Source organism: Kitasatospora sp. NPDC001660, assembly GCF_053596725.1.
On the sequence record NZ_JBSFGU010000053.1, the window covers coordinates 1 to 50464 of the forward strand.

Here is a 50464-nt window from a genome sequence, read left to right on the forward strand (position 1 = left end):
GGCCGCCGGACCGCACGACCCACTGCGCGACGGCGTTCGCGGCACCCTTGCGGATGAGGCTGCGCCCCGGGCCGGGGTCCGGGGCGCAGCGGGCGCGGGGGAGGGGTGGTCGGTCAGCCGGCCGCGGGGATGCGGCAGCGGATGCGCTTGCCGATCGGCGAGGGCTTGACGGTCCAGCCGGGGGCGAGGATGTCGAGGAGGAGCAGGCCGCGGCCGGTCTCCGCCTCGTCGCTGTCGGGGGCGGTGTCGGTGCGGCGGGGGCCGGTGCCGACGAGCGGGTCGTGGACGGTGACGACCGCGTCCGCCCCGCGGGAGCGGTAGACCTCCACGACCAACGGGGCGTGGGGCCCGCAGGCACGCACCGCGTTGCCGATCAGCTCGGACAGGACCAGCTGCGCGGACTCGGCGGTCTCCAGGTCGACGCCATGGGCGACCAGGACGGTCAGCGCCAGGGCCCGCATGGTCTGCACGGTGTCCTGGTCGGCCGTCAGGTAGGCGGTGATCCCGCCGAGGCGGGGGACCAGGTACAGGCCGGGGCGCGGGGCGGGCAGGATCGGCTCCTGCGCGGTCAGGTCGGGCGCGGTGCCGGTGCCGAAGGTGGTGGTGGCCATCACCGGCCACCTCCCCGGGCCCGCCGCAGCGCCTCGTCCATGTCGGGGTCGCTGTCGCCGGGCGCGGTGTTCAGCGTGGAGCGTGCGATGATGTTGTGCAGCAAGGTCGTTGCCTCCAGTTCAGGCGACGTGGACGGCCCCGGGGCGCAACCCGGGGCCGTCGCTGTTGGCGGGGCCCGGTCCTGCCGTCCCCCCGCCGTCGCCGCACCCGGGTCGAGGGCGGAGGCGACGGGCAGCGTCGCAGGAGAGATGCGCGGTCAGGCAGCGGCAAGGACGGCCAGCCGACGGGGCCGGTAGCGGGGGCCGGAGCACAGCGGGCTCGCGGCGGCGACCAGCCTGTCCTCGGTCGGGGTACGCCGCTGGTCGACGGTGGTGATGCTGGCCGGGCGGGGCTCCGGCGTAGTGAGCGCCCGGATGAGCAGCGGGAGCAGCTCACGGGAGATGGTGGCGTAGCGCACGGAAAACCTCCGGGATGCGAAGCGGCGACCCGGAGAGTTCCGGGCCGCCGCAGGCTGGTGGGGGCTGTTCAGTTCTGGAAACGGGCCGGGCCCGGCGTGGTGCTGGTCAGGCGGAGAGCTGCTGGCGCTTCCGGATGGGGTTCTCGGCCAGCACGTCCTCCGCGCTGCGCACCGCGCCGATCGGGCGGGCTCCGACCGGCACCGCCGCGCCCTGGATCGGCTCGACGAGACGGCCGGTGATGTGCTGGGCCCGGCGGCGCTTCGCGAGCAGGAAGTCCACCTGCGCGTCCGGCCACTCGGCAGCGCGCTGCTTGAGCTGCTCCTTCGCCTGGCGGCGCTCGGCGAGCTGCTGCTCCTCCTCGGCCCGGGCCTGGGCGGCGCGGCGCTCCGGCTCCTGGCGCAGCAGCTCGAGGTAGGTGGCGCCCAGGCGCAGGCCGTCGGTGCAGCGCTTCTTCGGGTCGGTGCAGGCCGCGCAGCGGCTGCGGTGCCCGACGTACGCGGCGTGAGCGGTCTCGGCGGTGGGCGCGGCCGGCGTGAGCTGGTGGATCGCCTTGGGCAGCGGGGCCTTCACCTTGTGCAGGACTTTGGTCGGCCGGCGGGCGGCGACATCGGCGCTGGCCTCGACCCGCTGCTCCTGCCACCGAACCAGCGTCACGTCGATGATGACCAGCCGGTTGGAGTTGCTGCAGCGTCGGGCACCAGGGGTGCCGGCCTTCATGGTGTGGTGCGGGGCGATCTTCCACTCCTTGGTGCCCTTGTTCAGGGTCAGGGGGCACCAGGTCTGGCAGGCCGGGCAGGCCAGGACCTCCGCGCGGTGGGTGAGCTGGACCGAGTTGAGCGGCAGCTTCGACACCAGGAGCGCCGGCTGGGAGGAGACGTTGGTCGTGCGGGTCCGGCTCTTGCGCTGCCGGGCGGTGGGGATCGCGGTCGAGGTGGTCATCAGGTGCTCCTCGTCTGTCAGGAGGAAGGTGAGGGCCGCGTTGCGGTGCTCTCTCCGCCCGCCAGGCCGCACGGGAATCCCGGCGCACTGGGGAGCGGACAGCGCATCAGCACTGCTGTGAGGCAGTCGCATGGGTTTGGTGGAGCTACCCGGCGCCCACTCGGGCGGCGACTACCTGCGTGTTTGCTCCGGCCTCAGCGCCGGCCTTGCTCAATCAACATAATCGCCATTGGCAACCATGTCAACATCCTTGCCATAGCTATCTATGGCGGGGTGGCGGATGTACGATGTCGCACATGAGTAGCGACCCGAGCCGGCAGCAGGTGCCGTACCAACAGCTGGTGCAGGCTGTCCTTGCGCAGATCCGCAGCGGAGAACTCCGCCCGGGCGACAAGCTCCCGAGCACCAGCCAGCTGGCGGCCGAGCACGGCATGGCAACCGGCACGGTGCAGCGAGCCGTGGCCGAGCTGCGCTCCCGTGGCGTCGTTTACTCCCAGGCAGGGCGCGGCAGTTTCGTGAGCTCCCCGGGTTCCAAGCCATCGGCAGCACCGACGGTCGAGGACCTGGCACGTGAACTTGGCGAGCTTCGTAAGCGCGTCGAGGAGTTGGAACGAGCTCAGCGGACTGAGCCTTGAACTCCAACGTCGGATCAGAGCCGTCACTTCTCCCCTCCCGGCCTGCCGATGCGATAGCGGAGCGGAGTAGCGCTGCTCCGTTGCCCAGAAGAGTGCCTGGGCTTTTTGGTGTTGTGGCTGGTGCAGTGCTGCGGTGGCGCTGCGGACTGGGGTGCGCGTCGGGGAAGATCTACTTCGTGCTCCACACCGCCCTGTCGGCCAGGCGTGGCGGTGGTGCTGCGAGTGTGCTGCGGAGTACGCCCGCGACCAGGAGTTTTGGCACAAGCGGTTGTTAGCGTCGGAGAGTCGGTCGAGGGGGTCTCGGTGGGCACGGTGCAGCGCTGGACTGGAAGGGAATCGCGCGCATTACGGGAAGCCAAGCGCCTGTCGGTGCGGGGATTCGCGGCCTACGTGGGAGTCGGAAGCCGAACAGTGTCTGACTGGGAGTCGCCTTCCAACCCGAAGGCGATCAGTAAGCCTCTCCAGGAGGCACTGGACTCAACCTTGGAGCGATGCAGCCCGGCAGAGCAGGAGCGGTTTTGGGAAGCAATCGGCGAGATGCCAAGAGCTCCCAAAGAAGCCGCGGCGCCACCGGGCGGTTTCCTCCCCATCCCGAACGCGGAGCCAAGTCTGGTGCGCAGGAACGCTGACTTCGATGGCCTCATCTCCGTCTTGGAGGAGGCCCGCAACACTGAGGGGATCGCGGCGGTAGCTGTCGTCGGTCCTGGGGGATTCGGCAAGACGACCATCGCAACTCAGCTGGTCAACGACGAGCGGATCCAGGAGCTCTATCCGGAGATCCTCTGGGTGGAGACCGGTGAAGGCTGCACGCCGGCCCGGGTCGTGGAGCTGATCTCGGACATCTGTGTCCACCTCAGCGGCACCCGCCCGGCGCTGACCGATCCGGAGCAGGCAGGCTTCCATCTCGCGCGACTGTTGCAGGATCGGCGAGCGCTGCTGGTCATCGACAACGTCTGGTCCGCTGCCGACTTGTCTCCGTTCCTCCTCGGCGGCGAGGAGTGCGTGCGGCTGGTGACGACGCGGAACGTCCGGGTGTGCCCGTCAACCGCGCAGGTGGTGCGGCTCGGACCGATGACGGCGGCCGAGATCAGCGAGATGCTGACCCGAAACGTCGCCTCGCTGCAGCACTCGGAGGCCCAGCAGCTCGCCGAGCTGCTGGGCGGTTGGCCGCTACTTGCGCAGATTGTCGGCTCGACTGTCGGCCAGGACGTGGCTTCCGGGGCGTCCTCTGGACGCGTTGTGGCGGAGACGTCGGAGACGATCCGCGACTACGGGCCGCAGGCCTTTGACGTGCTCGACGCCGTCCAGCGGCGCAGCGCGATCGGTCAGGCGATCGCGTCCAGCCTGGATGGCCTGGAGGAGAGCGTCGTGCTCAACGGCGCGTCGGATCTGCGGGCGCGGTACATGTCGCTGGCGGTGTTCCCGCCGGCGACAGCGATCCCGGTCCGGGCGCTGACGCATTGGTGGAAGGTGGCGTTCGGTTGGTCTCCGCACGCCACCAGGCAGTTCTGTCGTGTCCTGGCGGACCGGTCGCTGGTGAGCAGCTACCGAGCGGACACGGAGACGATCACGCTGCATGACGTGTTCCGGTCCTACTTGCGGCACCTGGTCGCGGATGACTGGGCGCAGTTGCACGGCTCTCTGCTGGATGCGTTTCGCGATTCGACCGGCGGCCGGTGGGAGGAGCTGGGCGCCGAGCAGGGGTACCTTTGGCGTCACCTGCCGTACCACCTGCGTGAAGCTGGCCTGGAGGACGAGCTGGTCGGGCTGCTCTCCTCTCCCTCCTACGTGGTGCGGAAGGTCGCGCTGGTGGGGGAGCAGTCGCTGGTCGCCGACGCGGCGGTCCTCGACGCTTTGTCCGGAGGGCGGCGCTCGCCCGCGTGGACGGCGGCGCGGGTGATGGCGGGCTCCGGGTATCTGCTGACCGGTCTGGTGGAGCCGGCCGATGTGGCCGCGACGCTGTCGATCGCCCTGCACCGCTCGCCCTCGCCGGCGTCGCCGGAGGCGCTCGCCGAGGCCGCCTCGCTTGGGGCAGCGTTCACCGCCGGGTGGCTGCACCGCGGTGCGGCGGCCGAGTCGAAGGACGCCGGGCACGTGGGAGCGATCGTCAGCGTCTCCACTGTGGCGAGGATCGTCGCCTCCGGCGGCGAGGACGGCACTGTGCGGCTCTGGGATCTCGACACCCGTCAACCGCTGCGTACCTTCCGCGCACACACGGGCTGGGTATTCGCCACCGCGCTCTCACTGGACGGAACGGTCGTCGCCTCCGCCGGGGATGACGGCCTGGTACGGCTGTACCGCACAGACTCCGGCACGCCGGTGGGTGTGCTGGCCGGGCACTCCCGCCGGATCCGGGCCCTGGCGTTCGCGCCGGACCAGCCATTGCTGGTCTCGGGCGCCGAGGACGGGGCTGTGTGCGTGTGGGACACCGAGCGGCTGCTGCTGCTCCGCCGGATGCAGACCACCGGCACGCCGGTGTGGTCGGTTGCGGTCGGCGGCGGGGACGAGCCGGCGATCGCTGTCGCTGGTGAGGACGAGTTCGTCCGGCTCTTCGACCTGGCCACCGGGCGGCTGCTGGATGAGAAGGCCCAGCACCGGGACTGGGTGCGATCGGTGGCGTTCGCCGCTGGTTCGGGCCTACTGGCCTCCGGTTCCGGTGACCGATCGGTGGTGGTGTGGGCGACGAAGGGCGGCACACTAACCCCGGTCCGGCGCACGACGGACCTGCCTGGCCGGGTGCGTTCCGTCGTCGCATCCCTGGACGGCGGGCTCGTGCTCGCCGCGACGGAGGAGCCGACGATCCACGCGCTGACTGTTGACGGTGAGGCCGGGAAGACCGCGCTGCCGCCGGGCGTCGACTGGGTCCGCTCGCTCACACGGAGCGGTGATGGCACGGTCGTCGCCGGCTGTGAGGACGGGGCTGTACGGCTGTGGCCGATGCACGGCGGTCCGCTGCAGACACTGGCCCATGGGTCGAACACGACCTGGTCGACGGCGTACTCGAGCACGGGCACGGTTGGGCTGATCGGCGATGGCGCGGGGCGGGTCGACCTGGTCGACGCCACCGACTCGACCCTGCTGCGCCGGCTGCCAGCAGGGCACGGACGGGTCTGGTCCCTCGCCTCCGGCACGGACCTGGTGGCGGCCGCGTGCGGCGACGGCGCCGTTCGGGCCTGGTCGCTCGCGGACGAGGCCTGGGAGCTGACCCTCAACCAGGACACGAACCGTACCTGGGCGGTGGCCATGGCCCGCACCGCTCCGAGGCTGGCGGCGAGCACCGGTGACGGGCACATCCGCTGCTGGGACCTCCCGAGCGGCAATCTGCTGTGGTCGCAAGACGTCCACGCTGGCCGTCTCCGCTCGGCCGCGTTCAACGCCGACGGCCAGGTCCTCGCGGCCTGCGGCGGAGACGGATCCGTCCGCGTATGGAGGGCCGCCGACGGCGAGTTCGTTTCCCGGTTCACCTGCCCGACCGGCTGGGCCCGGGCCGTCACGCTCGACGATCAGGGCTTCCGGGCTGCCGTCGGCGCCGGCATTGGCGACATTGCAGTCCGTGACCTGGCGAGCGACCGGTTCACCGCCCAGCTGAGCGGGCACTCCGGCCGCATCCTCATGGTCGCCTTCACCAGCGCCCCGGACCGGCTCGTCTCTGCTGCCGCTGACGGCACCGTCCGGCTCTGGTCGCTCGCCGAACAGCAGCAGCTCGCAGAGGTCCGAATCGATGGCAGCCTCAACTGTGCCGCCTACGACCCGGTCCACGGCCGCATCCTCGCCGGCAGCGCCGCTGGCGTTGTCGCCCTGGACCTCGACCTGAACCAGTTCTGAGAGGGATAGACGCTCATGTCCCAGCAGGCCCCGGTGATCATTTCTAGTGAGTCGCCTTTCGCTAGCGACGTGTTCGCCAAGCGGCATCCCGCGCTGATTGAACGGCTCACCGGGGCCTGGCCCTTCGAGCCCGGGCAACGGCAGGCGCTGTCCGAGCTCGCCGAGGAGGGCGTCCACGGCGTGATTCGTCCGCTGCCTGACAGCGCCAGCGACTACCAGCTCTGGCGCAAATGGGGGAGCGCCTACTATGGCCGCCGGTGGGCGGAGGCGCCGTTCCTCTGGGCGGAGAGCTTCTTTTACCGGCGCCTGCTCGAGGCCACCGGCTTCTTCAAGCCCGGGCCATGGCAGGGCGTCGATCTGTTTGCGCCGTTCAAGCAGGCCGAGCTCGCAGGCGAGGTGGTGTCAGCGGAAATCTCTGCGCTCGACGACGTCGCCGACTTGGCCGCCGACGAGCGGGGGCAAGCGCTACTCCTGTCGAGCCTGTGGGGCAACCGCGCCGATCTGGCGCTCCAGATCACCGCGGGTCGCGGTATCCAGGCCTCCGGCCTGGTGGCCGACGACAGCGAGCGCCTGTGGGAGCTGCTCCGTTCCGCCCCGGGCGGAACGGTCGCCATGATTGCGGACAATGCCAGCTCTGAGATGGTCGCGGACCTGGTCCTCGTCGACCACCTGCTGGCCCACGGACTGGCCGGCGAGATGGTGCTGCACGTAAAGCCAGCACCGTACTACGTCTCCGACGCCACACTCGGGGACGTCGCAGACTGCCTGCGGGCGCTGCTGCTCGGCAAGGGCGAGGCCCACGCTGTCGGGGAACGTCTGCGCGAGGCGGCCGCAGTTGGCCGACTGCGGGTGCGCACCAACGCCTTCTGGTGCGCACCATTCGACTTCACCGCAATGCCGGAGTCCCTGAGATCCGACCTCGCGGCCGCCACCCTGACCATCCTGAAGGGCGACCTGAACTACCGGCGATTGGTCGGCGACCGCTGGTGGGAGCCCACGCTCCCCTTTACCGAGGTGACGGGCTACTTCCCGGGTCAAGTCGCGACGCTGCGCACACTGAAGTCAGACGTCGTCGTTGGAATCGGGGCCGAGCAGTTGGGCGAGCTGGACCGATCCGGGATCGGCTGGCGGACCGCCGGTACGCACGCCCTCATTCAGGTACACCCATGACGCTCGAGGGTCAGATCCCGTCGTACTTGTCAGGGCATCAGAACTCCGCCCCGTCAGATCGACACGGGCGGTCGGCAGGCACGTACAGGGCGCTGCGAAGGGGTAGGCTGGCCCAGATCCACAAAGAGTTTCGCCGCCCGGACCTTAGGCAAGTCCGGACGGCGTCGGAGTGGGCCGGCGCCCCCTGGCAGGGGCCCAACCCGTGGTCGTACCTAAGAGGAGGTGACGACGTGATTCAGGGTACCCGTACCCGTTCTCAGGCACACGCGCGGCACCCCGCCGTGGTAGCGATCCTTCGCGGGTCGCTCCGGCGGGGTGCCGTCGTTGTTGTATGCGGATACACCTCGCCCCCGAAGGGGGTTGAGATGACGTAGCCGTCGCAGGCGGCTGCCACCCCCGGCAAGGGGTTCCACCGCCCGGCCGCTGCTGGTGTACCACCACCAGGCTCTGCGGCCCTCTGCTTCACCGCTCTCCGAGTACCACCTCGGTCGGCGGGGCCAGATCTCCCGGTACCACCCGGTCGATCCGGCGAACTTTCAGGGTTCTCGCGGACCCAGCACCCACGAAGGGCGCCTTTAGCGTGCCCACCTACTGCTAGGAGGCTTTGCCATTTTGCAGCACCGCTCTGCGGGCTGCCAGTGCCGCCGTGCTCGTGGTGTCGTCGACGACTCCACGGCTTTCGGCGACGCCAGCACCGTTTCCAACCGTCCAGTCGACTCGCTTTCCGCTTCGTGCCTGGTCTGTGAGGCCAGCTCGCTACCAGCACAGTCCGCCGAACCGCGGCCTCACCACCTTGACGACGTGACGCATATCACCCACCCGGGCGAGTGTGCCGGTCTCCCGGTTGACGCTCTTGCGGGTGTAGTTCCGGATGCTCCGATGATTCCTGGCCAGCGGCAGAAGTCGGTCGACGTCGCGTCAGCGACCGCTGCGGCGGTGCCGAAGAAGGCACGACGGTTCGTGCCGTGCGTACAGGTGCTGCCCCGGTTGCTGGTGTCGGCGGCGGAGCAGTGGGTATCGACGACGCACGGCCGGATCGCGCTGGACCCATACAGCTGGATGCAGGCGGTGCACTGGGTGGTCGCGTCGGGCTGCTACGCCCCGGCCTGGTCGCACGGGCCGCGGGAGATGGGCCGCACCACGGTCCGTGTCGCCCAGGAGCTGGCCGCGCTGTCGCCGTGCCGACCGGGGGTGGAGTACCTGGCCCGCAAGCTCAAGACGACGGATCGGACGGTCCAGAACCATCTGCGGATGCTGCGCGAGGCCGGCCTGCTCGCCTACATCGTCAAGGGCACCCGCGTCCGCGGCGAGCGCGCCCGGGCGTCCGAGTTCGCCCTGGTGATCCCGGTGGCGTTCGACACCGCCTTGGGCGTCCGGACCGTCGGGGAGAGCACCGGGCGTCGGATGGTCGGGATCGCGGAAGCCGGGCGGGCGGTGATGGCGGTGCTCGGCAAGAGGGCGGCGCGCAAGGTCCGGGCGGCCCGGGTGAAGGCTTCCGCGAAGGCCTCGGTGACGGCCCCTCAGGCCGCTCCGGCCGGTGCCTCGTCCCGGGTGCCACACGCCGCTGACGGCACCTCAGCAGCGCTCTGCCGTTGCACCCCAATGGAGGGTGGTTGCTGTTTCTGTTCTGCTGACGGTGATACCCCTCTTCCCTCTGAGAGCAAGCTCGCGAGCGGGGGGCCGAATTCCACCACCTCGAAGAAGTCCGGCAAAACGAGCCGGAGCCCCCGGAAGCTCAACCGCGTCGGGCGCCGCTTCCAGCTGGCGTTCGAGCTGGTGCAGCAGGTGCCGTGGCTGCATCACGCCCTGGTCCCCCGCGTCGCGTGGGTGATCCAGGAGGTCGCCGACGCCGGGTGGACCGCGAACGAGGTCATGGCCTGGCTTGAGACCACAGACCAGCCCCTCAACGGCACCCGCCGCCCCACCGGGCTGCTCGCCTACCGGCTCAAGGGCGTCACCCTGCTCCCCGGCTGGGACACCGCGGAGCAGCGCGCCCGTACCGTCGAGCGCTGGAACGACTCCCCGCACGCCGCGCACGCCCGGCACAACCGCGCCCGGTCGACGTGGAGCACCCAGGACTGGCACGCACCCACCAGTGTCTCCGTCGCCCGTATGGTCACCGCCGCGGTGGCCCCGGCCAGCCCGGGCCCCGACGCGGACGTGCTGCCCGACTTGCAGCGCGGCGAAGACGGCCTGGTCCTCCTGGAGCAACTCAGCCGGGAGGAAATCATCGACCTGCGCGTCGCCGCCCAGCAGGACTGGTCGTTGGTCACGATGACCATTGAGGAGGCCGGCGAGGACTACGCCCGCCGCCTCTACACCAACGTCCTGGTCGACCGTGTCCTGCGGATCAAGGGCACCGGCCGCATGGCCCTCAACCGGCACGGGAGGAACAGGTGAGTAGTGACATCGCCCGTGCCGCCCTGCAGGCCGCCCGGGCCGCCGCCCGGCACCGGCCCACCGCCGATCCGCTCCGACGTACGCCCGCCCGCCAGCCGCGGCGCGCTGCCGTCCGGGACGGGCGCGAACCCGTCGGTCTCGCCGCCGTGTTCACCGGCCTGGTCGCCGAACGCGCCTGGGAACTGTCCGCGACAGGCGGGAACCTGCTCGACCAGTGGCCCGCGATCGCCCCCGAGCTCGTGGACAAGGTCACCGCCACCCACTTCGACCCGGCCACCGGCCGGCTCGACCTCCAGCCGGTCTCCCCCGCCTACGGCACCCAGCTGCGCCTGCTCGGAAGCCAGCTCGTCGCCCGGATCAACGCGAAGCTCGGCACCGAGGCCGTCCGCAGCATCCGGGTCCTCGCCCCTCGCCCGCTTGGCCCCGCTCGCACGCCCGCCGCCCCGGTCCCGCTCCCTACCGTCGCCCCGCCGCCCGCACCGGCCCCGGTCAGGACCCGCGACAGCGCCTCGGCCGGGTACCGGCAGGCACTCGCCGCGCTCCAGGCCGCCAGGACTCCCCCGCGGATCGACCCGGGCATCGCGGCCGCCGTCGAACGGCAGGACCAGGCCCTGCGCGAGCGGCGCGAACCCGAGAACGCGTTCGCCGACGCCCTCGCCTACCAGGCCGACCAGGCCGTTGCCCAAGACCGGGCCGCGGCCGCCGCCACCAGCCAGGCCCTGGCCGTCCGCCGCGCCCGCGCCGAACGCGCCGGCGCCATCCACTTACGCACAGCCCGCGGCACCCCGAACGCCGACCAGGCCGGAGCGGCATGACCGGAACCACGGTCACCTCGGTTCCGTAGCGGGCTGGTTCTCCGCCCTGCGGGCCCGGACCAGCTTCTCCCGGCGGGCCCGCTGCACCGCCGCCTCGTGGACCTCGGACCGCTGCTCCTGACGGGCCCTGAGGACGGGGCTGTCCTCACCGTCGGGCTCGGCGGGCGGCCATGCGGACGGGTTCTCCCGCACGGTGTGGGGCTCGGACCGGACCTCAGCACTCGGCAGCGGCGCCCGGCGCAGCGGGCTGCGGTCGTTGCGGGAGGCGCCGTTGCGCTGGCGCAGCTCCTGGCGGATCAGCGCGGCCGCAGCCGCGGTGCGCTGCGGTCCTGCCCGGTTGCCGTCGGCTCCGGCGGTGGCGAGGACCTCGCGCACTGGCCGTTCGGGGCGGCGATTGTCGTCTTCTAGAGGGGCGTAGCAGCGGGGGCAATTCTTGTCCGCGTCGGACAGCCAGCCGTCCTCGCAGTCCGGGTCGGCGCATCTGCTGGGAACGACCAGGTGGTAGGCGCACTCGTCGGGGGTGTGGATGTCGTCGGCACCGTAGGTGAGGCGCAGGTGGGCCCAGGTCCGCCACCAGCGGCGTTCGATTCGCTCGATCAGCCGGCGGGCGGGGATCCGGGAGAGTTCGGCGCGGACGACGGCGACGACGTTGGCGTGGAGCTGCCCGCCGCACAGACTGATCAGGCCGTTCGGGAAGGACAGCATGACGAGCGTCATCGGGTCGGCATGGGCGCTGGTCAGGCAGTCCGCGCAGATCGCCTGGGTCGTGGGGGCGTCGCAGGTTCGGCAGAGCCCGCGACACCTGCGGCACAGCCCTCCCCGTACCCGCTCGCTGTCGCCGGCCTTCGTCGGCGAACTGCTGCCGACGGGGGCCCGGCAGACCACGCACTCTGTGCGACAGACCCCACACAGGTGGTCGGTGGGATGCGGGAGGGGAAGGCGTCGTTCCTGGCAGCGCAGGCAGCGGTCGGTCCTGGTCTCGCCCAGCGATCCGGCCGGGTCGGTGATCTTGTAGACCTCGATGACCGGGGCGCTGGGGCAGGTCTCGCAGCACAGTTCCAGGACGAACAACCCTTCGGCCGACGCGATCTGGTTCGTACGGGGGGTGCGCTCGGGTGGGCCCGGCGGGAGACCGGGCCCGCCGGCCCGATGCTGGGTTGCAGGCCCAAGGCGCCGTTCCGCGGACATCCTTTCGGGATAAGAGACTGCGGGGCGGTGGTGGGCCAGCCCCCGGGGCAGGTCGTCGATGGAGCCGGTTGTCAACGAGTCCTCCGTCGCGATTGCAAGCGGCCGAGCTTTCCCTTGTGGCGTTCTGTGGCGACGTGGAGTCAACGCCGCCGGCTCGGTGTCGGAAACGCGGATGCCCTGGATGGCTGCATCATCGGGGCGGTCGGGGGGTCTGGGGCCGTGACGAGGCGTGACGGGAGCCGCGGCCGCCCGGACGGCTCAATTGCCGCAACCGGATGGTGCAGCGGGTGTTGAACCGCACATGGCACAGAATCCGAGCAGCGCAGACCTGCGGTTCGGGGACCCGGACACCCAGGACTGGGCCCATGGCTTGTTCAGGAGGCAGTACTACGACCCCGGGAGCTCATGGCCGAGGAACCCCCACCCGGGTGAGGTCGGCTACCGGTTTCGCGACTGCCACCGCTGCGGATCGCCGCGGGTGATGATCCTGGGTGAGGACCGGCTCAACCCGGTCAGGATGGACGCCTCCTGCGGCTGGCGGTGCCACCCGGAGAACTGCCCGGTGTGCCGGATCGCCGCCCTGTTTCCAGGCGGGCGCATCAAGCCCTGGACGCCGACCTTCCCGTTCGACTGGCGGGAGGGACTCGCCGCCGCGGGAGTCGACGTGCCGCTGTACTTCACCGGCCGGGGCCCGCGCTACCGCTCCGACCACGGGACGTCCGCGACACCGAAGAAGAAGAACACCGCACCCGCCGACGATCACCCTCACGAGAGCTGAGCACCTCCCTGAAGGACCGCGGCCCGGCTCCCGCTCGTGACAGCGACCAGACCGGTCCCCGTCCTCGAAGACGGTCTGCTGCCGTGGAGAGTCCACGGCAGCAGACAACAACTCGTCGGCAAGCGCTCCCTGGTCCCCGAGACGCGCACCGGGCCTACAACGGCGGGCGCCCACTCGACAGGCACACCGGAAGCGGCCGGACACAGCCTGCTGGCGCCCGCTTCACCGCAGACGAAACCGGATCCGCCCAGCGGACAGCGCCGGACCACCGGACGGGGGCATCGTCGCACAGGGCGTCTGACGTAGACGCCACGCCTTTCCGGTTCGAACCGCACGCGCGCCGGACGACCACCGTCCACCAGCAGAGCTCGCCTGGGGGGCGGACCGGCCAAGGCGCGGATTAACGGGTGGTCACGTCTCTTCCCGGGTGCACAGGTGTCCCGACGGACAGGCCGGACATCCCCGCACACCAACGAGATGAGCGACGGAGTCGAACACCTCCTGCGCGCGCGAGGTGTCTCCTGCGCAGAATCGGTCGGCAAAATCCTCGACCGACACGGTGCCGGAAGCTTCTGCGCTCCGCAGATACGCCAGCGCGAAGTACTCCTCGGTCCCGACCTCGTCCGGATGCACCGGAACACACACCTTGGGCAGTACCTTGGCCTCCTCATCGTCCTCGAAGAGCCACGGGTCGCCCGGCAGCGCCGGCCGACGAGCCACGACCCGCACCATCACCGCCTCATCCTGGGCGTCCACGAGCAGTGCACCGCCGGAATGCAGCCGGTGCACACTGCCGCGTAGGTCCTCGCCCGACATCCCGGGGATTACCGTGCCCACGTTTTCCAACGGCAGCAGGCTCGCCTCGTCCTCCCCGCTCCTCAACGGAATCACACCGATGTCGATCATGTGGTCCAGGTAGATCGCCTGGAGCGGAATCACCGCGCCATAGATCGGCCGCAATCGGGCGAGGCGGCCCAGCAGGTCGACGTCATCGGGCAGAAGCCGGGGATCCGCCGTAGCCGCTTCAGGCCTGTACCGGGCCGGTACCTCGAACCACTCGTCGTACCCGGGCGGCTCCAACTGCCGCAAGGTGTGGTCGGCAACATCACGCCGCCGCCGGGCCTTGTTCGCCTTCGTTCTGCCCACAGAGCCCTCCAGGTGCTTGGTTCACGCTGCTCAACGGAACGCCGAACGCCCCGGCATCGGTCGTCACTCCGATACCGGGGCGCGTTCGGGGCCATCTGCGCTCGTCCAGCCGGGGACGGCACTACCTGCTGCATCCCTCGGCGGCGTGGTGGACCTGAAGCGGAAACGGGTACACCGGGACCTGCTCGCTCACTGATACGTGCGGTAGTAGTCCCGTGCCATCCGCCTCCCAAGGCTGGGCCCTGGGCATGGCCGCCGGCAGCATCCAGGACCGGTGGGCCGCCATCGTCGGACCCGACGCCGCCACACACTGGGCCCCGGCCGGGTTCGACAGCACCACCCGAACCCTGCGCGTCCTGGCAGACTCCCCTGCCTGGGCCACCCAGCTGCGCCTGCGCGCCCGCCAGGTCCTCGCCCTGCTCGACCAGCAGCTGGCGCCGGGCAGCGTCCGCGCCCTCGACGTCCGCGTCGCCAACAAGCCGGCCGCCCGGGCCGAGGACGACGACCGGACCGCCGTCGCCCGTCACCACGCCGAACCAGGGCCCGCCCCGATTGCTCCACCGCTGTGCGACCACCCCGGCTACCAGCAGCTTCGCCAGCAGATGCGCGAGCGGGCCCAGGCCCACCAGGCCTCCCGCGACGAAGCCGCCGCCGCCCGGGAGGAAATCCTGCGCCGGCACTACAACAAGCTCCGCGAACCCGAGCGCGCCCAGCACCCGCCGGCCGAAGACGAGCAGAACCCGGCCGAAGCCGCCCGTGCCCGCGACCTCCTCGCACGCCACCGTGCCGCCCTCACCGTCGCCCGCGCCACCCGGGCCGGGGCGATCCCGCTGCGCACCGCCCGGCCGACACGGTCGCAGGCCGGAGCGGCGTGAGGTCCTGTGGGCGGCGGGAGGGCGTCATGCCGGCGCGGCCAGCAACGGCCCGGCCGTTACCGACAGCGGCTGTTGCGCAGCGGGGGCATCCTTCGTTGCGCGTCGTGCGGTTGAGCGGGATTCATCGCCGACGAGTTCGCCTCGTTTCCCGCAGGGAATCTCCACGTTTTTCACAAGTAAGAGGACCAACGATCGTTTGCATTCGTGGCTCGATCGTCTGCGATGGATAGGTTCCATGGCTGGATTGCACCGGTTTCTGGCATGCCTAGATCAAATTATCCTCAGATCACCCTACGACCGCCGGATCCACTCCTAGAGTCCTGTCTGCCCGCCTGCCCGGCGGGATGAAACAGGAGGGGAATCGCATGAACAGGGCTGTACAGAGGTACGTCTCCCGGACGGCCGCACTGGCGGCGGGCCTGGCCGCCGCGGCGGTGCTCGTGGCGCCGCAGGCACAGGCGGTGCCCGTGCCGGCCGCCTCCCCGGGCCAGGCGCCGGTGGCCACCGAGCTTCCGGCCGGTGCGATACCCGGGAACTGGACGATCGACCGGCAGGCACCGCTCCCGGCAGCGCCCCAGGCCCTTGCCGCGGCCGGCGTCGCGCCGTCCGGGGAATCCCCGAGCGTGACGACTGACTTCAACCCCTACCTTCAGGCCCGCAACTCCGTCTTCCGCGGGCAGACCTGCGGGACCAACCGCGTCGACGTCGTCACCGGCTCCGGCCCGATGACGCTGACCCTGTCCCAGAGCCGGGCCGTGGCCAGCCAGTGGTCGGCCAGCGTCGGCGTCTCCCCCGGAAGCGTGTCCGCCACCGTCGGGTTCAGCGTCACCGACACCGCCACCAACACCGAGACGGGCAGCTACACCGTGCCGGACGGCAAGTTCGGGCACCTGGAGGCCTACCCGCTGTTCGACCACTTCACCTTCGACGTCTACGACGGCCGATTCAACAACGCCTACGTCGGCGGAGGCGACGCCTTCCACCCGGTAGGCTTCTGCTACAACCACTGGACCGACTAGGAGTCTTGAGCACATGCGACGACCTGTCAGGTTCGCGGTTGCGGTGGCCCTCCTCGCCGCCGCCACGGCGGCGTGCACCGACGACGGGGCACCCCAGGGGAAAGGCACACCTCCCGCATGGCCTCTGGACGGGCTCGCGGCCGCGCCCGTGGACTCGGCCATCCAGTCCGCCGTCGACGCCCCACCGGCCAAGGCCCCGACGAAGGTCCTCGGCGTCGCCCGGATCTCCGCCACCGACGTGGTCCTCGCCCTGAGGAACAACACCTGCCAGGCGCTGTTCCTGCCAGACAAGACCACCGGACAGGTCACCACGGCACCCACCTCGATCGGAGCGCAACGCCCCGAGGCCGGTACCGCCTCCTCGGACAACCACGACCAGTTCCCGGGAACCGTGCTCGCCGGAACGTACACGCAGGCCTCCAGCCCCATGGAGCCCTTCGCGTTCGTGACCCTCGGCTGCTCCGAGAAGGGGATGGTGCTCAAGATCGAAGGAGCCGGCGAATCGGCACAGGTCCAGAAGAAGGCCGGAGACTCACTCAGGTCCTGGACCTCAGGCCGCGACGTGCTGGTGGCCGTCGGAGCCGCCGACGCGATCCAGGCCTCCGGCAGCTGATGACCCGCCGCTCTCGCCGCCGCCACGGGAAGAGAGCGAGCTAGCCGCCACGCTGGAGGGCTGGATCGCCCACGCGGTGCGCACCCACGCCCTCGTCCTTCGGACGACCTTCGCCCTCCGTGTGCCCCGGCCACCCAGGCCGGGGCACACGGAGGGCAGTTGCGTGGACCCGCTGGTCTGACTTGCGTCGAGGCCGTTGCGGCTGGCGTCGCGGACCAGCGCGGCGATCCGGACGGTGAGACGGGTGGCGGTCAGGCTGAGGCCGGTGAGACGCTGCTCGGCGAGGTCGAGCTCGGCGTCGGCCTGTGCGGGGTCGGTGAAGGCGGTGCTGAAGGCGAGCTGGGCCTGGGCGTCGAGCGCCTCGACCTCTACCCACGGAATAGCTGAAGACCGCGGAGCTCGCCCCGCACCCTCTAAACGAATCGAAAGCCTGAAATCCCGGCATGCAAGTACCGCTTTTTAGAAGGAAGTTGACTACTTTTTAGACATAGCAGAGGGTATGCCTACCCTGCCCGTCCCATCGTCTGCTTACGGTCGTTCCCGAGAGTGGCGGACCGGTCCGCATAGTGCGCCCGGCTTGAGTGCCGCTCCTGGGGGTGGACCCTTGGTACTGCGTCGAGCAATCACGATCACCGTGCTCGCGGCTCTGTGCACTGTTGGAGCCGGCAGCGCGACCGCCCAACAGGACAAGGAGGTAAAGCAGGCCGCGATGGGCCTGAAACCGGTGCACAACGGGGACCAAGCAGCACCATGGCCAGGTCAGGCGCCCGCCATCGCGGCGGCTCCCGAAGCCTGCGCTCTTCCGGCTGAGGGGCAGACGACGGCATGCTTCACCGTCACCAGTCCGAACAGCCTGGCACCAACCGTTCTGGCAGCACCACAGTCTCTGGCGGCAGGCGCCCCGGTTCCTCAGTGGTGCATCGATAACGCGTTCAAGGGACGCCTCGGCCTTCGGACCGAGGCGTGCGACATCACCGGCGGGACCTACACCACCTACCGGAACACCAACGGTGCGATCACCACCACCGGCGAAGCCAAGCTCAACGTGATCAACTACGAGTACTCCGACACCGGGCTCGAGTACTGGGGACACCAGATCGAGCTCGGGGCGTACTCGGGCTGGGGCGATGCCCTCAACGGCACCATCGAAGGGACGGCCATCCCCAGCGGATCGTGCACCACCAACAAGTCGGACTTCCCGGCACAAGGCATCTCGCCGCTTCAGTCCTGGCGTCTCGGCGAGGCGTTCTTCACGACCACCGCCACCGCACCCGGCGCGATCGGCTTCTGCAAGACGACGTGGCAGCTCACCATGCAAGCCCCCGGGTACTCGCCGATCCAGGCCACCTACAGCTACGACGACATCCGGTGCGACAACGCGACCGCGGGAAACCCCAAAGTCGGCTGCGTCGTGCCGTGGTACGCGTCCCCCGTGTCGTACAGCCGTTCCGCGAACCCGTCGCTGGCCAGCCACGTCGAGCGCGCTCAGGCCTCCGGCCTGCCCGGCGCCACGTTCGATGCGCCGCTGTACCGCACCACCAACGACGCGGTGACCAATGCCAACCGGACGCAGGCATGCGGGGACGCGCCCAGCATCGCCGGGTACAGCTGCGACGAGTATCCGCTCGCCTCGACCTACCAGGGGCTGACCGCGGGGGGAACGCGCCGGACCTTCGACGGGTGCAACTTCAATCTGCCGAACCAGACAGGGCCCACTGGCGTCAGCGTCTGCATGATCCCCGAAGGAGAGAACAACTCCCAGGGCGGGACAATGTCGCAGTTCTACCGCTGGCAGCGCGTTCTCGACCGTGACCCCTACCGAGTCGTGATCACAGCCTGACTCCCGCTTCGGGGCTGTCCGCAGCACGACCCCGTCGTGCCGCGGACAGCCACTGCGCGGTTCGCTCCATCCCACTCACCAAAAATGCGTAGCGTTGAGACAGCACCTCACGACGGGAGTTGGCCATGTCGGCGGATTGGGTCCATGTCCGGGCGGTCGACCACTCAATCGGCGTGTTGGATGGCGGGCGGATCCCCGTGGAAACATCCGACTACTCCACCGGCCTGGTCGTCCAGATGTCCGCCGGCGCCCGGATCTACACCGGCATCGACACCGGCCAGGTCCGCGTCCAGGCCTCGGCCCACGGCGAGCGACCACCGATCCCGGCAGACCTGGACGACCCATGGTCGGACATCGTCGAAGCCAGCGTCTTCGCCCCGCTCGGCAACCTGCGCGTCGACTCACTCGCCCACGGCCCGGCCCCGCACCTGCCGAACCTCAGCGCATCCGGCCCCGGCTGGTACCGGATGCGCGTCTGCGCCCGCGGCCGGGACACCGCGTTCGACCAGGTCTGCGAGGAACCGGTCGAGGACTACATCATCGCCGTCTGGCCCCAGGAACCCTCCCCACCCGTAACGGTCCGAGCGGGCGACCAATGCGGGCAGAGCCTGCGTACCTCCGCTGCCGGCCGAGCGAGCCAACCCGCCGCACCACCCGCGACCGCCGTACAGCCGCCCAACACGGAGCAGGAACGCCAGGCCGCGCTCAGGCGCAGGCTCCAGCAAGCCGCCGGCCACACCCATGCCACTACCGCCCCCGACGAGTTCGGGCCGAACACGCTCGCTCCGCAGAAGCCCGCTGCCCGACCGACAGACTGGCAACCAGGTCAGTAGACACACCACCCATGCCCTTGCCCGGCCGCGCGCCGCCGGCAGTAACCAGTGACCGACCAGCCCGAGCAGCAGCCGGCCCCGCCGCACGTCCGGCCGTGGACTGCGGACGACGTCCTGCCCTGCCCGGACACCCACCACCGGATCTACGCTGCTCCCTCGTCCAGTCGGCGCGTTCGCGGCCACGCGCGCCGGTATCCGCGCCCGCCCGGGGCGGGACTTCTCGGATTCCCGCGTGCGGGCCGGTGACGGTTCGTACGATCCGGCCTGAGCCTGGCCGGGAAGCTGCCAGCCGCTGGACCAGGGGGACGGGCTGATGGAGTATGTGGTCTGGATGGTGCTGGCCGCGCTGGTGGTTGGCGGCGTGGCGGTCTGGTTGCGGCAGCGCTACCCCGGTGGATGGCGGTACGCCCTGAGCACGGAGTATGCCGGGCAGCGGCGTGACCTGGACACTGCCCGAGGCAAGCTGCACGAGCTGCACCGCGAAGCGGACCGCGCTCTCGCGGCGGCCCGCGCGGGAGTCGAAGCCGCCGAGCATGCACGCCTGAGCCGCATCGCCCAGGCCGAGGCGCGGCTGGCCCGGCTCCGGTCACCCGGGCGAGGCATGCTTCGGCCTTCGGCCGGAAGCGTTCTGTGGCTGTACGAACACGTGCTGGTGGTGGAGGTGGACGGCCGCGACGTCGAATGCCCGCTTCACGAGGTCTCGGTCCGTGACGAGTACTCGGACGGAAGCGGTCACGTCTACGTGGCGCTTCCGGACGGCCGCCGGCAGATGGTGTCCGTCTCCCTGGAGGAGACACCGGAGGCCGAGGTGCGCAGGTTTGTCGTGGCGGTGTTCAACGCCGCCGCCGACGAGAAGATGGCCAGGCTCGAGCGGCGGGCGCTCGTGCCACAGGCCGAGGCCGAGCTGCGCGAGGCGAAAGCCGACACGGCTGGCCAAGAGCAGGCGAGGGACCGGCTAGCCAAGGTGAAGGCCCGTCAGAAGTCGGACAAGCGCATCCCACGCGCGCGTCAAGAGCTGGACGCGGCATTCGACCGGTGGGAGCAGCTCACCGGCCACCGCCCGCAGTAGCGCGCACGCCAGACCGGGTGGCCTGCCGAAACCGGGTGACACCGAGGTGATTGCCTCCTACCGCGCTCTGCTACCGGGTCCGTCCCTGGGGCAACCGCCCGCTTCACTCCGCCCGCCCGCCGATGCCCCTCACCGGTGCCGCGTGACCCGGACCGCTCCACCACCCGCCCGCCGACCGCTGGCTCCGCGAGACCCACCGCGCCGCCCTCGCCCTCCTGGTCGAGGACAAGGCGCTGCGCCGCCGGCTGATCGAGACTGCGACGCGCATCGACCGCCTCGCCTACGCCGACACCCCCACCACCGACCGGGTCGACCAACCCCCGGCTTCGTCCCCCACCAGGCCGAAGACGACGTCCGGCCTGCGAACGAGACGACCAGCACCGACACCGCCCCGTAGCCGCGCCAGCTACCGTCAACCACGCGGCCCGCCACCAACGGCGGCCGCCACCACGAAGGAGGCCCCGGTGACCACCCCGCCCAACCACCAGAGCCCGGCCCCGGCCAGGCCGGCCACCCTGCACGAACTGCGCACCGCCCTCAGCAGGTACGGCCTGCCCGGCGACCGCGACCTGTTCGAGCAGTCCCTGACCACCGCCCTCGACTCCTCCCCCGATCGGCGACCTCGCCGCCGTCACCGAGGTCATCGCCACCTACCACCACCGCCTGACCCTGCGCACCAGCACCGAGGCCATGGACTCCCTCGCCGCACCCGTCGGCGGCCAGCAGTGGACCCCAGCCACCGACGCGTTCGCCCGGCTCCGCGCCGCCGACGGCGACCGGTGACCAACCAGCCCGAACAGCCGGCCCCGCTGAACGTCTTCCTCTCCGATGCCCGAGTTCGGATGATTCTGCGAATGGGGCCCCGCCGGATGTACCAGGATGCTGTCATACAGGTTGGTGGGGGTGGCGAGGCTGATCTCGCGAGGGATCTGTTGCGGGCGATGCGGGAGCGGGCGCGCTGGGGCCACTCGACGACGGGGACAGCGCGGCGCGCTGTGTCTCGTAGGCCCCGGGGGAGTGAGCCGCTTCTGCTGGCGGAGCTGATCAAGGAGCGCATGGCCAGCAACGGCTGGGTCATTCCGGGTTTGGCGGTGCTGCGAGCTCACTGGGCGACGATCATGGGGCCGGATCTTGGTCGGCACCTCGTCCCGGAACACTTCGACGAGCGCTCGGGCATTCTCCACCTTGTCGCGGATTCGCAGGCCTGGGCGACCCAGGTGCAGTTTCTGGAACGGCAGATGCTGCTGAGGCTTCAGCACGAGCTCGCGGGTGTGGCACCCCGGGCCTTGAGGATCACTTTGGGGAAGCCTTCCGGTGCCGTTCTCCCAGCGGCGAGCGCGCGGCCTCAAGTACCGGTCGCCGGGGTTCCCGATCCCCTTGCGGACGACTGGCTGCCGGCCGAGGAGGACTTTCCGGAGTTTCCCGAGGCAGCGTTCGTCCACGCCGAGGCCGGAGATCGGGTGGATGCGCCGGATCACGACGAGTTCGTCCGCGCCCAGCTGCGCGAGCGGTTGAACCGTCAGGATGCGGCGGAGGCACGGCAGCGGCGTGAGCGGGAGGACCTGTTGCGGTTGCCGCGTGGCTGGTTGGAAGGGCCGGCGAACCTGAACCCTCAGCCAGTGCCAGAGCTGAGCCGGGTCCGGTGGGCAGCTGCGGTGGTGGCCGCGGCCAGACTTCGTACGGCGGGGAGCCGCGCGCCTGGTGGAGCTGAGTAGAGTCTGAGGACCCCGGGGGCGTGTGCCGTCCGGGCAGTGCGGGGTAGGCAAGGGGGCTGCTGTGGGTGACGACACGACCGGGCTCGGGCCGGACCGGAAGTCCGTTTCGCGGCAGGAGGAGGCCGAGCTCCAGGACGAGCGTGATCTCCTCAGCGCGATGATGCGTTCGCGGAACGTGGTTGCGGACGTGGTGGAGATCGTCGGCCCTGGTGACTTCCGCAGCCCGGCCCATGCTTTGGTATTTCTCGCGGTGCTGGAAGCCTATGTCGGGGACGGGCCGCTCGACCCTGCCGCCGTCTCAGCAGTGCTGTCAGGCCGAGGCGATCTGAAGGCCATCGGCGGCAGCGCCGCGTTCGACAAGATCACGTCGGCTGACTCGCGCGCGGGCCGTGCGGTCAAGCGTGCTCACCGAGTCCACCAAGCGGCGGTGCGCCGCCGCCTGGCCGAGGCCGCTGCGGTCATCGATCACGCGGTGGCTTCCGATGCTCCGATCGACGACGTGGTCGACCTGGCGGAGAACACCGTGCTGTCGGCTACCGCCCTCGACCGGCACTTCGAGATGCCGCCGTTCAGCGACATCGTCGAGGACGCCCTCGACGAGATCGAGGCCATCGGCTCCCGAGCTGGCCAGATCTCGGGTGTTCCCACGGGCTTCGAAGACCTCGACGCCCTCACCAATGGCCTCCGTCCAGGCCAGCTGATCGTCGGCGCGCGCCCCGCGATGGGCAAAAGCGTCCTGGGGCTGGACCTCCTCCGCTCCTGCACCATCCGCAACGAACTGCCGGCTGCACTGTTCACGCTGGAGATGGACCGTAACGAGGTCTCTATGCGTCTTCTCAGCGCAGAGGCCAGGGTCGCGCTCCACCACATGCGCTCGGGCAACATGACCGAGGACGACTGGACCCGTCTGGCCCGGCGCATGCCGGCGGTCACGGCCGCTCCGCTCTTTGTCGACGATTCCCCCCGCACACTCACCGAGATCCGATCGAAGTGCCGGCGGCTCAAGAAGAAGCACGGCCTTCGGCTTGTGGTCGTCGACTACGTCCAGCTTCTCGACTATGGCCTGCGCCAGTTCGCCAGCCGCTACGAGGAGATCAACGAGATCTCCCGCCACCTGAAGCTGATGGCCAAGGAACTGGACCTCCCCGTTGTCGCCATCTCCCAGCTCAACCGCGGCCCCGAACAGCGCACCGACAAGAGGCCGCAGACCTACGACCTCCGAGACTCCGGCACCCTTGAGGACGACGCCGACGTCCTCATCCTCCTCCACCGTGACGACGCCTACGAGAAGGAATCGCCCCGCGCCGGCGAGGCTGACCTGATCGTCGCCAAGCACCGCAATGGGCCCACCGCCACCATCACCGTCGCCTTCCAAGGCCACTACTCCCGCTTCGTCGACATGACCCGCGACTGACTCGGCGCCGTTGGACTTCGAGGGTCAGTGCACCACCACGTCGCCCAGCCCTTCCTCCGCAAGACGAACAGTTCCGCAAGCGCATCCCGGACTATCTGCTGTTAACCGCTGGCTGGCTACCGCGGGCCGTGGTTGATCAACACCGAGGTGCTGGACGAACTCCGGGACCAGGATTTGGACGGTGCGACGGTTGGTAAGGCCGCTCGGTGCCTTCCAAATCACCCGCAACCTTGTTGTCACGGTCGCGGTTGTCGAGGTCCTGTACGGCAACCGCTGCCGCTACTGCAGCCTGGGTGAGCCCTCGCGGTGCAAGATCGAGATGCGGGCTCCCCACCGGGCCACAACGCTGTGCTCATGGGGAGTCAACCAGTTGTCGTGGTGCATGCCCCGGACGCTCGCGGTTTGCGGAAAGTTACTATCCGAGGCGAGCCCGTCGGCGACGCTTGGTCGCTTCGGGAGCTACGCAGAGTTCTGCGGCGCATGGGTCTGCCCAGGGACATCGATCTTGGCGATCAGGCCCGCGTCCATTGGGTGACGGATAGGACGTGCTGGCCGGACCGCCCATGGGAAAGGCGTGCCACGAGCGCTGTCATGGCGCTGGGGCTCCTCGCATCCGTCGCCGTGCTGTTTTACGTGGGATCAAAGGATGCTTTCGAGGCGCTGACGTATGGTGGCCGCGTCATGGGGGTTACCTTCATGACCGCCGCACTGGTCGAGGCAATTTCTACTGTTGCCGTTTTCGACTACTGGGGGAAGAGAATAATAACGTATTCTGGCGCAGCAGTTCTCGTGGGTGTCGGCGCCGTAATGGCCACTGATTTCATGTTCCTGATCGTGCAGATCGAGGGTGGCGACTATACTCTCTATCTCTGGCTTTGGATCGGCCTCGCACTTTGGACGGTCTGGGCGCTCTGGACGCTGAGCCGACAGGCGGTATGGCAAGGGATTCCCCACCCCAAGAGCCTCGCGCTGGGCGTGGCAGTGTCAGGTCTCATTGGAGCCGTGAGCCTCGCGTATTCACAGTTGTACATCCCATACGTAATGCCCGTAACAATCCCTTTCACTGTCTCATCCGGGACGCCGACCTTGAACAACGAGCGTACTATCCTTCATGTACCGACACATCTGGAATTCCGCAACTCTGGCTCCGTGCGCATCTACGTCGTGGGAACCATGTGGAAAGTCAACGGACTGCCGACCAAGTTCACCGAGAACGCCAGCGGGATGAACGATTGGAAGAAAGACTTTGGGCGGGGTGATAACACATTCCGTCACGAGGCCTTCTCCCCTTCTCACATGCTGGGAGCTGGGACCTTCGTTAGCGCGGGATCCAGACTCGACCCCGGCGATGACCTCTCGACCGACATCACCGTCGAGGTGCCGCTGGATTCTGACATCAGCCGAGTCAGCGTCACCTCGACTGTCTCCTACATCAGGGCCGACAGATGCAAGCTGGGCAACAGCTACAGCGATTCGTTCGAAGTCTCTTGGGACCCGGAGACACAAGATCAGAAGCACATGCGAGACGCCCCCGGATGGGTCGCAGACTCGGGAGATGAATTCTTTCGCTATCACTCCAAGATCTACCACAGTAGTGAAATGCTAAATCTGGCACGAGCGTCCGACTATGCGACCGCATGGTGGGTGCTACCCAAATGGCATGAGGGGCGCGATTTTGCTGAAGGCGATACCGATCCATACATGATGGTGAGCATCTCCCGGGGGCCGGAGGGCGAGGAGGCGCTCTCCGAGTCCCAGCAGGAGCCATACGGAATGAAGACCATGACTCAATCGACCGATCGAACGATTGCCCAGCTGCTGCAAGCAGCGGAAAAAATAAATAGCCGGTAGCGCCCCCGGTGGACCCTCATGGGCCGTGGGCGTGTTCTGAGCGGCGGATTTTGCTTCCCTCAGGTGCTGCAGACCCGGGTGTTGAGCGGTCAGCTCTCCGACCCCCGGCTGGTATAGCGTAGACGCTTCAAGAACAGGTCCTGGCGGCGGTCACCACTACGCGTCCAGCAAGGCGTACAAAGACACCGTACGCGGCATCGCCTGGATCCCGGTCGACCTCCAAGCACTCCGAGGGCATCAGCCTGCGCGAGCAGCTGGCCGCCCGCCGCCGTGAGCGCGAGCTCGCCGGGAGCCGCTGATGACCACGACCACCGGCACCGACCTGGCCCGCACCGCACCAACGGCAACGCCCCCGCCCAGCGCACCCGCACCGCCCGGCCGACCACGACCGTGCGCTGCGGCCCGCGCGAACCCCAGCCGATCGCGGACGTGTTCCTCGCCCTGGTCGCCGCGCACGGCTGGACCCTCGGCACCGCCGGCGGAGGCCTGCGCGACCACTGGCCCACGATCGTCGGCCCCGACGCCGCCGCCCACTGGCACCTCGCCGGCTACGACCCGACCACCCGCCGCCTGCGCGTGGTCGCCGACTCCCCGGCCTGGGCCGCCCAGCTGCGCCTCCACCACCGCCGCATCCTCACCGACCTCGAGCAACTACGCCCCGGCACCGTGGTGGCCATCGACGTCCGCGTCGGCCCCGCCCCCGTCGTGCAGCACGACCAGGACCCCGACGACCGGCCCCCCGCCGTGACGATCGGCCCGCCGCACAGCCGGCCCGGCCCCCGCTCGCCGACCACGCCGCCTACCAAGACCTGCGCCGCCGGATGCGCGAGGACGCCGTGGCCCGCCAGGCCGCACTCGATGAGGCCGCCGCTGAACGGGAGGCCATCCTGCGCCAGCACTACAACTGGCTGCGTGAGCCCGAGGACGCCCACCGGCCCGCCATCGAAGACTCCCCGACCCCGAACGCCGACGAGCACGCCCGCCAGCAGCGCGAACGCCACCGGGCCGCTCTCGCCGTCGCCCGCGCCACCCGGGCCGGAGCGATCCCGCTGCGCATCACCCGCCCGGCGGAGCCCGCATCTGCCCGCGGTGCCGCGTGAGGCCGCCGACCGTACGTCCCGGAGCGAGTAGCCTCGCAGCAGACGAGAGATGGAGTGACGCCATGAGTCAGCCCGTGCACGACGGAGTCGAGCTGATCCCCCGGCCCGAGCAGAGTCCAGCCGCGCTCAAGGCCGCTCTGGCCGTCGTCGCCGCGGATCGCCTCCCGGAGATGATCGACGGGCAGACGAGGGCCATGGCCGAGGCCATCGCCACAGGCAGCGTCCAGCCGATCAGGGCCTTCGTCACGCACTGGGCCGCCGTCGTGGAGATCGAGCGGCACCCGGCCACCGCCCAGGCCTACCACCGGGCGAACTACCTCGCCAACCACGCCGACAGCATCCAGGAGTGCCGGGAGCACGCCACCACCGTCGCCGAGCTCTACCGCGCCGCCTACGCGGCGGTGAACGCGTGACCTGGAGCTGGGAGTACCTCCCCAGCGAGCAGCACGTCACCGCCGGTGCCCCGGCCGGCTTCCTCGCGGCCGTCGAGCAGCGGGCGGCCGAGCTCGTTCGCGCTGCCGAAGCGCTCTACCTGGACGGCGCGTCCTATCAGGGCAGCGGGGAGCCGATGCGCTACCTCGACGTTGCCGGCGGCCTGCTCGCCTACTACGTGGTCCCGCGCCTGGAGCTCGTCGTCGTCTGCCAGGTCACGCCACCGCCGACGCCCTGATCTCCTGGTATCGCCGGAGCCGGGCCGATCCCGACCTGCTGGTGCGGCGGCGGTACGTGCACCAGGTCCGTCTGGACAGCGCCAGCACCTCCCGCGTCCACGTTCCGGTGTTCACGGGTTTGGCCGTTCTCGGCGTGTGAGGTGGACACGGCGGATAGGCTGACCGATCCGAGAAACGGGATTGTCGTGGGGATGCGTGGGATTCGACGGGACGGAGTTGTCCGAGGCGATCGCGGCTGTCCGGGCCGGGTTGGTCGCCGCTCAGCGTAGCGGGGCGGATTCTGGAATCCGGTTCACGGTGAAGGACGTCGTGGTGGACCTGGGGCTGGAGCTGCGCCGGGTCGGCGGTGTCAGCGGTGGGGTCAAGGCGTTCGTCTTCTCCGGTGAGGCTCGCGGGGAGCAGTCGAGCGGGCGGATGCATCGGTTGACCGTGACGCTGGGGCTTGTCGGCGGCGACGAGGTGCCGAGGGGGGCGCATGGCCGGTCGCTGGAGGCGATTGCCTGAGGGGTTGTCCGCGGAGGAGCGGGAGCTCGTCGAGGTACTCCGGGGGATGAAGGACCGCAGCGGGCTGAGTCTGGTCGAGCTGGCAACGAGGACGCTTCACAGCAAGTCCTCGTGGCAGCGGTGGCTCAACGGCGAACGTCTGGTGACCGAGGAGGCGTTGCGTCGGCTGGCGGAGGTGTCGGGCACGGACCTGGCGCCGGTGCTGCCGGTGTTTGCCGCCGCGATGTCCCGGGGAGCGGGTGATACGGGCGATGCGGACGAAGTAGCCGCTACGGACGAAGCAGATGACGCGGACGACGGGGAGGGCCCTGGCGGACGAGCGGGCGGATCGCCCGGTAAAGCTGGCAAAGGGCGCCAACTCCGCTATCTGGCACTGGTGATGGTGATCGTCGCGGCTGCGGCCGGCCTGGGGTTCGCACTGTGGTCCGGCCGCTCGTCGGAGACGGCGCAGGCCGGTTCGACGGTGGTCCCCACAGCTACGACCACGCCGCCGGCCACTGCGGCCTCGGCCGCCGCCGGTGGCTGCCTGGGGGTCTCCTGCACCGGGCTCGATCCGAAGGCCACCGGCTGCGGTGACGACGCTGTCACGCTGATCACCGCGAACGTCCAGCGGATGACCATCCATGTGCGCTACAGCGCGCACTGCCGGGCCGCCTGGGCCAAGCTCACCAGCGCCACTCCCGGCGACTCCGCCTCGATCACCACCGCGCGGGGCGGCCACCAGACGGCCCTGGTGCACTGGGGGTACGACGCGTACTCGCCGATGGTCGACGCCTCTGCCTCCGATACCGGCCTGCAGGTGTGCGGCGAGCAGTCGGCGGGCCGGGGATGCACCCAGGTGATCACCGATCCGGCGACCGCGCCGGTGGCGCCGGAGCTGCTCACCGCGCCGCCCTCGGGCCCCGGCGCCACCGCCAGCACGGCGGGCCCGGAACACTGAGCCCGGGCGGGGCGGCCCCGTTGATCCTGACGCCCCGCCCCGCCCGGAAGTTGCTCAGCTGCGCGTCGGCGTCAGCACGCGTAGCTCGGGTTCACCGTCCAGTAGTCCAGCTTCGACCAGGTCTGCGACCCGACGAGGCGGTCCTGCGTGATGCCCACGCAGCCCTGGAAGTTGTAGACGGCGTCCGACGTGGCCTGGCCGAAGATGCCGTCCACGACCAGCGGGGTGAAGAGGTTGGGGTTGAGCGAGTAGTTCAGCTCACACTGCAGCTGCTTCACCGCGGTACCGGTGTCGCCCCGGCTCAGGAACGGCTCGGAGTTGGTGTAGTTGCACACGCTGCTGGCCTGGTCGGGCGAGGCGGTGGTGGCGGCGGCGCTGCCGGCCGTCCCGATGGCCGTGGCCAGCACGAGACCGGCTCCCGCGAGACCGAGCACGATGCGGTTCTTGCGCATGACGCTTCCCTCCTGGTTCGCCGCACGCCCCTGACGGCGTGTGGTCGTCGGACGTCCCGGGAACGAGCGCCCCGGACAGCCGCCACTCTGCCGCCGCCCGAAGGGGTCCCACAGCAGTGGGACGAGGGCGGGGACGACCCGGGGAATGTCCCACGGACTGGTCTGACCGGGCGCGTTCGGCAGCGCACCTCAGCCGCAGGACCGCGGCCGTGGGGCGGCGGGGGCGTCCCCGCCCGTACGCACACCACCGAGCCCGACCGATCAACTGCAGTCTCCATCGGCAGGGCGAACTGACCGCCATCGCCTGGCTGTTCCAGGTCACCTGCTGTCGAGTAGTCGGCAGCGAGAAAGGCACCCGGCGGTACGTCACGCTCTTCGGCGCCGTCAGCGCCATCGTCCTCGCGACGGTTGCCGGGCCGCCCGCACCAACGGCAACACCCCCGCCCAACGCCAGCAGCGCGAACGCCACCGCGCCGCTCTCGCCGTCGCCCGCGCCACCCGGGCCGGGGCGATCCCGCTGCGCACCGCCCGCCCATCGGTTGCCCCAGGTGGGGCCGTGCCCGAGGCAGGAGCAGCGTGATGGGCATGGGGCAGTTGGTGGTGCGGTCCGGCAGCTGTTCCGTTCCGGGGTTTCGGTGGTCTGGCAGGGGCCGGAGGATGGCGATCTTACGGTGATGGTTGGATGGCTGGTGTCCCTTGCGGGGCAGGGTCGTTGAGGATTCTGGACCGCGTTGCCGGGGCCGGGGACGGGCAGGGGAGGACTGATGGGTGATCGCAGCTCGATCGAGTGGACCGAGGCGACGTGGAACCCGACGACGGGCTGCGACCGGATCTCGGCCGGGTGCGAGAACTGCTACGCGCTGGCGCTGGCGAAGCGGCTGAAGGCGATGGGCGCGGCGAAGTACCAGCTGGACGGTGACCCGCGCACGTCTGGTCCGGGCTTCGGGGTCGCGGTGCACCCGGACGCTCTGCAGGTGCCGCTGGGCTGGAAGAGCCCGCGGGTGGTGTTCGTGAACTCGATGTCGGACCTGTTCCACGCCAGGGTGCCGCTGGACTACGTGCGGCGGGTGTTCGCGGTGATGGAGGCGACGCCGCAGCACACCTACCAGGTGCTCACCAAGCGGTCGCACCGCCTGCGGCAGGTCGCGGGCCAGCTGGAGTGGCCGGCGAACCTGTGGATGGGCGTCTCCGTGGAGAGCGAGACCGAGCTGGGGCGGGTGGACGACCTGCGGCGGGTGCCGGCCGCGGTGCGGTTCCTGTCGTGCGAGCCGCTGCTGGGCCCGCTGACCGGCCTGGATCTGGACGGGATCGACTGGGTGATCGCCGGCGGGGAGTCCGGGCCGCGGCACCGGCCGCTGGACGAGGCGTGGGTCCGGGAGATCCGGGACCTGTGTGCCGAGGCCAGCGTGGCGTTCTTCTTCAAGCAGTGGGGCGGCCGCACGCCGAAGGCGCACGGCCGCCTGCTGGAGGGCCGGACCTGGGACGAGATGCCGGCCGCGGTCTAGCGGGGCGGCTCGACCACCAGGTCGTAGTTCTTCCTCTGGCCGCCGACGCCGGTAGTGGGTGTGCGGCCCTGCTTGTGCAGGAGCTTGACGGCTTCTCGGGCGGTCGGGTCGGTGACACGTCCGTAGAAGTCCCCGAAGACCTCGCGGGTCTGATCGACGAGCCGGACCGGCTGGCCTGTGCGCTGCAGGATCCTCGCGATGTTGTCGGCGATCTTCGGTACTGCCTCCTTCCGCACGACGGCCGGATCGGGGCGGATCATCGACGTCAGGGAGAACAACTGGTCGGGGTTGTGAGCTTCGTCGGCCTCTTCAAGCTCGTCCCACCAGGCATCGCGGGCACGGGCCGCAGCGTCTCCGAACACCCATAGGCCGTGCTGGCTTCGGGTAGCGAACACCAGGTGGTAGATCGGCTTGTGGTGAGGGGCCTTGGCCACCGGCACGGAGTGGACGAACATGCCGGTCTTCTGTTCCAGCCGGCTGGCGTATTCAGTGGCAACGGTCTGGACTGCCATCTCCCAGCCGTCGGTGGCGTCGCGGATCAGGTCACGCCACCAAGTGCCTCCGCAGACCTCATCGAACCGCTGGGACGAGGCTTCCTGGCCCTTGTCCGAGCGTGCGTTGCCGCCCAGGCGCCGCACCGCCATCATGCTGAAGTTCATCAGGAGCTCGGTACGCGGCCAGCCCTTGAAGTTGCGCGGCCGGTTGAGAGCGTGGACGAGCCGGTCGAACGGTAGGCACAGCCCGCACGGGTCCAGGAACAGGAAGAGCGGCAGGTCGATGGCGCGTGTCAGGACTTGGTCGAGGATCTCGTCGCAGTTTCCGCGGTGGACGGTCGAGTCGACGCCTTGGGCGCGGTAGTCCTCGGCGACCTGCTGGAGGCGCGCGAAGGAGGCTGGCTCCTTCTCAACGAAGAAGCTGGTCCAGCGAAGCTTGTGGGAGGCGAGGTGGGAGGCGGCGACTCGCATGGCGATCTCGGCTGAGCCGGGCTCGCCGTTGGCGTAGCGGCCCTCACCCGCGTATCCGTCGAGGTAGACGACCTCGTGGGTGCGGGAGCCGGTCATGCCGCCGAACGGTGGGATGTATGCGGCCAGGAGCTTGTGTTTAAGGGCGCTGGGCAGGTTGCGCTCGCTCCAGTAGTTGCCACTGGTCCCTGTCGACATCCAGTCCCTCCCCGAGCGAGACCGATCAGATGCTGATCAAAGCAGATGGTGCGGGACAAACCATCTGTCGTAAAGAGCGCGTAGGGGGGCGCACAACATTTCTCCTCCAGCGTGCTCTCCAACGACGTCCGGAGCCGCCAGGGCGCCGACTTCCGTCAGCCAGCAAGTGACACTGGTCCGAGCTTGTGGTTGGTGCCGGAGCGGGCGACGTCCAGGTCGAGGAGCGAGGTCAGCGGGGTGCCGTTGTTCCAGAAGCCGAGCAGGCCGACGTCGATCAGGGTGAGCTGCTGCCTGGCAGCGAACGTGCGGGCCGGCTTGGTGAAGACGCAGGAGGCGACGAAGAGCGGTACGTCGACGCCGTCGACCCGGGTCACCGACAAGAAGATAAGGCCCTCGCTGTACGCGGAGGCCGGCATCGAGCCCTACTGGCGCCTCGAACTCGACCCCGCCCCGCGCCTCTACCTCGGGCACCTCGAGCGCGGCGTCTACGTCGACCGGCTCGTCCAAGCCCGCGAGACCACCCAACTCACCGACCCGTTCCCCCCTCGACGTCGACCCGGCGAGACTGCGCCGGTAATCCCGCGCGGAGCCGTGACGGCCGGGCCCTCCAGGCGAGGAGCCCGGCCGTCGGCATGTCGGCGAGCCACCGGCCCGTCCCGGCGCTCCGCCCGGTGTTCGGGTTTCGCTCTGCCGCAGGCAGGAAGTTCCGCGTAGCGTGACCGATGGGCCACACAGCGGCCGCTACCGGAAGGGGAGTTCGTGCAAGCGGGGACCGTGCTGGACGGGCGCTACAAGCTCGTCGAACGGATCGGAGCGGGGGGCTTCGGCCAGGTCTGGCAGGCCGACGACCCAAAGATCGACCGCTGGGTCGCAGTGAAGATCCTGATCACCGACGACGCCTCCCACACCGCCGGGTTCACCCGCGAAGCCACCGCTGCCGGAAGCCTCTCCCACCCCCACATCGTCACCGTCCACGACGTCGGCACCACCGAACACGACGGCCGGCCCCTGTCCTACCTCGTTATGGAACTGATCGACGGCACCCCGCTGAGCATCGTCCAGGAACGCGGGCCCCTGCCGATGCCCGACCTCCTGTACATCGCGTGGTGCGTCGCCGACGCCCTCACCGCCGCCCACCGCGAGGGCCTGGTCCACCGCGACATCAAGCCGTCCAACATCATGATCATCAGGGACGAACACAACGGCACCAAACTCGTCGACTTCGGCATCGCCAAGAGCACCGACACCCGGCACGACATCACCGCCACCGGCATCCTGATAGGCACCCCCGCCTACATGGCCCCCGAAGCCTTCAACGGCGCCCTCGACCACCGCTCCGACCTCTACTCCCTCGGCTGCGTCATCCACGAAATGGCCGCCGGCCAACACCCCTTCGACGGCACCGGCGGATTCTGGCGCTACGCCCACCAACACGCCCACGACACCCCACCCCGGCTGCGCACCCTCCGCCCCGAAGTTCCCCTCGAACTTGAGGACCTGGTCGTCCGGCTCCTGGCCAAGGCTCCTGACCACCGCCCCGCCACTGCCCAGGAGACGGCCCGCGAACTCAGGGCGATCACCGACCGGTACTACAACCCCAGCGCCCCGCAGAAGGGCAAGGACAGTACCTGCGACGTCACCCTCACCGCCGCAGAAGCTGCCCTTGGCGAGATCATCCCGATCCGCCGCAGCGAACACACCCCCTGCCCCGACTGCCGCGGCTCCAAGCGCAGCAGACGGGCCGTCACCAGGGAGCCGGCTGCGTTCACCGAGCAGCGACGCGAACGGTACACAGCCCAGATCGCCAACCTCGGCCAGCTCGCCTCGGCCTGACGCCTTCGCCCACCGCAGGGGTCCGCCAACCTGGCGGTCCCCTGCGCGTTACCAAAGCGGGTAGCCCTGGTGGCCAGGGCCAGGCCGCTGCCACCAGTGATAGCGGTCTGGCGGCTCCGTTCGGGCTGAGGCGAAGTGCTTGTTCTGGCCGGGCTGGCTTTGGGTATCGGCGAGGTGCCCGGGGGCCGCTGGGTGCCCCGCTGCCCAGCCTGACCGTTTCTGCCAGTGTTCTCGGCGGCTACGTCTCAGCAGCCTGATAGCCAGTCAAACCCGTTCACCATGGGCAGCTTGTGTGATCTGCGTCACGATTGCTACTGTGAGTTATCGATCATGCCGCCTGGGCTATTGGCATATGTCAAGCTTGCAGCTGCTGGGTGGCGTCATGGCTGGCGTGCCGACTACGTCAAGCAACCAAAGATGATCTCTTAGTGAAATCCGTTCGGCTCTCGTGCGTGAATCCGGGGGCTGTGCCGCTTAGCTGGAAGCGAGCCCAAAGGCGGCTCCGGCGAGGCAAGGCGCGCCGCAATCCGACCGGAAACGAGCACATGGACAGCAGTACGCACCACCGGCTTCGGCACCTCCGGCCCATCCTTGACGCCTGTGGCCTCCGGCGGTGTGCCAGGGGCGCGAAGCCGCGTGCCGGCCACCCGCCGCACAGCGGGGAGGGGCGTTGAGCGAGGACTCGCCGGGGATGACCGGCGCGGACGACGCACCGCTGTGGGACCCCGCCGCGGCAGCCGACGCGGTGTCGGCCCTGCCCGACCCCTTCGAGCTGAAGGACACCATCGACGTGGTCGACGCCGAGGTCGGCGTCGAGTTCGAGGGCTACGTCCTCGACCAGCGCCCCGAGATGCTGCGTTTTGCCGAGGAGGTCCTCCAGTCGCGCTCGGAGGCCGAGGAGGTCATCCACGAGGTCACCGTCTACCTGGGCGCCGACTGGCAGCGGATCCTCTCCTCGCGCAGCGCCGAGGACGAGATCTGGGAGGTGCTGGGCGCGGCCGTGCTGGGGAGGGCCTACCGCATGGGGCGCGACCCCCGCCTGCAGCGGGACCTGGACACCGCGCGGCGGCTGATCGAGGACATGTTCGCGCTCCTTCACGACCGCTACAGCGAGCTCGGAGCCGTCCATGAGGCCATGAAGCCGCTGACCCGCGGCGAGTTCGCCGCCGTCATGATCAAGCAGGTGATGGGGTTCACCAGCAGGCTCGCCGCCCTGATCCTCAACGTCCACCCGGCCACCGTCGACCGGAACCTGCGCCGCGCCAAGCAGCTCCTGCACGACGACCTGGCCCCGCTCCGGCTCTTCGAGGACCACCAGAACCGCGCCAGAGGAGGACGCCCGTGACGACCCCCGATCCCACCGACCCGCTGGCCCCCGAACGGGTCGAGCAGCTCCTTTCCCGCGCCCGCCCCCAGCGCAAGGCCACAGACGACTACCCCCAGGCCATCCGGCGCATCGCCCACGACCTGGCGGCGTACCGGCGCGGTGAGTACGAGCAGCCCGCCTGGTGGGCCCACCACTCCCGGGCCCGCCTGGGCCTGGACTCCCTGGTCCGCTCCGTTCTCACCGAGGAGGCCCTGGCCATGGTCGTTGACCTCGCCGAGCAGGACGAGGTCAACGACCGGCCCGCCCAGCTGCAGCACCCGCTCGACGTCAGCGAGATCGACGCCGAGATCACCGGCTTCCAGATCTTCGGCTGCCTGCTGTACCTGGCGGGCCACCCCACCTCCGCCGCGTTCTGGTGGGGCATGGCCGCCGGCGCCGGCGACCAGCTCTCGGCCACCTTCATCTACCTGCTCCACCTGCAGCGCGGCGAACTGCGCCAGGCCATCCGCTGGTTCCAGGAGTCACACTCCTTCTTCGACCTGCCCGCCAGTGCCGGCACCATCCCGCCCGGTGTACCGGACATGGTCGGCTACATGCGCGCCCTGCCCGCCCACCTGGTGCCGTGGAGCAGCCCCGAGAACGCCGAGCCCACCGACCAGCTGGCCCCTGAGGTCGAGCGACTGGTGGTCCGCGCCGGTCCCGGTGACGCACCCGTCATCGACGGCGTCGCCGGACGTCCCGGTCCCCGCCTCGCCACCCAGATCGAACAACTCGCCAGCCACTGAACCCGGAGTCGGCCCGCCGCCCTTCGTCCGGCGGGCCGATCCGCCCAGGCCACTCCTGCCACCGGCTACGCCACCGCCCTGGCCGGCCTTTCTCGCACCGCCGCCGAGGCCTGTTCCCCGGGCTTCCGGACCTTCCCGGTTACGCGTGCCTGGCACCGCCGCTGTCCGACCCCGCCGCCTGCCCTGCCCCGACCGCCTGCGCGAGGCGGAGCTGAGCATGCCCAACGGCGCCATCTCCGCCGGCCTCCTGGAACCGGACTCCCGCTGACCCGACTCGCCCGGCGCCGGACAACCTCGGCGCCGGGCTTTCCGGCCCGCCACCTTCATCCCCGCCGGACCGCGATCCGTCCTCGACCCCTTGGAGCACCTCGATGTCCACCGTCCTCCAGCACACCGCCCTCATCACTGCGGCGAGCGCCTGCTGGTACGCCCTCGCCGTTTCCATCGCCGCCGTCACCGCGGTCGCCGCCCCCACCGAGTCCCGCCGCCGTGATGCCCGAGAGGTGCTCAAGGTCCTCGTGCGCCGCGGCCGCTGACCAGCGCGACCGTGCTCGGCAAAGTCGAGACCGAGGCGTTCGCCGCCGTCTGATCACGCGAACGGGTGCCTGCCGACTTCTCCAGACCGCCAGGAGCGCGAGCGCGGGCCACGATGAGCGCGTGACCACCGCATCCCCCGCCTACTGCGACGGCGACGTCCTCGAAGAGACCAAGCCGCCCGGCCGGTTGCTCAAAGTGCTCGCCGTGGGCGAGGAGTCCTACTTCGTCCGCGTCCTCGGCGACGCGCCCGGGGCGGCGGAGCCGCGGGAGTGGGCATGGGCGTACCGGGGCTGCGAGCAGGGCACACGCCTCATACGGCCGGCCGGCGACGGACCGTCGGCCGACGACGCCTGATCTTCCGCCCTCGGGGCTGGTGACCTCGGCGCCGAAGCGGCGGCCGGGAACACGTCGGTCGGCCCAGCACCGGGTGCGGGGCGGTGGTGCGGCAGCGACGCTGGCCGTGGGGCCGTCCGCACCGCGCCGAGCGGCTGCCGCCGCTGCCGCCGTCAGAGAAGGGAGACGGTCCGTGGCCCGACCGATGTGGACGGGGGTGCTGACCTTCGGCCTGGTCACCGTGCCCGTCGCTCTCTACACCGCGACGCAGTCCCACGACGTGCGCTTCCATCAGCTGCAGCGCGGCACCGGTGACCGGGTGCGCAACAAGCGCGTCAACGAGCGCACCGGCAAGGAGGTCGAGTTCGCGGACATCGTAAAGGGCTATGAGGTCGCCGAGGGCGAGTACGTGATCGTCGAGCCGGAGGAACTGGACCAGATCTCCCCGGGCCGCTCGCGCACCATCGACATCGCCGGGTTCGTCGACCTGGAGCAGGTCGACCCGATCTTCTTCGACCGCACCTACTACCTCGGCCCCCGCGGCAAGGAGTACCAGAAGGTCTACGCCCTCCTGGTCGAGGCCTTGGCACACGCGGGCAAGGCGGGGCTGGCGATGTTCGCGATGCGCGGCAAGGAGTACCTGACCGCGGTGCGCTCGGAGAACGGGCTGCTGGAGCTGCACACCATGCACTTCGCCGATGAGGTCCGCGACCCCCGCATCGAGGTCGGTGACCTGCCGGAGAAGGTGAAGCTGTCCCCGAAGGAGGTCGAGACCGCCGAGCAGCTGATCGGCATGCTCGCCCTCGACTGGGACCCCGACCAGTGGCACGACACCTACGAGGAGCAGGTGAAGAAGCTCGTCCAGGACAAGCTCGCCGGCCGCGAGATCGCCGTCTCCGCCGGGCCCGCACCCGAGGCCACCAACGTCGTCGACCTCATGGACGCCTTGCGCCGCAGCCTGGAGAGCGCCCGCAAGGACGAGACCGGTGGCGGCACGGAGACGAAGCCGCCCTCGCGGGCCGCCCACCGTTCCCCGAAACCGGCCAGCGGCACGAAGAGCACCTCCGCCAGGACCACCGGGAAGAAGACCGCGGCCAAGCGCGCCAGCGCCACCGGCAAACGGCAGCTGTCCCAGCTCACCAAGGCCGAGCTCTACCAGCGCGCAGCCGACCTCGACATCCCCCACCGCTCCACCATGAACCGTGACCAGCTCCAGCACGCCCTCGAACAAGCCACGCGGCCACGAGCCGCTTCCTGATCCCGGCAGACAGGGCCTGCAGGCGGCTGGACTCGAACTTGTATTCGAATTACGTTTGGGCCTGTGACCAGCGCTGTTCCTTTCTCCCGTGCCGCGCACCCCGCGCCGATGCCCGGTGATGCCGAGCGGGCACCGCGCGAGCTGATGATGCTGCCCGGTCTTCACCGGGATGTACGGCGGTGGCGGCTGGTGGAGATCCGTCTCGGCGGAATCTGGCGGACCGGGCTGCTCACGGTGTGGCGGCGCCCGCCGGGCAGTCCCCTGTGGGTCGTCCATGTTGCCTGGGGACCCGATATAGGCGGGCCGGGCGAAGAATCCTGGGGCTGGTTCCTGTTCGACGACACCCGGATTCGACCGCTCGCCAGACCCGCCGACGATCCCGTGCCGTCCGGCGCCGGGCACGACGCCATCCGGGTGCCAGCCGAGCTCGCCGGCCCGCCAGGTGTCAGCCCTGGCGAGGCCTGCTGGCGGCTCGCCTGGCTGCGGACGGGCGGCGCCTGGTGCTCGGCCCTGCTCACTGCCCGCCGGCGCCCCGGCCCGGACAGACCGTGGATCACCCATGCCCGGTGGGGCGAAGACAAGCAGGCCGCCTGGATCGTCGTGGACGACGCCACCCTGCGGCTGCTCCCGCTCGACCCATCGACCGAGCGGAGACGGAGGGCAGGTCCGATGACGCTCGCCGCCGTCCCCGACCTGTCCGTCGACGACCGAGCCCAGCGCCTGGCCGACCTGCTGGAGAACACCTCGCCCACCAGCCGCGCCCGCCGCGCGGCCGCCGAGACCCTCCCGGTCCTCGACCCGCTCCGCCCGCTGCTGCCCGGCGGCGGCCTCGCCCGCGGCACCGTCGTCGAGACCGACGAAGCATCCCTCCTGCTGGCTCTCGCAGCCGGCCCGCTCGCCGCAGACCCGGTGCGCTGGGCGGCGGCTCTCAACCTCCCCGACCTCGGGCTCGCCGCCGCTGCGGGCTTCGGCCTGCCCCTGGACCGTCTCCTCGTCGCCGACCAGGTCGACGAAAACCACTTCGGCGAGGTCGTCTCCGCGCTCGCCGGCGCCTGCACCGTCCTGGTGGCCCGCCCGCCTGAACGCCTCGCCCCCCGCACCACCGCCCGCCTGGATGCCCACCTGCGGCGCACCGGTACCGTCATGCTCTGCCTCGACCGCCCCTGGCCCGGCTCCGCGCTGCGCCTGGAGGTCACCCGCCGGGAATGGACTGGGCTCGGCAACGGCTGGGGACAGCTCGACGGCCGGCGGATCGAGGTCCGGTCGTCCGGCCGGGGCGCCGCACACCGAGGCCGCTCGGCCCGGCTGTGGCTGCCGGACGCGTCCGGCAGCGTTCGCACGGCCGGGTCCGTCACCGCGACCGACACCATCCCGCAGCCGGGCCCGGTCGCCGCGCTGGCGTAGGGCCACGCTGCGCCCAGGCAGGGGCCACGTGGTGGGTATCCGGTGGCCTGCAGCCAGGGTGGGTGGTCTCGTCGGAGAAGCTGGTCCGTCAGAGGTGTTCGACGCCCACACGTCGCCGTGCGCTAGCCATGGATTTTTGCCCCCTCGCTCTCCCCCCGCCAGCAGGTGGCAGCACTTGCCCTGCCGGGACCGGGTACGGGCTGCAACACCCCACCATTGCGGAGTCAGCGAGGCAGATGGCCAGCCGCGGTGCGCTCCGCTACCGCACCCTGGCCAGCGCCAAGGGCTGCGCTGGACCAGCCCCCGGTCGAGAGCCTGAGCCGCCGCCCCGCCGCCGGGGCCGTGGCCGGCCCCACCGTCGGCCCGTCGCCTCACCGGTCGGGCCGTGACCGGCCTGACCTGGCCCCCGCCCACGTCATCAGTGGGTGGCTGAGCCCGGCGCGGCCCACCAGTGGCCGGACGCCTGCCAATGGTGCAGGTCATGTGTGGAGCCAGGGAGCCACCTGCAGGCAGACGGTTCAGGTGGACTGTCGGCGCACCGTAGCGGGTGGCAGGCGAGCGGGTGCTACTGGATGGGGTACGTGACCGCCGCGCCCACCCAGGTTGTCGAACTGATGAAGCAGTGCGGCGAACCCCAGGAGACGGGTCCGACCCGGTGGTGCCGAAGGGGATGCTCAGCGGTCCTGAGGTCCGAGGGCGGGCGCGGCACAGGTGGTGGCGCGGTCCGGGACGGCGACTGACCCTCCGTTGTGGCGGAGGGTGCCGCGCGTGCCCACTTACCTTAACCATCAGAGTGGAGAGATCGGCGAACCCGGTCTGACCTGCGGAAATGTAGGTTTCCGATCCGATCCTGGGATCGGATGACCCGATCCGGCAGTCGGATCACATGTCTGCTCAGTACATGTACGGGACACGAAGGTGATCCGACCCCCGGATCGGATCACCTTGCCGCTCAGTACATGTAGGGTGAGTGCAAGCGATCCGATCCCAGGATCGGATCACCTGTACGTCGCACCAAGGTCGCACGAGGAACGGAGCAGCGCGATGGCCTATCGGCCGACCCGGCTCATCTACGCCGACACCGGCGAGCCCGTCCCCCAGGCCGACTTCGGCTACGGCGGCGCCTACGGGACGTTCAGCCTGATCCGCTTCGTTTCCCTGTGCGCCCGTGAATCCGGCCGCACCGACGCCGAGATCCGCGTCATCACCTGGTACTGCGGCGCGACCCTCCTCAAGCCCGAGCTGGTGAACCGCACCGTTGCCGACATCGGCAAGGAACTCGGTTTCTCCCCGGACGCGCTCACCAGGATGATCCGCAAGCTGGTCAAGGACCGCCTGCTGCGCAAATCCGGCAGCGTCGGCCGCAGCCCCTTCTACGAGATCACGCCCTACCTCGTGTTCCGCGGCTCCGGCTACGAGCACCGCGAGGCGCTCACAGGCTGGAACCCGCCCCACATCAAGGGCCTGACCCAGGAACCCGAGTCGTACCTGCTCGTCACCCCGGCCGAGGACGACCAGGTCGAACCCGCGAACTTCCTCACCCACATCCACGCCGCCGCCCGCAAAGCCCGGACCGCGCGCAGTGCCTGAGCCGAGGAGAATGCAACCGTGAGCGACACCCGTGACGACGTCCGCGCCCTCATCGGCCGCACCAAGGACCTGAGCCCCAACCAGCGGCTGCTCCTGTCCTTCTACGCCACCCTGCCCGCCGGCAAGACGGGCACGCAGCAGACCGGGCAGGCTCTGGCCGAAGAGATGGGCTGGGCGCCCACCTTCTTCTCCCGTGTTCGCAAAGAACTCGTTGAGACCGGCTGGCTGGAGGAGTACGACCGGTTCAACAACATCCGGTACTACCGCCTCACCAACCAGGCACTCGGCCGCCGCTCGAAGGTCGTCCGGCTGCGCAACGTCGGCTGAACAAGGGCGTCTGCTCAGCGCTGCAGTTAGCCGCGTTCCGGCAGGTCAGACGGGGGATCGGCCTCGGCTAGGTTGAACGGCGGACAGCCGGACAGGGAGGGACCTGGACAATGGAAAACATGAGCGAGATGGACGAGCTGCGCGCGCGGCTGGCGGCGGTGGAGGCGGAACTCGACCGCCTCCGGGAGGAGTCCGCGGCGACGCGCACGATGGCGGCCATGGCCGACCGGGACAGCGCCGAGGTACGCAGCTCCCTGCGCGGGCACACGCAGGTGCTGAACGCGATCCGTGAGGACCAGATTGAGCAGCGCCAGGCGATGACCCGTCTCGCAGAGGCGGTCGGTGTGCTGGTGGCGGGCCAGGGCGAGCAGGCACGCGTTCTCGCCGAACACGGCAAGGCCCTTGCCGAGCACACCCGGATCCTGGAGAACCAGGGACATGCCCTGGAGTCGCAGGGCCGCATGCTGGAAGCGCAGGGCAAGGCCCTGGAGGGCGTGGTGGCCGGGCAGGCGGCCATTCTGGAGGAGCTGCGCCGCTTGGGTGGGAAGCAGTAGGCGTACGTCTGCGGAGTGAGGCCGGCCCCGTTCTGGGGCCGGCCTTCGCTGTTCAGCGTGCGGCACTCAGAAGGTTCCGGCGGGTGGCGACGAGGGTGCGCCACCTGGCGCGGACAGCCTCTTCGTCGTCGATCCAGTGGACGTCGGAGGGGGTGCCGGGGGTCAGGCCGGCCATGTAGTGGGCGATGTCGGGGTAGTAGGTGTAGTCGCCGCCGCGGGCGAGGTCGCGCAGGTGGGCCTGGACAGCGGCGAGGGCCGCGTCGTCGTCGCGGACGGCGTGATGGAAAGCGGCGGCGAGTTCGAGGGCGGCCTGGGCGGCGACGATGCCGGAGGCCGCGGTCTCGGCGCGCAGGACCTGGACACGGTCGTCGACGTCGTCGCGGCCGGCATCGCGGACGACGGCGGCGGTGCGGACGGTCAGGGTGGTGGCGCGCAGGTCGAGCCCGGCGAGGAGCTGTTCGGCGAGGTCGATCTCGTCGTCGGCCGCCTGCGGGTCGGTGAAGGCGAGGACGAAGGCGCGCTGAGCCTGGGAAGTCGCGCGCTCGCCGACGACGTCGTGCTGCTCGGCGTCCGTGCGGGCGGCGAGGTAGGCGTCGGCCGCACGCCGCATGTCGCCGTGGGGCCACAGGATGTCGCCTTCGACGCGGTGCTGCCGTCCCTTCCACCCGAGGCCCTGCGCGGCGGCGTGGGCGGCGGGGAAATCGCCGGCGAGGCGGGCAAGGTGGACCAGACCGCGCCGAGCGGCCGGGGCGAGCCGGCCACCACCGTCCGCGACGAGCTGCATGCCGTGCCGGGAGCCGACGCGGTGGCCGAGGTCGCGCTGCGCCTTGGCGAGGTAGTAGACGGCCAGGTGGTGGAGGTCCTCGGGCAGCAGTCGGGTGTCGACGACGGCGGCCAGACGCTGGACGGTGCGGGCGCGGTGTTCGTGCTGGCGGCGGGCGAGGGCGTTGAGCGTCTCGACCAGGGCGTCGGCGGCCGTCGCCAGGTGCTGCCCGCTGTCGCGGCCCCCGCCGGTGCCGGTCGGGCGTAGGACGAGGGGCTCCCACACGGAGTCGGACACGTACGCCCACGCCGCCTCCGACAGCCAGCCGAGGTCGAGCCGGTGGTCACGGGCGAGGGCGAGGCCCTGGCGCAGGCAGGCGACCAACAGCCGGCGGCCGCCGCCCGGGGCGCTGGTCCACTGGTTGCCGAGTGCATCGAAGGCCCGGGTGGCGGCGCTGGTCCAGTCCTGGTCGGACCAGCGGTCGTCGGTGTGGTCGTCGGCCCGGCGGATGGTGGAGCGCACCACGCTGTGCAGGTGGTAGGGCCACAGGGCGAGCTGGTCTTCGCGGACGAAGGGCCGTTCGACCAGGCGCAGGGCCGCGGCTTGGTGGGTCATGCCGGCCGCCTTGGTGGCGAGCGGGAGGTCGAAGGCGTCCAGCAGGCTCACGGCGCGCAGGACGTGCCGCTCGTCGGGGGTGAGGTCCTGGAGGGTGCGGGCCAGGAGGGCCGGGAAGTCGTGGTCGAAGTCCGCGGGCTCGGGGGTGCGGGTGCGGCGGATTTCCAGGAAGCGCATGACGGCGAGGTCGAGGACCAAGGGCAGGCCGTGGGAGCGGGCGGTGATGACCTGGCGCAGTTCGTCGCCGATGAGGGGCCGGCCGTCGGTGGTGAGGCGGCGGGCGAGGTAGTCGTCGCAGTCCTCGGGGCTGAAGTCGCCGATCAGGATCTGCCGGTCGGCCGCCGTCCCCGCGCCGGTGGTGGTGGAGGCGGCCTCGCGGGCGGCGGGGATGTGGGCGGCCAGCTGCGGCCAGGCGGCGGGCCCGGTGTAGTCGAGCTGCCCCTGCAGCGCAGGGTCGGCCCACTGGAGGCGGCTGCGGCCGGTGACGATGAACAGGGCGTTCGGCATCAGCCACACCACGCGCTGGATGAGGCGTTCCAGGTCGCGGTCGGTGCGGTTGCCGGTGTCCTCGAAAGTGTCCAGCAGGACCACGGGCACGACGGCCCGCTTGATCGGCAGTTGGTCGATCTCGTAGGCGAGCAGGTGCGGGTAGAAGGAGAGCGCCTCGAGGTCCGGCTCCGCCTCCAGCAGGTCCGCGAGCCGCGGGCAGCCGGCCAGCGCGCGGGCGGTGGTGCGGCGTTCGCGTACCGCCCGCACGACGGCGGTAGTGACCTGCCCGACCGCGGAGCCGACCGCGCCCGGCAGCGCGAGCTCCTCGGCGGCCTTCGACAGCGCCGCCTGCACCTGGCCGGGCAGCGCCTTGGCGACGCGGCTCACCAGTCCGGCACGCCGCAGGTACTCCTCCAGGCTCTCGCCGGGGTGGGTGTGCTCCCAGTACCGGCCGAGCGCGATGTCGAACGCGGGCAGGGCGCGGTCCAGGCCGGCGAGGGCCAGGCGCAGGGTGAGGACGAGGCGCTCGAAGTCCGTCCCGGCGGAGCGGGCGAGGTCGATGCGCACCGGCAGCAGCCGTGGTGCCTGCGGCCAGGTGGGTTCGCCCCACTGCGCGGGCCGGTGTTCGGCCGTGGTGAGCGCGGCTTCCAGCTTCCGCGACAAGGTGGTCTTGCCGACGCCGCCGATGCCGTGGAAGACCAGCACGTTGCGCCGCGCCGTCTCCAGGTCCTGGACGTCAAAGCCGTCAGCGGCCACGTGGGCCAGCTGCTCGCCGATCGCGGCCGCGACCTGCGCCCACTGGCCTTCCCGGTTGGTGAACGCCTCCTCGGTCCCCAGACTCCGCTCGTTCGAGCCGAACAGCGCCCGCAGATCCCTCGCCACCGACGACTCCCCCTCCGCACTGATCTGACCGGTCATCAACCTACGCCCCCTTGGGCTGGGTCGATACCGGTGTCAGGGGTGTGCGGGGTGGGCGGTCTTCACGCCGTAGGGACCGTTCACCCCGCCTTCTTCCGGGATGCCGTGGTGGCCGTGGCGAAGGCGGTGGTCGGGAGCGCTGGTGGTCTGACGGCGGCGCACGTCTGCCGGATGAAGCGGGTGATGGCTTCTCCGGGGCGGTGGTGGACGTACCGTTCGGCGGCCTGGATCTGGAGCCTGTTCAGCTCGTCTACCTGTTCCCTGGAAGCGATGAAGGCCCTGTCTTCGCGCGAGAGGGTCACCAGGTGGCGGGGGCCGAGGGGCAGGAGGACGGTGCTGGCGTCCCCGAGGGCAATGTTGAGGACGCGCTGTCCCGGCCGTGTGTTACGGACGGAGATGGCGGGGCTGTCACCTATCAGGAACTCCCCTGCTCCTGCTGTGACGACGTGGAGGGAGGCGTTGGCCAGGCGCTGGCGGGCCTTGGCGAACAGGTTTTCCAGGCTGGTGCGGAACAGGGCTCCGCTCTCGTACAGGTCGGTGGAGGGCTGCAGGAAGAGGTCGACGAAGTACTCGAGGCCGTCGGGGCCTGCCAGGTGCAGGCCGTACTCGGCCAGGGCGGCCTGCCTGACCCGGTCGGCGTCCGTGGTGAGCAGGCGCGTGCGGTGGGCGGTGTAGGTCTGCTGCCAGGAGTTGTGGTGGATGTCGCGGACTCGCAGGCTGCGGGTGTAGTGCAGTGCGATGGCATCGCGCAGCGTGTCCTTCGCCTGGGGGTCTGCGAGGACGGATCCGTTGTCGACGGCGGCGAGCGCCGCGGGCAGCCGGTTCTCGGTGTCCTGCCAGAGACGCTCCATGGACCCGGAGGCGAACGGCACGTACTTGTCGACCCAGCCGAACGCGGCCGGGCTGTTGTGCTTGTGGCGGCGTTGCGGGTTGTGGAGGTCGAAGCGGGTGACGCGCAGACCCGCCGCCTTGGGCTGGGGCGTGGCGAAGCGCTTGAGGAGGACCTTGGAGATCACGTGCTGGCGGTGGACAGGCTTCTCGGCTTCGGTGCTCAGCTCGAGGAGATAGGTCATCAGTTCCGGGGTGGATCTGCTGCGCGGGACACTCATCGCCTGATGGTGGCACCAGCGCCATTGCAGGGCCAGCAGATTGCGGCGCATTCCGGCAAGGGCGCCGGCGCAGCCATGGGCCCGAGGGGAAGCCGCAGGCGGGGCGGCCGTAGGCTCCAACCTGTCAAACATCCCTGATCAGCGGACTTCCGAGAAGCGAGGCGGTTGCCCTGTACGGCCATGAACTTCCTGAGCCCTTCCTGGCCGGTGCCGGGCCCGGCACACCGGACGATTCCGGCGACGACGGCGCCTACGAGGACATCGCGGAGAAGATCAAGACGATCGCGGCCTGGTACACCGAGCAGATCCGTGCCGAGCGCGGGCGGCCGGCCCCGGACGCGCAGCGGGTCGACCTCCTGGTGGCCGGCTACGGCGCGTGCATGGAGGACCTGCGCAGGCTGCGGCATGCGACGTCGCAGGAGATCGACCAGGCGGCGGCGGTCTACGACGCCAAGCTCAGGGATATCGCCGGGCCGTAGTCGGCGGGCCGTGCCGGGAGGGCGGGCACCTGGGCGGCCACGGCGAGGCGGCCGGGCTGGAGGGCGTGGGGCAGCAGCGGCCAGGCCAGCCGGGTGATCGCGTCGATCTCGGTGCGGTACTGCGGCAGCGCCGCGCGCAGCTGACGCTGGTGGGCGAGGAACTGGCGGGCCTCCTGCTCGGTGTAGGGCCGCTGCTGTCCGGCGGCAACCGTCTGGGCGGCCCTGGCCGGGCCGCTCCAGCGGCCGTCGGGGCCGAGCGCGGTGCGGAAGACGGCGGTGTTGTCACGGCGGATCACGGTGATGTGGTCCACCGCCCGGTCCTCGGCCAGCTCGACGCACTCCAGTACTGCCGCCAGGCAGCGGTCGTGGCCAGCGCCGGTGGTGAACCGGCCCGGCCGGGTGCCGCCCCGGCTGACCTCGGCGTAGCGCAGGGCGGTGCCCTGGCGGCTGTCGGCCGCGCGCACGTCCAGCACCAGCAGCTCGACGCGGTACCCGGCCCGGCGCCAGGCGGCCGCGTCGTCGAGGAAGGCGGCTGCGCTGCCCGGGGCGATCTCGATCACGGCGTCCGCGCTCCGCTCCCGCACGTACGCCTCGGCCCGGGCCTGCCAGGCCTTGTAGTCGGTGCGGATGCGGGCGGAGGCGGTGCGCGGGTGCTCCCGCAGCAGCCGGAAGTAGTCGGGGTGGGCCGCCTTGAACATCCCGCCGCTGATGCCCACCGGTTGGCGCTCGCGCATCGCCCGGTGGACCAGGCGCGCCGCCCGGGTCTTGCCCGCCCCGGGCGCCCCCATCACGTACACGACGACGGGCCGCTCCTGCGGCACGATCTCCCCGAGGCTGGGGACGACGAGGTTCTCGAACGTCCACTCGTGCTCGTCGGCGGACAGCCGGTGGTAGTCGACGCCGGGCGGCCCGGGGATCGGCTGCGCGGTGCGCCGCACCGGCTCGGCCAGCGCGGCGCACCGCTCCGCGTCCCGCCCCACGGCCAGCACCCGGTCGGCGGGAAGCCGGGTCTCCGCCCGCACCAGCGCACGCTCCGCACCAGCCAGGGACCGGCGGAAGCGGGCGGTCTCCACCGCATCCCACCACCTGGCCCGCTCGGCCTCCACCGCCCGCGCCGCGCCGGGCGGCCGGGCCCACGTCCCATCGACGAGCTCGTTGCCGTACAGGAACTCCAGGCCGCGCCGCACCACCGTGACACGGTCCACCAGGTGCTCGTCCTCCAGCACGTCCAGGGTCCGGGCCAGCTGGCGGGCGCACTCGTCGTGGTTGGCCCACGACACCCACCGCCCGGCCCCCTCGCCGTCGCCGAGGTACCGCTCCAGCACACCGAGCTGACTCCACGCCAAGGCGCACGCCACGGCGACCACCTCGATCCGGTACCCGGCCGCCCGGTACGCCGCCGCCTGGGCCCGGGCCTCCTCCGGGTCCGCGAACGAGGTCTCCACCAGCGCGTCCAGCCGGTGGGCACGCACGTGCTTCTCCACCGCGGCCTGCCAGCGGCGGGTATCCAACCGCACGCCGCCGCCGGCGGTCCGCACGTCCTTCGCCAGCAGCGCCTCGTAGTGCCGGTGGGCGGCCTTGTAGAGGTCGGCACCGATCCGTACGGCGCCGCCCCGCCGGTCGAGGACCGGCATCAGCAGGTTGCGGAGGGTGGTCTTCCCGCTGCCGGGCGGGCCGGCCACGAGCAGCACCACCGGCCGCTCCTGCGGCACCGCCCCTGCGGTCCAGGCCGGAAGGATGACCCGGTCCAGAACCCGGGCGCTCTCGGCGTCCGGCAGGACCACCGGCATCACGCCGTCCACCACCCACCCCTGTCTCATTTGGTTTAGATCAATCTAAATAAAATGAGTACACTGTGCCGGTAGGGTCACGCAAACCAGGAGGTCAGGGTGCCTGCCCGGATCGATCCCGCCGTCGCGGAAGCCGACATGCGCAGGGCCGGAGTGCAGCCGCTGGCCCCCTACCCCGGCAGCACCACCCCGTGGCAAAGCCAGTGCCTGAACTGCGGGACCATCGTCACGCCCAGCCTGGCCTCAGTCCGCAAGGGACAAAGCGCCTGCCGCGCCTGCGCCGTACGCAGAGCGGCCGACGCGATGCGGGTCCCGGACCAAGTGGCGGACACCGAGATGCGGCAGGCGGGCTACCTTCCGCAAGAGCCCTACCCGGGGAAGGTCGGCGCGCGGTGGCGCTGCCTGCACGAGGAATGCGGCCGCGAGGTCACACCGCGCCTCGCCGACATACGGCGCGGCGTCGGCGGATGCCACGCCTGCGCGATGCGCGGGCTCGGCCCCACCGGCCGCCTCACCGCGGACGCCGCCACCGAGCTGCTGGACAGCGCCGACTTCGAGCCCACCGGGCCGTACCCGGGAAGCACACGTCCGTGGCCGTCCGTCCACACCCGCTGCGGATACCCGGTCGCCCTAAGCGTCGCGGACATCCGCGCCGGACACGGCTGCCCGCACTGCGCCGCCGGTCGGGGACTCGAGATGGCCGCGCCTGCGCAGTTGTACGTCGCCGTGAACAAGAACCTGAAGGTCACGAAGATCGGGATCACCGGCAACGGTGACCGCCTCCGCCGACTCACCGCGACCGGCTGGACGGTCACCGCCCAGTTCGACCTGCCGACCGCGCGCCAGGCCCTCGACACCGAGCGGCAAGTCCTCAGGCATCTGCGGCAGGACCTGGCCCTGCCCTTCGCCGCGGCTGCCGACAGCGCCCCCGGCTACACGGAGACTGTCTCCACCGCGCACCTATCCTCCAGGCAGCTTGCCGACATCGTCGCCGAGGCCCTGCGGGAAGCCGGTTCCCTGCCGGACGCCGCGCAAGATCCACCCGTCGCCGATACCGATACCGAGGCCGAGTAGGAGCAGCGGGCGACAACCGCGGCCGGCTGCCTCCTGTCGTACGGCCGCCGAAACCCAGCCCCGTCCGGTTGAGCACCGTCAGACGGCGCCGCTGCTGGCCGTTCTGGCTCCCCGGATCAGACGGCCGCTACCGCCCATGAGCTCGAACAGGGAGTCACCAGTAGTGGCCGCCGCCTGGGCGGCCGGGAAGGAGAACAGTGTGAGCCGGGAGATCGACGAGGGTCTGGAGCGTGCCGAGCGGACCCGCCCGATCCCACAGTCCATCCAGGCCCGGATGCGGTTCCTGCTCAAGGGCGCCAAGGGCTCCACCAAGAAGCTCGCCCAGGACCTCGGCGTCAGCCAACGCACCGTGCAGCGCTGGCTCAAGGGCCAGGCCGTCCCCAAGCCGGCCGCGGCCAAGGCGATCGAGACCAAGGTCCGCGCCACCTGGCAGCCCCGGGTGAAGCAGCGGGTGCGCCGCGACGCCGAGCAGCGCGGCTTCATGCTGCACATCTCCGCGACGTTCGGCTTCAGCGCCGCCGGCGGCACGACCGACGACCCCCGCCCCCGCGTGATCACCCAAAAGATGCCCGGCGACGTCGCCCGACGCCTCTACGCGGCCCGCGACGCCGGAGCCAGCCAGGCCGAGCAGGAGCGGATCCTCGCCGAGGGCCTGCGCGAGCACTACTTCAAGGACAACGGCCGCCGCGCCGCCCGCCTCGGCGTCGAGCTGAACGACATCGCCTGGATGGACGTCGAGCTGTAGCCCCGCCGCCGGCTCCGGCAGCGCCAGGAGCCGGGACTTTCCGGTGACGTCTGCTCACACGAACGGGTGTCCGCCGCCTACTGCGCCGACGAGATCACCCCACCCGGCCGGCTGCTGCGCGTGCTCGCCGTGGGCGAGGAGTCGTACTTCATCCGCGTGCTCGGTGACGCGTCCGGGGCGGCGTAGCCCCGGGTGCGCAGCCGTGCCATGCACCCGCACGCTGGAGACGGCCGGCCCGCCGTCCGAACCCCCGAGCGGACCAGCGGGCCGGCCCCTGTCGCTACCGCAGGCGCACCACGATCTTGACGTGCCGCGCCACGACCTCGGCGTGCTGCGCCGTGAGGATCAGCGGTGGTCGCCGGACCGGGGGAGTTGGTCCTCGAAACGGTGGGAGCTCTGCCCGCGCGTACGGATCGGCCGTCGATGCGCTGGTGCGCCCCTGCCGGGGTCTTGATGCGCGTGCATGCCCGTGGCAGCATCCGACTGTTCGTCAGCTGGTCCTATCAGAGCGTCCACGCCACACGAGCACCGGGGGAAGTCATGCGACGACGCGCCACGCGTCTGGTCTCAGCGATAGCAACCCTGGCGGCCCTTCTCGGAGCTGCCACCACAGCGCAAGCCGCCGGCTACCCGCAGGGGCAGCAACACACCTACAGCATCGATGTGTACACGGCCCGCATCGGGCTGAACGCGGCCGATGTCTTTTCCGGCCTGAAAGCGGGCCAGTCGCCGCAGGCGTTAGGGCTGGCCCAGGCCGCGGCCGAGCCTCAGCCGACGCCGGATTCCTACCAACTTGACCTGGCTGCCAACGCCGCCAACACCCGGGATGCCACCGCGCGAGCGGTCTCGACTGAGCTTGCTCCGCTTTGACGGACACCGTTGGTGTGGTGGTCAGGCCGCCAGGGCGGTCTTGTATTCGGCGGGACTGCGGTAGCCGAGGCTGCTGTGCAGTCTGCGTATGTTGTACCAGGCTTCGATCCACTCGAAGATCGCGGTCCGTGCTGCGG

The 50464-nt window shown here is 70.5% G+C and carries 47 protein-coding genes and 1 pseudogene; 36 read left to right on the forward strand and 12 right to left on the reverse strand.

The genetic code is table 11. The features are described from left to right. Positions 1-113: 113 nt before the first annotated feature. The 3 genes from ACWCXH_RS33910 to ACWCXH_RS33920 all read right to left on the reverse strand — a co-directional run bounded on the left by ACWCXH_RS33910 (position 114) and on the right by ACWCXH_RS33920 (position 2009). Positions 114-611, reverse strand: a complete 498-nt coding sequence (locus ACWCXH_RS33910; RefSeq protein ID WP_449805353.1) for an ATP-binding protein — start codon at positions 609-611, stop codon at positions 114-116. 257 nt (positions 612-868) lie between these two features. Beyond that, positions 869-1069 (reverse strand): hypothetical protein, encoded by a 201-nt coding sequence (locus ACWCXH_RS33915; protein ID WP_449805354.1) that lies wholly within the window; start codon positions 1067-1069, stop codon positions 869-871. Positions 1070-1175: 106 nt separating this feature from the next. Continuing rightward, positions 1176-2009, reverse strand: coding sequence for a hypothetical protein (locus ACWCXH_RS33920; protein WP_449805355.1), 834 nt, complete (start codon positions 2007-2009; stop codon positions 1176-1178). Positions 2010-2305: 296 nt separating this feature from the next. Here ACWCXH_RS33920 and ACWCXH_RS33925 point away from each other — a divergent pair, with 296 nt between their 5' ends. From ACWCXH_RS33925 to ACWCXH_RS33945, 5 genes are all read left to right on the forward strand, one after another. Beyond that, a complete protein-coding gene (locus ACWCXH_RS33925) occupies positions 2306-2644 on the forward strand; it encodes a GntR family transcriptional regulator (RefSeq protein ID WP_449805356.1) in 339 nt (112 codons plus the stop codon). Positions 2645-3256: 612 nt separating this feature from the next. Next, positions 3257-6469, forward strand: a complete 3213-nt coding sequence (locus tag ACWCXH_RS33930; protein ID WP_449805357.1) for an NB-ARC domain-containing protein — start codon at positions 3257-3259, stop codon at positions 6467-6469. 15 nt (positions 6470-6484) lie between these two features. Continuing rightward, positions 6485-7639 carry a damage-control phosphatase ARMT1 family protein gene (locus ACWCXH_RS33935; protein WP_449805358.1) on the forward strand — a complete coding sequence of 385 codons (1155 nt, stop codon included), beginning with the start codon at positions 6485-6487 and terminating at the stop codon, positions 7637-7639. 879 nt (positions 7640-8518) lie between these two features. Then, positions 8519-10039, forward strand: coding sequence for a transcriptional regulator (locus tag ACWCXH_RS33940; protein WP_449805359.1), 1521 nt, complete (start codon positions 8519-8521; stop codon positions 10037-10039). Then, positions 10036-10854 carry a DciA family protein gene (locus tag ACWCXH_RS33945; protein ID WP_449805360.1) on the forward strand — a complete coding sequence of 273 codons (819 nt, stop codon included), beginning with the start codon at positions 10036-10038 and terminating at the stop codon, positions 10852-10854. Before ACWCXH_RS33940 ends, ACWCXH_RS33945 begins: the two co-directional genes overlap by 4 nt. Before the next feature lie 12 nt (positions 10855-10866). On the opposite strand, the gene ACWCXH_RS33950 is transcribed toward ACWCXH_RS33945, so the two are convergent. Continuing rightward, positions 10867-11925, reverse strand: coding sequence for a hypothetical protein (locus ACWCXH_RS33950; RefSeq protein ID WP_449805361.1), 1059 nt, complete (start codon positions 11923-11925; stop codon positions 10867-10869). Positions 11926-12520: 595 nt separating this feature from the next. On the opposite strand from ACWCXH_RS33950, the gene ACWCXH_RS33955 reads away from it, so the two are divergent. Beyond that, positions 12521-12820 (forward strand): hypothetical protein, encoded by a 300-nt coding sequence (locus tag ACWCXH_RS33955; RefSeq protein ID WP_449805362.1) that lies wholly within the window; start codon positions 12521-12523, stop codon positions 12818-12820. A gap of 411 nt (positions 12821-13231) precedes the next feature. Here ACWCXH_RS33955 and ACWCXH_RS33960 read toward each other — a convergent pair whose 3' ends face one another. Further along, positions 13232-13966: a hypothetical protein gene (locus ACWCXH_RS33960; RefSeq protein ID WP_449805363.1), complete on the reverse strand. Its 735-nt coding sequence runs from the start codon at positions 13964-13966 to the stop codon at positions 13232-13234. 215 nt (positions 13967-14181) lie between these two features. Between ACWCXH_RS33960 and ACWCXH_RS33965 the strand changes: the two genes are divergently transcribed. From ACWCXH_RS33965 to ACWCXH_RS34040, 16 genes and pseudogenes are all read left to right on the forward strand, one after another. Beyond that, complete coding sequence (locus ACWCXH_RS33965) at positions 14182-14841, forward strand: DciA family protein (protein WP_449805364.1); 660 nt, start codon at positions 14182-14184, stop codon at positions 14839-14841. A gap of 365 nt (positions 14842-15206) precedes the next feature. Beyond that, positions 15207-15860 carry a hypothetical protein gene (locus tag ACWCXH_RS33970; protein ID WP_449805365.1) on the forward strand — a complete coding sequence of 218 codons (654 nt, stop codon included), beginning with the start codon at positions 15207-15209 and terminating at the stop codon, positions 15858-15860. 13 nt (positions 15861-15873) lie between these two features. After that, positions 15874-16473 (forward strand): hypothetical protein, encoded by a 600-nt coding sequence (locus ACWCXH_RS33975; protein WP_449805366.1) that lies wholly within the window; start codon positions 15874-15876, stop codon positions 16471-16473. A 159-nt stretch (positions 16474-16632) separates the two neighbouring features. Further along, complete coding sequence (locus ACWCXH_RS33980; protein ID WP_449805367.1) at positions 16633-16860, forward strand: hypothetical protein; 228 nt, start codon at positions 16633-16635, stop codon at positions 16858-16860. 247 nt (positions 16861-17107) lie between these two features. Then, positions 17108-18313, forward strand: coding sequence for a NucA/NucB deoxyribonuclease domain-containing protein (locus tag ACWCXH_RS33985; protein ID WP_449805368.1), 1206 nt, complete (start codon positions 17108-17110; stop codon positions 18311-18313). A 197-nt stretch (positions 18314-18510) separates the two neighbouring features. Beyond that, positions 18511-19146 (forward strand): hypothetical protein, encoded by a 636-nt coding sequence (locus tag ACWCXH_RS33990; RefSeq protein WP_449805369.1) that lies wholly within the window; start codon positions 18511-18513, stop codon positions 19144-19146. A 313-nt stretch (positions 19147-19459) separates the two neighbouring features. Further along, the gene (locus tag ACWCXH_RS33995) at positions 19460-20215 is read left to right on the forward strand and encodes a hypothetical protein (protein WP_449805370.1); all 756 of its coding nucleotides are present in this window, start codon (positions 19460-19462) and stop codon (positions 20213-20215) included. 941 nt (positions 20216-21156) lie between these two features. Then, positions 21157-21930, forward strand: a complete 774-nt coding sequence (locus ACWCXH_RS34000; RefSeq protein ID WP_449805397.1) for a DUF721 domain-containing protein — start codon at positions 21157-21159, stop codon at positions 21928-21930. Between the two features lie 61 nt (positions 21931-21991). Then, positions 21992-23344 carry a replicative DNA helicase gene (dnaB, locus tag ACWCXH_RS34005; RefSeq protein WP_449805371.1) on the forward strand — a complete coding sequence of 451 codons (1353 nt, stop codon included), beginning with the start codon at positions 21992-21994 and terminating at the stop codon, positions 23342-23344. A 591-nt stretch (positions 23345-23935) separates the two neighbouring features. After that, the gene (locus ACWCXH_RS34010; protein ID WP_449805372.1) at positions 23936-25195 is read left to right on the forward strand and encodes a hypothetical protein; all 1260 of its coding nucleotides are present in this window, start codon (positions 23936-23938) and stop codon (positions 25193-25195) included. Positions 25196-25624: 429 nt separating this feature from the next. Then, positions 25625-25843: pseudogene (locus tag ACWCXH_RS34015) on the forward strand (DciA family protein); the annotation flags it as partial. A 173-nt stretch (positions 25844-26016) separates the two neighbouring features. Beyond that, positions 26017-26295 carry a hypothetical protein gene (locus ACWCXH_RS34020; RefSeq protein WP_449805399.1) on the forward strand — a complete coding sequence of 93 codons (279 nt, stop codon included), beginning with the start codon at positions 26017-26019 and terminating at the stop codon, positions 26293-26295. A gap of 62 nt (positions 26296-26357) precedes the next feature. After that, positions 26358-26708, forward strand: a complete 351-nt coding sequence (locus tag ACWCXH_RS34025; RefSeq protein WP_449805373.1) for a hypothetical protein — start codon at positions 26358-26360, stop codon at positions 26706-26708. Then, the gene (locus ACWCXH_RS34030; RefSeq protein WP_449805374.1) at positions 26705-26965 is read left to right on the forward strand and encodes a hypothetical protein; all 261 of its coding nucleotides are present in this window, start codon (positions 26705-26707) and stop codon (positions 26963-26965) included. The genes ACWCXH_RS34025 and ACWCXH_RS34030 overlap by 4 nt, the downstream gene beginning before the upstream one ends. A gap of 196 nt (positions 26966-27161) precedes the next feature. Continuing rightward, positions 27162-27470, forward strand: coding sequence for a trypco2 family protein (locus ACWCXH_RS34035; protein WP_449805375.1), 309 nt, complete (start codon positions 27162-27164; stop codon positions 27468-27470). After that, complete coding sequence (locus ACWCXH_RS34040; protein WP_449805376.1) at positions 27442-28410, forward strand: DUF2690 domain-containing protein; 969 nt, start codon at positions 27442-27444, stop codon at positions 28408-28410. The genes ACWCXH_RS34035 and ACWCXH_RS34040 overlap by 29 nt, the downstream gene beginning before the upstream one ends. A gap of 71 nt (positions 28411-28481) precedes the next feature. Here the strand turns inward: ACWCXH_RS34040 and ACWCXH_RS34045 are convergent, their stop codons facing one another. Further along, positions 28482-28862 carry a peptidoglycan-binding domain-containing protein gene (locus ACWCXH_RS34045; protein WP_449805377.1) on the reverse strand — a complete coding sequence of 127 codons (381 nt, stop codon included), beginning with the start codon at positions 28860-28862 and terminating at the stop codon, positions 28482-28484. Positions 28863-29626: 764 nt separating this feature from the next. On the opposite strand from ACWCXH_RS34045, the gene ACWCXH_RS34050 reads away from it, so the two are divergent. Continuing rightward, the gene (locus ACWCXH_RS34050; RefSeq protein WP_449805378.1) at positions 29627-30367 is read left to right on the forward strand and encodes a DUF5131 family protein; all 741 of its coding nucleotides are present in this window, start codon (positions 29627-29629) and stop codon (positions 30365-30367) included. On the opposite strand, the gene tcmP is transcribed toward ACWCXH_RS34050, so the two are convergent. Both tcmP and ACWCXH_RS34060 read right to left on the reverse strand, forming a co-directional pair. Continuing rightward, positions 30364-31527 carry a three-Cys-motif partner protein TcmP gene (tcmP, locus tag ACWCXH_RS34055; protein WP_449805379.1) on the reverse strand — a complete coding sequence of 388 codons (1164 nt, stop codon included), beginning with the start codon at positions 31525-31527 and terminating at the stop codon, positions 30364-30366. The genes ACWCXH_RS34050 and tcmP overlap by 4 nt on opposite strands. Before the next feature lie 155 nt (positions 31528-31682). Then, positions 31683-31901, reverse strand: a complete 219-nt coding sequence (locus tag ACWCXH_RS34060) for a hypothetical protein (protein WP_449805380.1) — start codon at positions 31899-31901, stop codon at positions 31683-31685. A gap of 385 nt (positions 31902-32286) precedes the next feature. On the opposite strand from ACWCXH_RS34060, the gene ACWCXH_RS34065 reads away from it, so the two are divergent. The 10 genes from ACWCXH_RS34065 to ACWCXH_RS34110 all read left to right on the forward strand — a co-directional run bounded on the left by ACWCXH_RS34065 (position 32287) and on the right by ACWCXH_RS34110 (position 41475). Then, positions 32287-33360: a protein kinase domain-containing protein gene (locus ACWCXH_RS34065; RefSeq protein ID WP_449805381.1), complete on the forward strand. Its 1074-nt coding sequence runs from the start codon at positions 32287-32289 to the stop codon at positions 33358-33360. A gap of 670 nt (positions 33361-34030) precedes the next feature. Continuing rightward, positions 34031-34705, forward strand: a complete 675-nt coding sequence (locus ACWCXH_RS34070) for a hypothetical protein (protein WP_449805382.1) — start codon at positions 34031-34033, stop codon at positions 34703-34705. Next, entirely contained in the window at positions 34702-35472 is a 771-nt protein-coding gene (locus ACWCXH_RS34075; protein ID WP_449805383.1) for a hypothetical protein, read from the forward strand. The genes ACWCXH_RS34070 and ACWCXH_RS34075 overlap by 4 nt, the downstream gene beginning before the upstream one ends. Before the next feature lie 371 nt (positions 35473-35843). After that, positions 35844-36008 (forward strand): hypothetical protein, encoded by a 165-nt coding sequence (locus ACWCXH_RS34080; protein WP_449805384.1) that lies wholly within the window; start codon positions 35844-35846, stop codon positions 36006-36008. Between the two features lie 121 nt (positions 36009-36129). Next, positions 36130-36363 carry a hypothetical protein gene (locus tag ACWCXH_RS34085; protein ID WP_449805385.1) on the forward strand — a complete coding sequence of 78 codons (234 nt, stop codon included), beginning with the start codon at positions 36130-36132 and terminating at the stop codon, positions 36361-36363. A 172-nt stretch (positions 36364-36535) separates the two neighbouring features. After that, positions 36536-37600, forward strand: coding sequence for a non-homologous end joining protein Ku (gene ku / locus ACWCXH_RS34090; RefSeq protein WP_449805386.1), 1065 nt, complete (start codon positions 36536-36538; stop codon positions 37598-37600). A 63-nt stretch (positions 37601-37663) separates the two neighbouring features. Further along, positions 37664-39004 carry a hypothetical protein gene (locus ACWCXH_RS34095; protein WP_449805387.1) on the forward strand — a complete coding sequence of 447 codons (1341 nt, stop codon included), beginning with the start codon at positions 37664-37666 and terminating at the stop codon, positions 39002-39004. Between the two features lie 1044 nt (positions 39005-40048). Next, a complete protein-coding gene (locus ACWCXH_RS34100) occupies positions 40049-40594 on the forward strand; it encodes a MarR family transcriptional regulator (RefSeq protein WP_449805388.1) in 546 nt (181 codons plus the stop codon). 18 nt (positions 40595-40612) lie between these two features. Beyond that, complete coding sequence (locus ACWCXH_RS34105; RefSeq protein ID WP_449805389.1) at positions 40613-40921, forward strand: replication initiation protein, RepL2; 309 nt, start codon at positions 40613-40615, stop codon at positions 40919-40921. Positions 40922-41040: 119 nt separating this feature from the next. Continuing rightward, a complete protein-coding gene (locus ACWCXH_RS34110; protein WP_449805390.1) occupies positions 41041-41475 on the forward strand; it encodes a hypothetical protein in 435 nt (144 codons plus the stop codon). A gap of 52 nt (positions 41476-41527) precedes the next feature. Here the strand turns inward: ACWCXH_RS34110 and ACWCXH_RS34115 are convergent, their stop codons facing one another. The 3 genes from ACWCXH_RS34115 to ACWCXH_RS34125 form a co-directional block, all read right to left on the reverse strand. Then, complete coding sequence (locus tag ACWCXH_RS34115) at positions 41528-44260, reverse strand: ATP/GTP-binding protein (protein WP_449805391.1); 2733 nt, start codon at positions 44258-44260, stop codon at positions 41528-41530. Positions 44261-44340: 80 nt separating this feature from the next. Further along, the gene (locus ACWCXH_RS34120) at positions 44341-45333 is read right to left on the reverse strand and encodes a DUF4238 domain-containing protein (RefSeq protein ID WP_449805392.1); all 993 of its coding nucleotides are present in this window, start codon (positions 45331-45333) and stop codon (positions 44341-44343) included. 478 nt (positions 45334-45811) lie between these two features. Beyond that, on the reverse strand, positions 45812-47668 hold the full coding sequence (locus tag ACWCXH_RS34125; protein WP_449805393.1) for a zeta toxin family protein: 1857 nt from the start codon (positions 47666-47668) through the stop codon (positions 45812-45814). Between the two features lie 69 nt (positions 47669-47737). On the opposite strand from ACWCXH_RS34125, the gene ACWCXH_RS34130 reads away from it, so the two are divergent. From ACWCXH_RS34130 to ACWCXH_RS34140, 3 genes are all read left to right on the forward strand, one after another. Then, positions 47738-48712 carry a hypothetical protein gene (locus ACWCXH_RS34130; protein WP_449805394.1) on the forward strand — a complete coding sequence of 325 codons (975 nt, stop codon included), beginning with the start codon at positions 47738-47740 and terminating at the stop codon, positions 48710-48712. Between the two features lie 199 nt (positions 48713-48911). Beyond that, on the forward strand, positions 48912-49457 hold the full coding sequence (tpg, locus tag ACWCXH_RS34135; protein WP_449805395.1) for a telomere-protecting terminal protein Tpg: 546 nt from the start codon (positions 48912-48914) through the stop codon (positions 49455-49457). Between the two features lie 351 nt (positions 49458-49808). Beyond that, positions 49809-50327 (forward strand): hypothetical protein, encoded by a 519-nt coding sequence (locus ACWCXH_RS34140; RefSeq protein ID WP_449805396.1) that lies wholly within the window; start codon positions 49809-49811, stop codon positions 50325-50327. 21 nt (positions 50328-50348) lie between these two features. Here the strand turns inward: ACWCXH_RS34140 and ACWCXH_RS34145 are convergent. Further along, on the reverse strand, positions 50349-50464 hold a 116-nt coding region (locus ACWCXH_RS34145; RefSeq protein WP_449805398.1), incomplete at its 5' end, for an IS3 family transposase.

Coding starts and splice junctions, on each gene's coding strand:
- ACWCXH_RS33910 (WP_449805353.1), bottom strand. CDS start 611: ATGGCCACCACCACCTTCGGCACCGGCACCGCGCCCGACCTGACCGCG.
- ACWCXH_RS34025 (WP_449805373.1), top strand. CDS start 26,358: ATGAGTCAGCCCGTGCACGACGGAGTCGAGCTGATCCCCCGGCCCGAG.
- ACWCXH_RS33995 (WP_449805370.1), top strand. CDS start 19,460: ATGGAGTATGTGGTCTGGATGGTGCTGGCCGCGCTGGTGGTTGGCGGC.
- ACWCXH_RS34010 (WP_449805372.1), top strand. CDS start 23,936: ATGGCGCTGGGGCTCCTCGCATCCGTCGCCGTGCTGTTTTACGTGGGA.
- ACWCXH_RS34110 (WP_449805390.1), top strand. CDS start 41,041: ATGAGCGAGATGGACGAGCTGCGCGCGCGGCTGGCGGCGGTGGAGGCG.
- ACWCXH_RS33940 (WP_449805359.1), top strand. CDS start 8,519: ATGATTCCTGGCCAGCGGCAGAAGTCGGTCGACGTCGCGTCAGCGACC.
- ACWCXH_RS34125 (WP_449805393.1), bottom strand. CDS start 47,668: ATGAGACAGGGGTGGGTGGTGGACGGCGTGATGCCGGTGGTCCTGCCG.
- ACWCXH_RS34120 (WP_449805392.1), bottom strand. CDS start 45,333: ATGACCTATCTCCTCGAGCTGAGCACCGAAGCCGAGAAGCCTGTCCAC.
- ACWCXH_RS33975 (WP_449805366.1), top strand. CDS start 15,874: ATGCGACGACCTGTCAGGTTCGCGGTTGCGGTGGCCCTCCTCGCCGCC.
- ACWCXH_RS33935 (WP_449805358.1), top strand. CDS start 6,485: ATGTCCCAGCAGGCCCCGGTGATCATTTCTAGTGAGTCGCCTTTCGCT.
- ACWCXH_RS34100 (WP_449805388.1), top strand. CDS start 40,049: ATGGCCTATCGGCCGACCCGGCTCATCTACGCCGACACCGGCGAGCCC.
- ACWCXH_RS34080 (WP_449805384.1), top strand. CDS start 35,844: ATGTCCACCGTCCTCCAGCACACCGCCCTCATCACTGCGGCGAGCGCC.
- tcmP (WP_449805379.1), bottom strand. CDS start 31,527: ATGTCGACAGGGACCAGTGGCAACTACTGGAGCGAGCGCAACCTGCCC.
- ACWCXH_RS34000 (WP_449805397.1), top strand. CDS start 21,157: ATGCGGGAGCGGGCGCGCTGGGGCCACTCGACGACGGGGACAGCGCGG.
- ACWCXH_RS34040 (WP_449805376.1), top strand. CDS start 27,442: ATGGCCGGTCGCTGGAGGCGATTGCCTGAGGGGTTGTCCGCGGAGGAG.
- ACWCXH_RS33970 (WP_449805365.1), top strand. CDS start 15,207: ATGAACAGGGCTGTACAGAGGTACGTCTCCCGGACGGCCGCACTGGCG.
- ACWCXH_RS34020 (WP_449805399.1), top strand. CDS start 26,017: ATGCGCGAGGACGCCGTGGCCCGCCAGGCCGCACTCGATGAGGCCGCC.
- ACWCXH_RS34045 (WP_449805377.1), bottom strand. CDS start 28,862: ATGCGCAAGAACCGCATCGTGCTCGGTCTCGCGGGAGCCGGTCTCGTG.
- ACWCXH_RS33925 (WP_449805356.1), top strand. CDS start 2,306: ATGAGTAGCGACCCGAGCCGGCAGCAGGTGCCGTACCAACAGCTGGTG.
- ACWCXH_RS34050 (WP_449805378.1), top strand. CDS start 29,627: ATGGGTGATCGCAGCTCGATCGAGTGGACCGAGGCGACGTGGAACCCG.
- ACWCXH_RS34115 (WP_449805391.1), bottom strand. CDS start 44,260: ATGACCGGTCAGATCAGTGCGGAGGGGGAGTCGTCGGTGGCGAGGGAT.
- ACWCXH_RS33920 (WP_449805355.1), bottom strand. CDS start 2,009: ATGACCACCTCGACCGCGATCCCCACCGCCCGGCAGCGCAAGAGCCGG.